Origin of the sequence: Paenarthrobacter sp. NEAU-H11, from assembly GCF_050573415.1 — a bacterium.
Taxonomy (GTDB): Bacteria; Actinomycetota; Actinomycetes; order Actinomycetales; family Micrococcaceae; genus Arthrobacter.
In genome coordinates, this window is record NZ_JBNZGA010000022.1 from 1 (window position 1) to 57,671 (window position 57,671).

Here is a 57,671-nt window from a genome sequence, read left to right on the forward strand (position 1 = left end):
GTCAAGTTTTCTGTGTAAGGGACCGGTCGGTTATCCGGTCTGCCGGGTGGTCAGATCGGAAGCCGGTTGGGGAATTGAACGGCGAAAGCGTTCAGTGCCTGGTGCCAGCCTTGGGTGCCGGTTCCGAGCTCGCCGCCGCGGGTGGTCTCGATGTTTCTGATCCCGAGGTAGACCAGCTTGATCGCGGCCTCGTCGGAGGGAAATGAGCCCCTGGTTTTGGTGATCTTCCGCAGTTGGTAGTTGATCGATTCGATCTGGTTCGTGGTGTAGATGACTTTGCGGATCTCGGGGGTGAAAGCCAGGAACGGGGTGAAGTCTTCCCAAGCGTTCCGCCAGGCCAGCACCGCCCCGGGAGCTGTGCTCTGCCAGGTCTCCGCGAAGGCCTCCATGGCCAGCTCGGCCGCCTGCACGGTCGGTGCGGTGTAGATCGGGCGCATGTCCCGGGCCATGGCTTTGCGTGCACCGTAGGAGGCGTATTTCATGGCCGAGCGCAGCAGGTGCACGACGCAGGTCTGCACGACGGTTTGGGGGTAGATGCTGTTCACCGCTGCCGGCAGCCCGGTGAGCCCGTCGCAGCACAGGATCAGGATGTCGGCGGCTCCGCGGTTACGGATCTCGGTGAGCACGTTGGCCCAGAACTTCGCCCCTTCGCTGGTGCCCAGCCACAGGCCCAGGACCTGCTTGCGGCCCTCTACGTCCACGCCCACGGCCACGTGGCAGGCCTTGTTCACCACCACGCCGCCGTCCCTGATTTTCAGCCAGATCGCGTCGATGTAGACGATCGGATACACGGACTCCAGCGGCCGGTTCTGCCACTGGGCGAGCTCATCGGCAATCACGTCGGTCACCCTCGAAATTGTCGCCGCGGAGACCTTGGTCCCGTAGATTTCATCGAGGTGGGAGCCGATATCCCGGGTGCTCATTCCGCGGGCGTAAAGGGACAGGATCATGTCTTCGACCTTGCCCAGCCGGCGGGCCCGCTTGGGCACGATGACCGGTTCGAAGGAGCTGTTCCGGTCCCGTGGCACGGTGACCTGCACCGGCCCCTGGAGGGTCTGAACGCTCTTGGTGGTCTTGCCGTTGCGGGAATTGCCCGTGCCCTGCCCTGCGGGGTCCCCGGACTCGTAGCCGAGGTGGTCGCTCATCTCCGTTTCCAAGGCCCGTTCCAGGACCGCGCGGGTCATCCGGGAGAGGAGCTCTTCAACACCGTTGCGGCCCTCTCCGAGGTCCTCCGCTGCCGTGACGAGGGCGTCGATCTGGTCGGCGCTCAAGACGCCTTCAAGGGGGTTGGTGGTCATACTGATTTCGGCCAAGAGGGCCCGTCCTTTCAGGGGTGAAACCGCAGGTCAAACCCTAGTTAGAGACCGGACCCTTACACACTCAATGAAACACCCTCCCGGTCCCTCCAGGACAGGGAATTCAACCGGGCCATGCACTGCATTCTGGTTCTCGTCGCAGTAGATGGCCAAGGAAAACCGCGTCGCGTCAGGCCTTGGAAACCGCGAAGCCCCGAAGATGCAGCGCGACAGATAATCGCTCTTGAACGGATTCCGGTGCGTACAAAGATCAAGAACGCGATGCTGGCGGAATGCTACTCGGAACAAGGCACCACGCCCCGGAGCACCCTCCGGTTCGTAGCCGGCGCCAACACGGCCAACTGGGCAGGAAACGCCCACGGGGGCACCGTCATGCGCTGGATCCACGAAGCAGCCACCACCTGCGCCGTACTGCTCGGTCCCCAAAACGTCCGTGCCCGATATTCAGGAGGCATCCACTTCCACGACCCAATCCGAACCGGAAACCTGGTCGAGGTGGACGCCCGGGCCATACTTGTCACCAACCAGGACATCCACATCAGCATCCTCGTACGCTCGGCACCCACCCAGCACCCGGACAAACTCTCTCTCGCCACGCGGTGCATGATGATCTTCACCACCGAAGACGGGCAGCTACCCAATTCGATTCAAGAGCGCACCGCTGAAGACAGGCGGCTGGCCACCCATGCGCGGGAAATCATCCAACACAGAAGCGAACTCACAAAAATCAGCGATCATCTCCTCCGCGCACCTGAACAAATCTGACTACAGACACGGTCGCCCCCATGGCACCGGAAGAAGCGCCGAGTCTCGTCATGGACGGTTCTCGCAACTCTTCTGCTCCGGAAAGCCGATAATGGGGGATTCGGTCAAGTAGCTATCGGCCGATGTCCGAGGAGCAGAAACCGTAGGAGAGTCCGCTGCGCGCCGCATCTGCCAACGTTTCTCGGAGGTCGTCGTGGAGCAGCGTTGGAAGGGGCGTGGCTAGCACCGGGGGACAACTTGCGGTTCGCACGGGCTGCCGTCCTCATCTGGCACTCGGAATTCGATGCGATGATCCGAGTTGGCGTCAGAATCGGGCGTAATTCCGTTTTTCTGACAGTGGCGCAGGATGTTCTCAGATTCCACCATGACAGTCGGAGGGGACCGAACCGCGGTGCGGCAGCCCGAGAATCCTCGAATAGTCCGGAGAATCTGGGCCTAATGGAGAATCGGTTGGGGCTGGGGTTATCGATATCGGCTCTTGCGGGGGTTGGCAGGTGTCAGAGAACACGAGCAGGACGCCACCGATAGGGAGTTCTCCCTGTCCAGGCGGCTCTGACGTCAGGTTGGGGTGTAGTTCAGGCCGACGGGAGCCCGAAGGGAACTGCGTTGCACATGGAAACGTCTGGACCTAGCGGCTTCGCGCGCATGTAAACGGTTTAATGCGCCAAGTCCTCAAATTTACCCGCCGATGGACGCCCGCGGCCGGGCAGCCAAAGGGTAGCCCTTCCGCCGGGGGCTGGCATGACTGTTCCCTCGCTGATGAACCTGGCTGGGGACGTGACTACCGAAATCGCCTCGGCCACCTGCCGCTGGGTGGGGTACCACCATCCGCTCGCGGGGCAGTGCTCGCCCGTGCGGACGGCGGTGAACTCCAGAGGAGAGGGGGCGATGTTGGCACGGCGACGTTTCATAGGTACTCCTGTGGCGGGGGCTGCTGTATTGCCAACCGTATTGGCGCCCGCCACATCTACGGGCCTATACATATGTCGTGGTTGCAGTGGTCGGGCCGCCAAATGTACTCCTTTGCGGGCAGGTGTTTCCCAATACCGTTGGTGACAAGCCCCTGCCGGCACCCACCACCCGTCACTCTGAAAGTGAGAGAAATCGTGTCAACGAATCAGGAACTTCCCGTACTGTCCCATTGGATCGGCGGAGCCGAAGCGCTCTCCTCCGGCGACCGTACCGCCCCCGTTTTCGATCCAGCACGCGGCATCGAAACCAAGCGTGTGGCACTGGCCAACGCCAGTGACATTGAAACCGCCATTTCCTCGGCGCAAAAGTCCTTCCCGGCTTGGCGTGATCTCTCCATCACCAAGCGTCAACAGATCATTTTCCGCTTCCGTGAGCTGCTGAACGAGCGTAAGGGCGAACTCGCCCAGATCATCACGGCCGAGCACGGCAAGGTGCTTTCCGACGCGCTGGGCGAGATTACCCGCGGCCAGGAAGTTGTTGAACTCGCCACCGGATTCCCGCACCTGATCAAGGGCGAGCACTCCGAAAACGTCTCCAGCGGCGTGGACGTGTACTCCACCAAATCCCCGCTCGGCGTCGTCGGCATCATCAGCCCGTTCAACTTCCCCGCGATGGTGCCGCTGTGGTTCCTCCCGATCGCCATCGCCGCAGGCAACACCGTCGTGCTCAAGCCCAGCGAAAAGGACCCGACCGCTGCGAACTGGCTCGCGGAGCTTTTCACTGAGGCCGGCCTGCCCGGCGGCGTCTTCAACGTTCTCCACGGTGACAAAGAAGCCGTCGACGGACTTCTGGAGCACCCCGACGTAAAGGCCATTTCCTTCGTTGGTTCCACGCCCATCGCCCAGTACATTTACGAGACCGCCGCCCGGAACGGCAAGCGGGTTCAGGCTTTGGGTGGCGCCAAGAACCATATGCTGGTCCTGCCCGACGCCGACCTGGAGCTGACCGCCGACGCCGCCATCAATGCTGGCTTTGGTTCCGCCGGAGAACGCTGCATGGCGATCAGCGTCGTCGTCGCCGTCGAACCCGTCGCCGATGAGCTCATCGAGAAGATCACCTCCCGCATGGCCACCCTGAAGATCGGTGACGGTCGCCGCAACTGCGACATGGGCCCGCTGGTCACGGAGCAGCACCGCGACAAGGTTGCCTCCTACATCGATATAGCCACCGAGGACGGCGCCAAAGTGGTGGTGGACGGCCGGGGCATCAACGTCGACGGTGACGAAAACGGCTTCTGGCTCGGTCCGACCCTGATCGATGAGGTGCCTGTCAGCTCGCGCGCCTACACTGACGAGATTTTCGGCCCGGTCCTGTCCGTGGTCCGCGTCCGCAGTTACGAAGAGGGCCTGGACCTGATCAACTCCAGCGCCTACGGCAACGGCACCGCCATCTTTACCAACGACGGCGGCGCCGCGCGCCGTTTCCAGAACGAGGTTGAGGTGGGCATGGTGGGCATCAACGTACCCATCCCCGTTCCCGTGGCCTACTACTCCTTCGGCGGTTTCAAGGACTCCATCTTCGGCAGCTCCAAGGCCTATGGACTCCAGGGCTTCCAGTTCTTCACCCGCGAAAAAGCGATCACCTCTCGTTGGCTCGACCCGAGCCACGGCGGCATCAACCTTGGCTTCCCCCAGAACTAGTCGTATTAGCACTACAAGGATGTCAGGGGCTTGCACTCATCCCTGACAAGGAGGACCTCCGGCACTTGCCGGAGGTCCTCCTGTTCTTTAGGCGTTATCCAGGAATTGAACCGCCGCGTACAATTCCAGACGGTCGCGCATACCATCCAGGTTCAGCCCGAGGATCCGCCCGGCGGAGTCGATCCTGTTGCGGAGGGTGTGCCGGTGGACTCCAAGGTGCCGGGCCGTCGTGTCCCACACACAATCGTTGGCAAACCATTGGAGGACCGTTTCCAGGAGTTCTGTTTGCTGAGCCGTGTCGTGGGCAATCAGGGGCTGCAGTAGCCCGCGGGCAACGGGTCCTGCCTCTTCCTCCCGCAGCAGGCCAAGCATGCCACCGTCCGACAGTTCGGAGAAATTGACCACGGGCCGGTTGAGCTCTGCGGCGCGGCGCATTGCCCTCGTAGCCTCTTCAAGAGCACCGGGCAGGCCGTCCATATCCACCTCAGTCGACACCCCGCAGACCGCGCCGTGCCGCCGGAGCAGTTCGAGGACCTTGTCCTGATGCGCCCGCCCCGTCAGGACTATCAGCAGCTCACCCCTCATGGCGTAGAACACGGCACCGCGGTGGTCATCGGCCAGGAGTTCCAGGGCTTCCAGCAGGTTCGGGGCAGGGCTGTCCTGACGTGAGGCGGTGACCAGCAGTGGTGCGCGGGGGAGCTGGCCCCAAACCTGCCGCGCTGTACTGATGGCGACGTCGGTGCTGCCAGCCAACAGCTGCTCGAACACGCCGGCGCGAAGGTGCCGCCGGGCTGTGTCGAGGGTCCGCGCCTGTTCCAGTGCCAGGCTGGCTAAGCCGATCACGCTGTTGACGATGTCGGCGCGGGCCGGATCAAGAGGCTCGATGGCACCCAGTACCAGGGCCCCGCGAAGGCTGCCCTTGCGGCCAAGCGTCTGCAGCGTCACGGATTCGCCGTGGATGTCCTGATGCGAGGCCGAGCGGGTGCCGAGGTCCAGCGCGGTCCGGACCCGGAGGGCTACTTCGTCCGCGATGGTGGATGGAACCGGCCGGTTCCGGGGCATGCGGACATAGTTTCCTGCTGCGTCGTAGAGAGCGACCCAGCTGTGCAGCTGCCGCTCGAGCTCACCCAGAATTGAGGTAAGGCCGTCGGGGCGAAGTGCTGCGCGCGAAATGGCCCGTTGCGCTTGCAGGGACCACTCCGCCCGGGCGTGCTCTTCCTTCGCGAGGTGATCCGCCACCATGCGAATGATCGCGATGAAGGGGGTCCGGTCCGGAACTTCGAGCAACGGCAAACCCTGACTCCGGCAGGCTTCTTCAAGTCCCTTTGGCAGGGTTCCGTGGATGACCTGCGTCGCGAAGCCCAAGCCGACGATGCCGTGGTCCACCAGTCGGCGCACATACCCCTCATACCCTTGGCTGTTTGGCACTTGCGGTGACTCGCGCCCGGTAAGTGATCCCGCCGCCGTCGTCCCAGTCCCGGCCTCCACGGGGAACTGGGTTCCATCGGTGAGCAGCAGCTGGCCCGCGTCCAGGAAGGGAGTGGGATCTTCGAGGTCCGAACTGTGCACCCATGTGACTGTGTCTTCAAGCTGCGGCCCACCAAGATCGGGCACGACCAGCCGAAGCTTCAGTGACCGGCTGCGGAGGAGGACATTCAGGCTAGGTGGCATTAGGGACCCCAGAATGTGAAAACGTCGAACAAGATTGCGCCCATTGTACAAATGTACACGGCACGTCGACGCCTGCAACGGGATGATGGAAGGAACTTCCTAAGCCATCCCATCGAGAGGAACCGTCATGGTCGCCAGCCCGGCAATCCTGGACGTCGCAGTTACCACCGCAGCCCTCAGCAACGCGGAGGTCGTTGCCTTGGACCGGGCGAACGTCTTTCATTCCTGGTCTGCGCAGAAGGCCCTCAACCCGCTGGCGATCGCCGGGGGCTCGGGCAGCACCGTGTGGGACCACGACGGCAACAGCTATCTGGACTTCTCAAGCCAGTTGGTGAACACCAACATCGGGCACCAGCACCCGAAGGTTATTGCTGCCATCGCCCGCCAGGCAACCAGTCTGGCCACGGTGGCCCCGGCCGCCGCAAACCATGTCCGCGCCACTGCCGCCGCAAAAATCCTGTCGCATGCGCCTTCGAACATGGACAGAGTGTTCTTCACCAACGGCGGGGCCGACGCCAACGAGAACGCCATCCGCATGGCCCGCCTGCACACCGGACGCGACAAAGTCATCTCCCGCTACCGCTCCTACCACGGCAACACCGGCGCCGCTATTGCAGCTACAGGGGACTGGCGGCGCATCCCGAACGAGTACTCCCGCGGTCACGTGCACGTGTTCGGGCCGTACCTGTACCGCTCCGAATTCTGGTCCCAGAGCCCGGAGCAGGAAACCGAGCGCGCACTGCACCACCTGCGGCGAGTAATCGAAGCTGAAGGATCCCAGTCCGTAGCCGCAGTCCTGCTGGAAACCGTCCCCGGCACCGCAGGGATCCTGGTCCCCACACCTGGTTACCTCGAAGGGGTCAGGGAACTTTGCGACGAGTATGGGATTGTCATGATCCTCGACGAGGTCATGGCGGGTTTCGGCCGCACCGGAGACTGGTTCGCCTTTGACGCCTTCAACGTGACGCCCGATCTGATCACCTTTGCCAAGGGCGTTAACTCCGGCTACATCCCGGTGGGCGGGGTCGTCATTTCCGGCGAGATCGCAGCGACGTTCGACGAGCGTGTCTTCCCCGGCGGGTTGACTTATTCAGGGCACCCGATTGCGGCAGCCTCCATCGTCGCCTCCATCGAAGCCTTCGAGGAAGAGGACATCGTCGGGAATGCTGCCCGAATGGGCCGTGACCACCTGGACCCCGGACTGCTGGCGCTGGCCGAGAAGCATCAGGTCATTGGAGAAGTCCGGGGCCGCGGCGTCTTCTGGGCGCTCGAACTCGTGCAGGACCGCGAAACCCGCACGCCTGTTACAGCCGAGTACATGGGCCGGATCAAGGCCGAACTGTTCGGACGGGGACTGCTGCCGTTTATCGCTGATAACCGCATCCATGTGGTTCCGCCAGCGGTCGTCACCGCCGAAGAAGTGGCCCACGCACTGCGAATCTACGATGAGGCATTGACGGCTACCACTATCTAAGATCTGCCCTCACGGAAGACGACGAATTGCCGCCAGGCTGATGTCTGGCGGCAATTCACGTTAGTGAGTGCTTACTTGCTGCGCCACTGCGTTTATCCGGCTCGGGTTCTTATCGGCAACCGCTTGAGCCGCCGTCGCCGAGACATGCCCGCGGCGTTCCAATCACCCGACGCCAGGAGTTCGGCGATTCCGCCGGGCCGGCCGGGCGAGCACGAAAGTTCTGATTCGGTTGTTTGGGGGAGCCCGCGGGCGCCCGGATGGTCCGCTCTCGTCCGGCGCCCTGCAGGGTGTTAGGCGTGGTAAGCCACTTTGCCATCGACCACCGTCAGTTGTGTCCTGACATCGTACAAATCCTGCTGGCCCTGCTCGAAGGGATTCCGGTCGAGCATCACGAGGTCAGCAAGGTAACCGGTCTTGATCCTGCCCGCGGTTTCCTGCCGGTTAAGCCATGCTGACCTGTGCGTGTAGGCCATCAACGCCGTTGTCAGATCCAGAGCCTGATCGGGGACGAGCGGGGCCTGGTCCGGGTGTCGAGGCTCTGTGCGATTCACAGCCACGTGAATAGCCTGCCACGGATCAGGAGTTGAAACTGGCCAGTCTGAGCCCATCGCCAAGCGCGCTCCGGAGGACACCAGGGACCCAAACGGGTACTGCCAGCCGGCGCGTTCGGCGCCCAGCAGCGGGATCGTCAGGTCAGTCATTTGGGCGCTGTTCGAGGCCCAGAGAGCCTGTGCGTTAGCTGTGACATCCAGCTCAGCAAACCGGGCGATGTCCGCTGGGTGAATGATCTGGATGTGAGCCATGTGGTGTCGGCCCACTCCGCGGCCATTGAGCCGGCGGGTATGAGCAACGGCGTTCAAGCCGCTGCGAACGGCCCTGTCGCCGATAACATGCATGTGAAGGTCAAAGCCTGCCCTGTCCAGGGCTGCTGACGCTTCACGCAGTACTTCCTCCGGCAGGTACGTCAGTCCTGTGGATCCCACCGGGCCGCCGCAGGTGCAGGGGTTTTCATATGGCTGGAGCATGGCGGCCGTCTGGTTCTCCGGCACGCCGTCCACCATGATTTTTGCACTGGTCGTTGGAAATCCTCCGGCGGTGTTCACGTGGCGACGTTCGGTAAAGTCCGTCACCAACTCGGCGATATTATCCACGGTGGTGCTTCTGGGCACCCAGAGTGCGCCGGTCGCGCGGCCGCTGAGCAGTCCTTCCCCCTGCAGCCGCAGGTAGGCCCCGCTGACGTCCGGATACCCGGCGTAGTCACCAATGATTGCTTCCTGCCATCCGGTGACGCCATGGGCGTGCAGGTGACGTTGGGCCTCCAGCAGCCCATCCGTCAGCTCCTCGATCGATGGAGGAGGAATATGCCGGGCGACCATCTCCATGGCGCCCTCATGCAGGGTGCCCGTGGGGTTCCCGGCGCCGTCGCGCTCGATCCGCCCGTCCGACGGATCCGGGGTGGCCGCGTTCACACCGGCCAGCTCCAAGGCCCGGGAATTTACCCACGCCCCGTGGCGGTCGCGGTTCACCAGATATGCCGGCCTGTCCGGAAGAATGGCATCGAGCAATTCCCTCCCGGGGGTGCCCCCGGGAAAGTCCGTCATGGTCCAACCGCCCCCGGTCACCCATTCCTTCTCGGAGGACCCGGCATAGTCACGAACGCGTGCCAGCACCTCTGACATGCCCTGGCACGGAGATAGATCGCAGCCGATTCTCTCCAGCCCCCCGTAGACGGCGTGGACATGCGCATCCGTGAAACCGGGGGAGAGAAGCCTCCCAGCCAGATCGATGGTTTCCGTCGCTCTGCCGGCGGCAGCCTTAACTTCAACGTCGGTGCCCACGGCGCTGATTCGCCCCCCAGTGACGGCCACCGCTGTCGCGTGCGGAAGGAGCCGCAGCCCGTCGAAAATCCTGCCGGAATGAAAAATCCAATCAGCGTGCACGCTAGGCCTCTGCTTTCATGACTCTGCTCGTGCTTTCCAGGAGGTCGGACGCCCCAAGACTTGCAGGGCATCAGCGTTAAACCAAGGGTCGAAGGCAGCGGAGCTGCACTGCCCGGCACAGACGTTACCGGCAGATTTGAGATTTTACGTGCCCGAAACGTAACTCCGGGAAAGACTATTGACTTTGAATCCAGCTTCAAAGATAGTGGTTAGTGACATACAGCACAAGGGCATAAGCCCTCTTCAATCTTTACATTGGTATGCAAAAATCGCCCGTACCCTTCACTTCGAAGAGGGCGATCTTCACGCGCCGCTGGACGTCCCAGCACGAGCGTGGCTCCTAGGACGGGCACAGCAGTCACTACTCACGGGCCTGACCGGCGTCGGTCCATCACAGGATTCATATGAAGGAGAATGGCGTGTTCATTAGTAAGAATGTGCAGGGCAGGCCCGTTCTGGGGTTGGTCGCTGCGGCAGTGTCTGTACTTCTGGTTTCGGCCTGCAGCGGGAGCGGGGGTGCTCCCGCAGGTGTTGACCTCGGCAGCGAACCCGCTAAGGCAGGAACGGTCAAGAGCGGCGCCCTGAAAGGCAGCACACTGACATTCGCGTCCTACGGAGGCGTGTATCAGGACGCACAAATGGCCGCTGCGGTCACACCCTTTGGTGAGGAGTCCGGCGCCCGGGTGCTTTCCGACGGCCCTACCGAGTACGCGAAGATTCAGGCCCAGGTCGAATCGAACAACGTCACCTGGGATGTCGTGGACACCGACTCCACCTGGGCAGCTGGGCAGTGCGGCAAGCAACTCCAGAAGCTGGACTACACCATTATCGATAAGTCCAAGGTCCCGGCGGGTTTGGCCAGTGATTGCTACGTTCCGGCGATGCAGTACGCGAGCGTGATGGTTTACAACAAGGACAAGTTCACTCAGGGGCCCACAAGTTGGGCTGACTTCTTTGATGTCAAGAAGTACCCCGGCAAGCGCGCTGTGCAGGGCAACGATGTGGGTGCCGGCATCCTTGAGGGCGCACTGATTGCAGACGGCGTGGCGCCTAAAGACCTGTATCCGCTCGATATCGACCGTGCGCTGAAGAAGCTGGACACCATCAAGGACAGCCTCGTCTTTTGGACTACGGGGGCTCAGTCGCAGCAGATGCTCGAATCCAAAGAAGTGGACATGGCCGTCGTCTGGTCCGGCCGCGCCTTCGCCGCCGAAGAAAACGGTGCGCCGTTCGAACCGGCCTGGGACACCGGCGTGGTCATTATGGACGTCCTCGGCGTACCTACCAACGCAAAGGATCCTAAGGCGTCCATGGCACTGATCAACTACTACCTCGGTGCCGCTCAGCAGGAGAAATTGACTGAAAAGACCTCCTATTCACCGGTAAATACAGACGCGAAACCAGCGGTGAATGAGAACGGTAAGAAGTTCCTGATTACTGAGCCCGCAATCGCGTCCAAGGTTTTGGTCTCCAACTTCGCGTGGTGGGGCGAGAATTACGCATCGACACTCGAACGCGTGACGGCCTGGATCTCGAAATGACCAACGCAGTCCAGAACAGCGTCAGGCCGCCAGGGTCGGTCGTGAGGCCCGAGGACGGGCCGCCCTCACGGGGCAGGAACACCCGGGGGCTCAGCCCTTTACTGTTGCTACTGCCTGCGCTGGCCCTAATGGCCGGGGTCTTCGCTTATCCGCTGGCCGAGGCGATGTGGCGCAGCATCGCGGAGCCGACCCCTGGACTGCAGAATTACCAATGGTTCGCCTCAGACGCCGGAAACTGGGCAGTGCTCGGACGGACCCTCTGGGTGGCTCTGATGTCAACGGGCATATGCCTGGTGCTGGCTTACCCCTACGCGTACTTCATGGTAATTTCCGGCCCCAAGCTCCGCGCTGCGCTTGTGGTCATCGTGCTGATTCCGTTCTGGACGTCGCTCATGATCCGCAGCTTCGCTTGGATCATCCTGCTGCAGGACAACGGCGTGGTTAACAGTCTGCTGGCATTTATGGGCTTAGGCCCGTTCCAGCTCATCCGGAACAACACCGGCGTGCTGATCGGCATGGTTCAGGTGCTGCTGCCATTCATGGTGCTGCCGCTGTACGCGTCCATGAAAAATGTGGACCTGCGACTGCTCCAGGCCTCCAGCAGCCTGGGGGCGCGGCCCGTCATATCGTTCACCCGAGTCTTCATGCCGCTGGCCATGCCGGGACTTGTGTCCGGCTCCCTCCTCGTCTTCATCCAGGCGTTGGGCTTTTATATCACCCCGGCGTTGCTGGGCTCACCGAGGGAAATGCTTATCTCCCAGTCCATTTACCTACAAGTCAACGGCCAGCTCCAGTGGGGGCGCGGCAGCGTTCTGGGGGTCATCCTGCTTGCAGCGACCCTGGTGCTGCTCGGGCTCCTGGCTCTGCTGCTCCGCAGGAGCAAACGGGCCGCCGGAGACGAAGGAGGGTTGTTGTGAAACATTCCGTTCCCACCCGAACGCTGCTATGGGTGTACGCCGGCTTGGTCGCGTTTGTGCTGGTCGCTCCGACACTCGTGGTCATTCCGCTGAGCTTCACCGACAAGGCGTCACTGAACTTTCCTCCCTCAGGGTGGTCCCTGCGTTGGTACGGAAACTTCTTTCAGGATTCAGCCTGGATGGCAGCCTTTGGCAATTCGGTGCTGATCGGCGTCATCGTTGCTGTCGTCGCCACGCTGACCGGCACGGCCGCATCCGTTGGACTGCAGAAGTTGGCCGGGCAGCGGGCGGCGAAACCGATGCATGCGCTGCTTCTTGCTCCGATCGTGGTGCCTTCGATCATCCTGGCAATCGGTGTCTATGCGATCTTCCTACGGCTGCACCTGTTGGGAACTTACGGCGGCTTCGTGCTGGCCCACACCGTTCTTGCTGTGCCGTTCGTGGTGGTTTCGGTTACGGCCGCGCTCACCGGGTTCGATAAGCGACTCGCCACGGCAGCAGCCAGCCTGGGGGCGGACCGCTGGACCACTTTTCTGAAGGTCACGCTGCCGTCCATCCTTCCCGGAGTGGTCTCTGGGGCTCTCTTCGCCTTCGTGACCTCCTTCGACGAAGTGGTCCTTTCCATTTTCATCAAGAGCCCTTACCTGGAGACCCTGCCCGTAAAGATGTATTCGTCCGTTACCCGGGACACCGACCCGACGATCGCGGCAGCGGCAACCATGATCATGCTCCTGACGACGGTCGTTCTCGCCGCCGGGCTGCTCACTATCCACAGGAGGAAAAATGCCCAATGAGTTCTCCGGGGCCGGCACCCGGATCGATATTCAAAACGTCACGAAGCGCTACAAGAAATCGGTGGTAGCGGTCGACGATGTCACACTCACGATCGAGCCCGGCGAGTTCATCACACTTCTCGGCCCCTCTGGCAGCGGCAAGACCACCACACTTAACCTCATTGCCGGTTTTGACGACCTGACCAGCGGTTCGATCACCATCGATGACCAGCGGGTCGACAACGTGCCCGCCCACAAGCGAGGGCTCGGTGTGGTCTTTCAGCACTATGCCCTGTTCCCACACATGACCGTGGCAGAAAACATCGCCTTCCCTCTGCAGCAGCGCAAGACGCCCAAGGCCGAACAGAAGACGCTGATCACGGACGTGCTCCGCACCGTAGGGCTTTCCGGGTATGCCGACCGCTATCCCCGGGAGCTTTCCGGTGGCCAGCAGCAGCGCGTGGCGTTTGCCCGCGCGATGGTATTCAATCCCCGTGCCCTGCTCATGGACGAACCCCTGGGTGCCCTGGACAAGAACCTGCGCGAAAAACTACAGCTGGAAATCAAGCGCATCCACCAGGAAGTGGGCAGAACCTTCGTGTTTGTCACCCATGACCAGGAAGAGGCGCTGATCCTCAGCGACCGCATCGCCATTTTCAACAATGGAAGGATCGAACAGGTGGGCACGAGCGCCGACCTTTACGAGCGACCGGCCAGCCTGTTCGTGGCCACCTTCATGGGCGAGTCCACCGTATTTCGTGCCCCTGTTAACGCGGCGGGCACGGACTGGTCCATGAATTTCCATGGCGCCACGCTCCGTGGCCCCAAGACCGGAAAGGTCCCCGGAACGGGCGCGTTGGTCCTGCGGCCCGAACAGCTGCGCGTCGCACCCACGGCAGAGGACGCCCCCACAGGCGCGGTAAAGGTGCCAGTGAAGGTGGTTCAAAATATCTACCTCGGATCCGGGCACAAGTACGAACTATGCCTGCCCGACGGCTCCACCGGCATCGTGCGTACGCCCTTGATCGAAAGCAACCGTCTGCGGCCCGGCGACGAAGCAGTCCTCTACTGGTCCGATCGCGACGGTGTGCTCCTGGACGACCACGCCGTTGCCTCCGTGACCTAAACCCCTTTGAGCAACAAGCACAGTAAAGGATCAACAGTGATCATCAAAGACACCATCCCCTTCCGGTGCACGGCCAAGGTGCTGCCTATGTCCGGACGGCGGGTGCAGGCATGACCGCCACTGTAACCCGCGACCGCCGCGCAGAACACTCTCTGTCCCACGCACAATACGCCGCAGTCTGGTTTGAAGGCAGGCCGGAGGTCCAAGGAGAAAAACTGACCGGAGCGCATACCTGCGATCTGCTGGTGGTCGGCGCCGGCTTCGGAGGGTTATGGGCTGCCATGCGCGCCAAGAAACGGCACCCTGACTGGTCCATCACCGTAGTGGATGCCGACGCCGTCGGTCACTCAGCGTCAGGGCGCAACGGTGGGTTTGTCTCCTACAGCGTCACCCACGGACTGTCGAACGCCTTGTCCCGCTGGCCTGACGAAGTGGAAGCCCTCGAACAGATCGGGCTGGAAAACCTTCGTGGGTTCAAGGCAGAGCTGGATGAAGCGGGAATAGACTGCGGCCTTAGTACCGCCGGCAAGCTCCAGGTAGCCGTGCAGCCCCACGAGCTGGCGGAATTGCGGGAAACTGTGGAACCAGCCGGTCGGTTCGGCCGTCCGCTGCAGCTGCTTTCCGCGGAGCAAACCCGTGCCCGGATCAATTCACCGACTTTCATTGGAGGTGTCTTTGACCCGGTTGGCACCTACCTTGTGGACCCCTACCTGCTCGTCACTGGCATGCGGGAGTATCTGGAACGAGAAGGCGTGGTGTTCTATGAACATACTCCCGCCGAATCCCTGACCGACGGCGGGGCCCGGGTCGAGGTGAAGACCCCCTACGGCAGCGTGAGCGCGGGCAAGGTGATCCTGGCGACCGGAGCTTCCCCCGCCCTGCTTCGGCGAAACCGGCTTGCCGCCGTCCCGGTATACGATTACGCGCTGGCAACCGAGCCGCTGACACCAGATCAGTTCGAAGCCATCGGCTGGTCCGGCCGGGAGGGATTGACGGATACGGCCAACCAGTTTCACTACTCCCAGGTAACAGCGGATGGACGGATCCTTTGGGGTGGCTACGACGCCATCTACCACTACGGCAGCCGCGTCTCTCCCGAGTTGGAACGCCGGCCCGAGACGTTCCGGCTGCTGGCGGAACAATTTTTCACGACTTTCCCCCAGCTGGATGTGCATTTCAGCCACGCATGGGGCGGGGTAATCGACACGTCAACCCGGTTCTGCGCCAGCTACGGCACCGCGTACAACAAAAAAATCGCCTACGCCATCGGGCACACCGGGCTGGGCGTCGGTGCCAGCCGCTTCGCCGCCGACACTATGCTTGACTTGCTCGGCAGCGAATCCACCGAACGCACCGCCTTGCGGATGGTCCGGAAGCCAGCCCTGCCTTTCCCTCCGGAACCGGTCCGCGCCGCAGGCATCAACATCACCCGCTACGAACTTGCCCGAGCGGACCGAAACGAGGGCAAACGTGGGCTCTGGCTGAAAACCCTGGACGCCCTGGGCCTCGGGTTCGACTCATAATGGCCGCAAATACTGAACCCTCCCTCACCCACAGAAATGACGGACGCCTGAAGCCAGGCCACCCCTTGGACGTGCGCAAGCTGGAACTGGAACCAACTCCGGTACCGGTGAGCCAAATCGCCGACGGTGCTCCGACGACGAGCCTGCTCAGGCTTGGAGCATTCGAGAACCTGATGGTTGGAGTATGGGAAATGTCGGCAGGAGCAGTGCACGACGTCGAGGTGGAGGAAATCTTCGTCGTGATCTCTGGCAGCGCCACTGTGGAGCTCCACCATGATGGCGGGGCGAGCCTAGCGAAGCTCGCCCCAGGCTCGCTGATGCGGCTGAGCAAGGGAACACGCACTACTTGGACAGTGCACGAGACACTTCGCAAGGTCTACCTGAACCAACAATTGCGGTAGCTGCACCGACTCGGCCTGAGCCAGTAGCCACCTGTTCACACCCACCGAACCACCTGATTGCGGGAGCGCCCATGCACCAGTTCATTAACGGCCATTACCGGGAAGGCGACGGCGAAGAGGTCAAGCGGATCAACCCCGCTACCGGCGAGCACGCCGAGACCATCCGATACGCGGCAGCTAAGGACGTCGATAAAGCCATTAGCGCGGCAAAACAGGCTTTCGGTCCATGGTCCCAGGCCACCCCCGGGGAACGTTCGGAAGCAATCCGCAAGCTCGCAACCGAACTGGACCGCCGTGCTGGGCAGCTGGCCGCCATCGAAACCGCCCAAACGGGCAAGTCCATCCGCATGTCAACTGAATTTGACGTGCCCGGAACTGTAGACAACGCATACTTCTTCGCGGGCGCGGCCCGTCAGCTGACGGGTCTGGCCGCCGGCGAGTATGGGGCGGGCGGTACATCTGTGATCCGACGGGAACCGATCGGGGTCATCGCTTCCATCACGCCGTGGAACTACCCCTTACAGATGGCCGGCTGGAAAATCCTGCCAGCCATCGCGGCGGGCAATACGATTGTGCTCAAGCCTTCCGAACTCACCCCGGGCTCCACTCTGGTGTTCGCCGAGGCAGCGGCCGCGGCGGGAATCCCAGATGGGGTAATCAATATTGTCACTGGTACCGGCAGGGACGTCGGCGAACACCTGGTGACCCACCCGGACGTAGCAATGGCTTCTTTTACCGGATCCACAGCCGTGGGCAGGCGGATCATGGAACTGGCTTCCCGGACGGCCAAACGCGTGCATCTTGAGCTCGGAGGAAAGGCGCCGTTCCTGGTCTTTGATGACGCCGATGTGGAAGCGGCTGCCCACGGCGCAGTGGCTGCCGCTATTATCAACGGCGGACAAGACTGCACCGCCGCCACTCGTGCCTATGTTCAGACACCGCTGTTCGACGCCTTCACCGCCCGGGTAGCCGAGCTCATGGAACAAGTGATCATCGGAAATCCCCTTGACCCAGACACCGATCTAGGATCTCTGATCAGCCACACTCACAGAGACAAAGTAGCTGATTTTGTCGAACGTGCCCGCCGGGAAGGCGCACAGGTTCTCGCCGGCGGCTACGCCCCGGGAAAAGAACTGACCGCTGGCGCGTACTACAAACCCACCCTGGTAATCAGTGCCGACCAAAGATCGGAGATCGTGCAGGAAGAGATCTTCGGGCCAGTGCTCACCGCGTTGCCCTTTGATCGTGACGATGAGGGCCTTGCCCTTGCCAATGACACTACTTACGGGCTGGCCGCCTCCGCCTGGACAAAAGACTTGGGGCGGTCATTGCGGGCATCACAGGAAATCCAAGCTGGCTGCGTTTGGATCAACGACCACATCCCGATTGTTTCCGAGATGCCCCACGGCGGTTACAAAGCCTCGGGCTTCGGTAAGGAGATGTCAACCTATTCCCTTGAGGAATATACGAACCTCAAGCACGTCATACTTGGTCAAGACCTGAACGCTCACAAGCCATGGCAGGACACCGTCTTCCGGTACAAGGACTAGGTCCGGCCGTGCTCTGCCTCATGGCCGCAGGAGTCAGCGCACCAACGCGTTTTTCGTTGCTCGCAACAACGGCGAGGGTTGCCCGCTCGGGAAGGTTCTCCCCGTTGGGTGTGCGCCTCGCTCGTAGCCTATCTAGTGCAATACATTGGCAACCGATCAACAAGGAGTCGATATGGTGCGGGTCAAGAACCAACTGGTTCGTCGTGACAGCCTTATCAAGGGCGCCCAAAGCGTCGTCACCAAATACGGACTGGAAGGTGCCCGTCTTAACCTCATAGCCGAGGAAGCAGGACTCACCAGCGGTGCTGTTCTCTACTACTATCCGGACATCAGTGACTTGATCATGGAAGCCGGCAGTGTCGCCATGGAGCGATTTTATGAGCAGCGGGTGCGAATGCTGTCAGCATTACCTGATGACCCGGTCCTTCGCATAAATTCTCTTATCCGCTCAGGGCTTCCGTCAGGCAGTGACGATGTTGAAGTTGCCCTTCTCTGCACCCTGGGCGGCTCCGCGGGCAGAAACAGCGTCAACGCCACGTTGCTGACAAGCCTCTATGAACGACAGGTCAGCATGTATGTCACCGTGCTGGAACAGGGGGCAGCGCGGGGCATATTCACGCTCTCCTCAAAGTCAGTTTCAATCGCGCGGAATCTTGTGGCCCTTGAGGACGCCTATGGTTACCGCATAATCGCCAAACACCCCACCATCGACACCCAAACAGCGAACGAGCTGATTCTGGACTACGCCCGCATGGCCACAGGCCACCCACTAACCGGCGATTAAGGTTGCCCGCTGCGCCTCCCGGCACTGGATAACCTACTCGGCCAGTAGCAGCAAGCTCGAGAACAACGTTCCGGATACCCAGGGCATTTTCGGAGCTGAATTGGAATAGCGACAAGGAGCAATCATGACCGGCAACGCTCCCCTCAAGATCCCGCCCGTGGACAACCAGCCGGCTCCGATGCGGCGGTTGTTGCCACAACATGGGGGCCCAATGACAATTCAACATCTCACCGAGACTGGCGGGCCGCTTCCGGGCCCCTCGATCGAGAGCCACTCAGGCTTTTCCGTGGCCCGCGTGAGTGTGGGAATAAGCCGGATCATCCTGCCGACCAACGCCCGGACCACAAGGGAGGACTGCGTCCGCACCTGTGCAGAACTGCTGGCGCTCACCGGCGGAAAACCCGGAGGAGCGCTTCTGCAGATCACCGGTGTCGGCTCTTTCAGCCCGGACGTGATCAGCGTTTTCGGTCAGGCAGCCACCCTCACAGCATTTGCCGTCCTGGGCAAAACACCTGCTGACCGCGTCATCGCCCATAGACTTCTTCGACCGGGCCCGCCCAGGTGCCCCGCCAAATACTTCACGGACGAAGAAACGGCCATCAGCTGGCTCCGCACCATCGGATCATCGGATCATCGACGGATGCCTGATCTGACCTCTGCCGCCCCGCGCACCGCTGCCGCAAGGGTCACGTCCCGAACCGTAGACAGGGTCGAATCGGGCCGGGGGACCACTGACGCCCCTTGATGCGTACCATCGACGCAGTTCATGGTCATCCAGCTTGTTCAACAGTGCGACGTTGTGGCTCCAGCTCAATTGTCCAGACGGCGTCTGGACGATTGGAGGCCAGGGGTTTGGGGCCATCGGTTGGCGCACTATACACCATGAGCGGTTGCCGCCGGCGGGCAGTATGGCGCGGTCGACTGGCCACTTCCTCGTCGAGCTCACCGCGACCGCGCAGATCCTCGACCAGCTGCCGCAACTGGCATCGCTCCACCCGTGGCTTTTCCCGCACTACTGGCTGGGTTTCGCGGACCTGTTGCGCGAACCGATCCCCTCTGGAAGTTGCTCGGTGGCAACGCATTGCTGCGGGGCGGCTACGTCCTGGTCTTCGGGGCGCTGGCCTGGGGCAGGTTCGCCAGCAACGACGTCCTGTCCTGAGCCGGCGGCGGCGCCCGGGGATTTTGCCGGTACGGGGTTCCCGCACCGGCAAAATCCTATTCGACGGGGCGTCCGGCGGGCCGGAACGCAGAGGAGTCAGGAATCAAATCCCAGCCCCAGCGCGTCCATGGTCTTGAGCCAGAGTCCGCGGCGCCCCTCGTTCCTGTCGGAGCGGGCAAGCTCGTACCGGGTGAGGTTGATCCCCGCCGCGCACACGGGTTCGGGCGGGAAGGGGACCGCCCGGCGCTTCACCATTTCAAGCGAGGTGCGCTCCGTGTGTCGGCCATCGAGCAGGTCCAACATGGTGTCGGCGGCAAAACGGCTCGCCCCCACGCCCAGCCCCGTATGCCCGAGGACATAGGCGACGCGCTTCCCGAAGGCGGTCCCGTACTCCGCGCTGAACCGGGTCGAGGCGTCGATGACTCCGCCCCAGGCGTGGCTGAATGACACATCGAGCTGCGGGAAGGTCTCGAAGAACTGCTCCGCGAGTTTCCGGAAGGTCTCGGGGCGGTTCTCCAGCTCGGGGGATATGCGCCGGCCGTAGTGGTAGATCGCGTCGTAGCCGCCCCAGAGGATTCTCCCGTCCGCGGTCACCCGCGAATAGTGGAACTGGTTCGCGGAGTCGGTCAGTCCCTCACGTGAACGCCAGCCAATCGACTCGAATTGCTCGTCGGTCAGCGGCTGTGTGGCCAGGGCGTAGTCATAGACCGGCACCGTGGTCAGCCGGTTGCGGCATAGCAACGCGGGGAACGCGCTGGTGGCAAGCACGACCTTGCCCGCTGCGATGCTCCCGGCCGGGGTGCGCACGCGCATTCCGGCCCGGTCGGCCTCCAGTTTCTGGGCCGGGGTGTGCTCGAAGAATGCCACGCCCTGCCGCGCCAGTGCGTCGCGCATTTCCATGGCCAGCTTGTAGGGTACCACCAGGCACGTACCCACCGGGTCTAGGACCCCGCCGATGAAGGTCGGCGAATCGATGCGGGCGCGGGTCTGCTCCGCATCCAGCAATTCCAGCGGCCGGCCGTATTCGTTGGCTTTGGCAACCGACGCGGCCAGTTCCTCCAGTTGGTGCGGGGCCGTGGCAACCTGGAGCTTGCCGGCCTTGCGGAAGCCGCCGTCGATGCCGGACGCCCGGAGGTCGTCGGCGAATCCCTGCAGGTTCTCCAAGCCCAGGCGTTCGAGCTGGCCGGCTTCCTTGGGCCAGCGGGCCAGGGCGTTGGCTAGGCCGTGGGTCACGCTGTAGGAAACGAATCCTCCGTTGCGGCCGGAGGCTGCCCTGCCGATTTCCTGCGCGTCCACGACGGTGATCGACCATTCGGGGTGGCGGGCGCGGGCGCGCAGCGCGGCCCAGAGTCCGCCGAAGCCGGCCCCGACGATGAGAAGGTCGCACTCGTGGGCGCCGACGAGGACGTCGGCGGGTTTGCGTTCGAATCCGTCGAACCACACCGCGGAGTTGACGGCGCCGGCCAGTGAGGCGTCAACCGCGTGGCTGGTCGTGGTCCTGGCGGTCATGGGAAGCTCAACAATCCGTTGCGCTCGTCCGACTCGCGCGCCGCCTCGCTGCGCTCCGCGTCCGGCCCGAAGCCGCCGCCGCCGGCGGTCTCGACGCGCACGATGGTGCCGGGATGCAGCGTGGTGGAGGTCTTGGTTTTCACCATGGTTTCGGTGCCGTCCGGGGAGATGAGCGTGATTCTGGTGGGCTGGCCGGAGCCCCCGCCGGCGGCACCGGCCGGCGCAAATCCCGCCTTGGTTTGTTCCGCGTAAAAGGTGGCCCGCTGCGGGTGTTCAAGGATTTCGTATTCGCGGCGCAGCCCCAGGCCGCCGTTGAACCGGCCGGTTCCCTGGGATCCGGGGACAAACTCGTTGCGCAGGATCCGGATGCGGTAGTTCGTTTCCACGACCTCGGCCGGCATGACCCCCACGTTCGACATGTAGGTGTCCACCCCGTCGAGTCCGTCGCCCTCGCAGGTGGCTCCGGTGCCTCCGCCCACCACGTCGGCCATGACGGTCGGGCGGCCGGTGACGGGAGAGGTGCTTCCCACGTTCATGCAGAAGAAGCTGACGGTGCTGCTGCCCCCGGCGGCCTCGGGCCACATGTCGGTCAGCGCGCGGATCAGCGTGTCGGCAAAGCGCTGGCAGGTGTTGTGGCGGATCGACACGGCGGCCGGGGCCATCGGGTTGAGGACCGAGCCCAGCGGGGCGTTGATGTCCACGGCGCGCAACAACCCGTCGTTGGACCCCAGGTCGGGGGCGACCACGGCGCGCACCGCATAGACGATGCCCGCGCGGGCGCTGGCCCAGGGGACGTTCATCGCGCCGCGGACCTGGGCGCTGGAGCCGGACAGGTCGATGTACAGGGTGTCGCCGGTCTTGCGGACCTTCGCGTGGATGCGGGTGGGCGGGCCGTCCAGCCCGTCGTCGTCGAGGAAGCCCTCGGCCTCGCCCTCGCCGTCGGGCAGATCCAGCAGGGCGTTGCGAACCGCGAGCTCGACCACGTCGAGGTTGCGGCGCATCACGGAGCCGACCACGTCCAGGCCGTATTGCCCGGCCAGTTCGTTCAGGCGCTGGTAGCCCAGCACACAGGCGGCGCGCTGGGCGCGCAGGTCGCTGACGGTGCTCAGCGGGTCCCGGATGTTGTCGGTGATGATCGAGATGACGTCGGGGTTCTCGACCCCGGCGATGGACAGCCGCACCGGCGGCAGGATCAGGCCCTCGGCGAAGATGTCCTCCAGTTCGGGGCCCTCGCTGCCCGGGTTAACGCCGCCGACGTCGATGTGGTGGGCGGCGGTGCCGCTCCACCCCGACAGGGTCCCGTCGACGTAGATCGGGGTCACCACGTTGATATCCGGAAGGTGCATGGCGCCCAGAAACGGGTGGTTGCAGATGAACGCGTCGCCGTCGCTGATGCGTCCGTCCCAGCGCTCGATGATGGCCTTGACCACCAGTGACATGGCGCCAAGCTGTGCGGGGATGTAGTCGGCCTGGGCGACCAGATCGCCGTCGGCAGTGAACAGGGCGCAGGAGAAGTCGTCCATGTCGCGGATGATCGGACTGTAGCTGGAGCGCTTGAGGACGACGCCCATTTCCTCGGCGATGGAGGTCAGCGCCGAGGAGAGGACCTCGAAGGTCACGGTGTCCACCTCCGGCTCGAGGGCGGTCGCGGGGTGCTCGGTGAAAGTGGTCATGGCTAGTTGTCCTCCGTGATGATGATGTCTCCGTTGCCCGTGACGCGGCCGCTCTGCCCGCCCAGCAGGACGGTGGTCGCGTCCATTTGCTGGACGATGGCGGGCCCGGCCAGCGTGTTGCCGGGCTGGAGCTTGGTGCGGTCGTAGATGGCGGTGGTGGATTCCCCGGTGCCGGGCAGGTGGACGGTGCGGTGGACGACGATCGCGGCGTCCGCCGGGCCAGCGGTGCCGGCGGCCCTGGCTGGCTGTGCCACGCGGTCGAAGCCGCCGGTGACGGCCAGGCGCACCGTGACGATTTCCACGGTTTCCCGCTCCGAGCTGTGCCCGTAGAGTTCGCGGTGCAGCGGATGGAAGCGCTCGGCGATCAGTCCCAGGTCTTCCATGGACGTGCCGTCCAGCGGCACGCTGAGCTCGTAGCCCTGCCCCAGGTAGCGGCAGTCGACGGTGACCGAGGCCTGCACGCTTCCGGGGGCCGCGCCGTCCTCGATGACTTGCCTGACCAATTCGTCCCGGCGTTCGGCAAGCCACCGGGAAATGGGCGGCAGGGCATCCGTGCCGAACGGGCGCAGCACCGTCTGGGAATCGTCGATGCGCAGGCCCGCGGCCAGCAGGCCGTCGGCGGAGTAGAGCCCCGGCTGGTAGGGAACCACGACGCTGGACAGGCCAAGGTGGCGCAGCAGCAGGCCGGCGTGCAGCGGCCCGGCCCCGCCGAAGGGGAAGAGCGAGAATTCGCGCGGATCCAGCCCGCGTTCGACGCTGACCTTGCGCACGGCCCGAACCATGTGGGCCATGGCGATCGCCAGGATGGCCTCCGCGGCCTCGATGACACCCATGCCCAGCTGGTCTCCGATTTCCCGCACGGCCTTTTCGGCCGCCGCGTAATCGAGTCTCAGGTCCCCGGCCAGTGCGCCGGATCCCAGCGTTCCCAGCACCACGTGGGCGTCGGTCAAGGTGGCCGCGGTGCCGCCGCGGCCGTAGCTTGCCGGCCCCGGGACGGCCTTGGCCGACTGCGGGCCCACGCGCAGGCGCTTGGTCCGGTCCACCCAGGCGATACTGCCGCCGCCGGCGCCGATGGTGTGGATGTCCACCGTCGGCGCGATCAGCGTGTGGTCCTGGACTTCCTGCATGCTCGTGTAGGGCGCCAGCGAACCCCGCACCAGGCACACATCGATGCTGGTTCCGCCCATGTCGAGGCTGATGACGTTGGACAGCCCGTGTTCGGCGGCGCCGCGCAACAGCCCGGAGACTCCGCCGGCGGGACCGGACAGGATCAGTCGGTGGGCCTGGCCGGCGGCGCGCCCGGCCGGGACGCAGCCGCCATTGGACTGCATGACCTGGAAAGGTGCCGAGACACCGCCCGCGGCCAGCGAGCTGGCGGCCCGTTCCAGGTAGGCCCCGACGACGGGGCGCAGGGCCGCGTTGATGACCGTGGTGGCGGTGCGCGGGTATTCGCGGAACTCGCGGGCCACCTGGCTCGAAATGGTGACGGGGGTGTCCGGGAAGCGCTGCTCGAGTGCCGCCAGCAGCATGTCCTCGTGGACGGAGTTCAGGTAGCTGAAGAGCAGGCTGACGGCAATGGCTTCCGGCTCCAGGGCCTCGATCCGGTCCAGCACGGCGTCGATGTCGTCCTGCTGCAGGGCCGTCACCACCGAACCGTTGCTGGCGATGCGCTCGTTGACCTCGAAACGCGCGTGGCGTTCGACGAGTTCGTTGGGGCGTTCCGGCTTCAGGCTGTAGACCTGCGGGCGGCTTCCCTGGCGGTAGGCCATGACATCCCGGAAGCCGCGGGTGGTGATCAGTGCGACGCGTGCCAGGTTTCCGGTCAGTGTGGCGTTGGTTGCCACGGTGGTGCCGTGGCAGACCAGCTTGACCTCGTCCAGGTCCATGCCCTGGGCCGCGAGTTCGGCAACGGCGTTGGTCAGTCCGCGGGACGGATCGTCCGGGGTTGAGGCCGTTTTGGTGACCAGCGTCCGGCCGTCGTTGGCGTGGGCAATGGCGTCCGTGAAGGTTCCGCCGGCGTCGATGCTGACGATCCATTGGGCGAGCGAAGTCATGGTATTCCTTTGGTTGTGCGCGGAGCGGGGTGTGGCTGTTTGGGGTGTGTGGCGTTTAGTCGTCGACCACGGGGAGTTCGGGCGGCACCTTGCGGAATCCGCGGGTGAGTACCGCCAAGTACGCGATTCCGATCGCCAGCCAGATGAAGCCGACGACGAAGGCGCTCACGGAGAGACTGGTCCACAGCCAGAGGCAGAGGATGACGCCGATGGCCGGGGCCGCAAGGTACTTGGCGGCGTCCGCGCCCGAGCGGCGCTTCTGGTCGATGTAGTAGTGCTTGATGACGGCGATGTTCACGAGCGTGAAGGCGGAGAGCGCACCGAAGCTGATCAGCGAGGAGGCCAGTGTGAGGTCAACGACCAGGGCGACCAGACCGATGGCGCCGACGACCAGTGTCGAGTAGACGGGGGTCTGGAACCTCGGGTGCAGGTGGCCGAAGACCTTGCGCGGCAGGACGCCGTCGCGGCCCATCGAGTAGAGGATGCGGGAGACGGTGGCCTGGGAGGCCAGCACGGCCCCGAGGCAGCCGGCGATGTAGGCGGCGGTGAAGAACGCTTCGAGGAATGCACCACCCGCGGCATGGGTGACGTCCAGCGCCGCGGAGTCGGCGCTGGTGTAGGCATTCCAGTCCGGGAACGCGAGGTTGGCGATCACGGATATGACGACAAACAACACGCCCCCGAGCAGGGTGACCAGGATGATGGCCTTGGGAATGACCTTCTTGGGGTCGATGGTTTCCTCGGCGAGCGAGGACACCGCGTCGAATCCGAGGAACGAGAGGCAAAGGATGGCGGAGCCTGCGAAGATGGCAGTGGTTCCCGGGCCTTGGCCGACCATCATGTCCACGATGGACGGCATGGGGTTGTTCGTGGCGGCACGGATGCCCATCACGGCGAACACCAGGAGGAAAACGGTCTGGAAGACGAGCAGGGCACTGCTGGCCTTGGACACCATCTTGATTCCGGTGACATTCAGGGCCGTCACGATGACCAGCGACAGCACGATCCAGACCGGCTGCGGGACGGCGGGGAAGCCGGCCTGCATGTAGATGCCGATCACCAGGTAGGTGATCATCGGCATGAGCAGGTAGTCCAGCAACAGGGCCCAGCCTCCGAGGAATCCGATATTCCCACCCAGGGTCTTTCGGGTGTACGTGTAGGCGGACCCCGCCATCGGGAAGGCCTTGACCATGCGTGCGTAGCTGGCGGCGGTGAACAGCATGGCAACCAGGGTCACCAGGTACGAGGTCACGATGTGGCCCTCGGTGAGTTCATTGACAATGCCGTAGGTCGTGAAGACCGTCAGGGGCAGCATGTAGGCCAGGCCGAACAGGACGGTGGCGGGCAGCCCGAGCACCCGCTTGAGGCCGGTGCTCTTCGTCGTTTGCGAGACAGTGCTCATTTCCACTCCAAGGTGCGACTTGTGATGCGACTCATATGGCTCATCCAGTGTGGGGGCGGCCGCGGGAATCCGTCATGCGTATTTATACGTATGAAGTTTTTCAATCTGTTAGTGTTCCTGCTGTGACTGGAAACCGATTGCCGCGCACATCCCATGCCGAGTTCACCACCGACCACCGGGGCCGCACGACGCTGCTGCGCGGGTTGGAACCTCCGGCCTTGCTGGCGCTGTATGCGAGGGGGTTCCTGCTCACCAACCGCGCGGAGATCCAGTTCGTCTACCGCGCCGAGGGGGTCCTGCTCTCGATCCGCATGGAACGCCAACGCACGCGCGGCGACCAGCACGACCACGCCCTTGTCAGCGCGAACCCCCTGGTGCTGCCCCAGGGGGTCACCCCGCGGGAAATCGATGTGCTGACGCTTGTTGCGCTCGGGCTGCCGAATGCAGAAATCGCCGGTCGGCTGGGCACCAGCCCGCGGACCGTGACGACTCAGATCGAGCGGCTGTTGCACAAGCTCGAACAGCGCGGCCGCGGCGGGCTGGCGGCGATTGCGGTGGACGCCAGCCTGCTGGCGCTTCCGGTCCCCGGTGGCGTCGAGGGGGTGGCGCCGATCGCGGCGGTCGGGCTGGAGCAATTCGCCGCTGCCCTGCGTTGGGGTCGGGGCGCCTCCGCGGCCCCGGACACCGCGCTGGCCGGCCGGCGCCCCATCGTCATCGGCACGCTGGCCGCGCTTTCGGGCATCGCGGCCGACGACGGGGCGGAGATGGTGCGTGGTGCGGCCCTGGCCATCGAGGAAATCAACGCCAACGGCGGCGTGGGCGGCCGCCGCCTGGAGCACTTCGTTGCGGGCGCCGACCTCTTCGACCCGGAAAGCGTCGAGGCGGCCATGGCCCAGCTGGTAGGGGCGCAGGTCGATGCGATCACCACGAACTACATCAGCGCGGAGAACCCCTTCCTGCTGGAGACGGCGGCCGACTACGGCCGGCCTTTCTTGCACCTGGACACGTTCCAGCAGCACGTGGACCTGGTGGAGGCGCGCCCGGACCGCTATTGGATGGTGTACCAAACCTGCCCGTCGGAAAAGTACTACGCATTGGCCTTCCGGCGCTTCCTGGGGGAACTCGAGGCGTCGCGCCGCTACGAGCCGGCCAACCGGCGGGTCGCCATCGTGGAAACGGACTCGGCCAGCGCGCGGATTGCCGGCGAGGGGTTCGACAAGGAACTCGCCGCCATCGGGTGGGGTGTCTCGGCCAGGTATGCGGCACCGGTCCGGAGCACCGACTGGAAGAAGATCGCACGCAGGATTTGCGAGGCGGCCCCGGACGTCGTCCTGGTGGCCCACTATGTCCCGGATGAAATCGTGACCCTGCACCGGTTGCTGGTCGAGGGCGGGTTCCGAGGGCTGGTCCACTACGTCTACGGGGCGTCGATCCCGCGTTTCCGGGACGTGCTCGGGCCGCTGGCCGACGGTGCGATCTGGAGTTCGGTGACCAGCCGCATGGATTCGGACTCGGCGACCCGGTTCCACCGCAACTACGTGATGCGCTACCGCGCGGAGCCCGGCCCCTCGCAGGCGAGCTCGGCCTACGACCAAGTCCAGCTGCTGGCCTGGAGTTGGGCGCGCAACGGCAGCACGGTCCCGCGCGGGACCTGCAAGGTGTTGCGTGAGGACGTCTACCACGGGCTCAACGGGATCTACTACTTCGGCGGGGGCGGGCAATCTCCGCTGAGCTACCCGGACGGCACCTCGGACCCGACCATCGGCCAGGTCCTGATTACCTCGCAGATCCAGGGCGGCAAATCGGTGGTGCTCAGCCCGCCGCTCTTCGGATCGATGGCCAGGCTCCAGCTGCCCGGCGGGCGGGACCAGGGGCCGCGGGCCGGCTTAGAGGGCGTCTAGACGATGCATTGGCCGCCGTCCACGGGGATGACCGCGCCGTTGACGTAGCTTGCCCCCGGGCCGGCCAGGAACAGGCACACCCGTGCGACCTCCTCGGCCGTGCCGAGCCGGCGCAGCGGGTGGGTTGCCAGCAAATCCCCGTAGGCCTGTTCGTTGTCGACGATGGTGGTCATGGGGGTGTCGATGACGCCGGGGGCCACGACATTGGTGCGGACCCCGCGCGGCCCCCACTCCGCGGCCAGCTGCCGGCCCATCGACACGACGGCGCCCTTGCTGGCGGCGTAGGCGGCGCCGGGTTCGGCCTCGTCGCCCAGGGCGAAGGCAATCGAACTCAACAGCACCAGGCTGCCGGCACCGCGCTCGAGCATGGACCGGCCCAAGACGCCGGCCGTCAGGAAGGTCCCGGTCGTGTTGATGTGCTGCACCCGAGCAAACAGGCCGAGGTCCAGGTCCTCGGTGGCGCTGGTTTGGTAGACGCCGGCGCAGTGGACCACCGCATCAGGACCCTGCCCCCACGTCTGCTCGATCAGGGACAGCGCCGATTGCAGCGACTCGCGGGAGGTCACGTCGCACTGGGCGAAGACGGTGTTTTTGTTCCGCAGCAGGGCATTGTCCGCAGGCGCGGCGAGGTCCAGCATGGCGACCCGGTAGTTGGCGGCCGCGGCCAGCCGGGCGGTGGCTGCGCCGATCCCCGACGCGGCCCCGGTGACGGCCAGCACCGGGGAATGCTCAGCCACGGCCGGCCCCGGTTGGGCGCGGTGCTGCCGGCGTGTGTGGCCGCCGTGCGACGGCGGACCTCGGAAATGTTGTGCTGTGCATTGTGTTGCTTTCTTTCCTGGAATTGAAGTCGAAGTCGGCTGCTCGGCCTAGCCGAATGCCGCGGCGCCGTTGACCGGGATATCCTGCCCGCTGATGTAGCCGGCGGGTTCGCTGAGCAACCATGCCACGGTGGCCGCCACGTCCGCCCCCGTCCCGTGCCGGCGCATCGGGATGGCGGAGCTGATGTGCTCCAGCTCTTGCGCGACATCCACGCCCCGGAGGGCCGCCTGGAGCGCGGCCTCCTCGCGGTGCATGCCGGTGAGCATGTAACCCGGGGAAACCGTGTTGACGGTTGTCCCGTACGGCCCCTCCTCCACGGCGAGGCTCCGGGTGAGGGCAGCGAGGGCGCCCTTGGACATCGCGTAGACCACGCCGTGCGATTGGGGGTGGTTCGCGAACAGCGATCCCACGTTGACGATGCGGCCGCGCCCGCCGCGGCGCAGGCTCGGCAGGGCGGCACGGCACAGCCGTGCCGGTGCGAGCATGTTGACCGCAAGCACCCGTTCAAGGTCTACGTCGGAGGTGTGCTCCAGGAGGGTTCCGGGGCCGCCTACGCCGGCGTTGTTGACCAGCGCGTCCAGGCCGCCCAAGAGCTCGATGGCACCGTCAACCAACGTAGTGGAGGCAGAGGGCACCGTGAGATCCAGCTGCATGGTGCGGATCCTTCCGCCACGCTCGCCCCCGAGCTCTGCAATCCCGGCGGAAGCGTCGCAAGCCAGGACCATGTGCCCCTGGTCCGCGAGACCCAAGGCGATGTCCCGGCCAAGGCCGCGCGCCGCTCCGGTCACCAAGGTCCGCATCGGGGCATCGCGGAAGGACCCGGTCATCCCCGTGTCCCGCTCGTCGTGGCAATCCTGCCACGGTCGATCATGCTGTGGCTGCATCGGCACCTGGACCCATGGCTCATTGGCTTCTACCTCCCGATATTCGCGTGTTCCCATCCTTGGGGTCCCGGCAGCAAGATGCATTCGTAGAATGACGTACGGGGATGGAAGCGATAATTCCAATCGGGTTCGAAATCCGGGCTTAATCGTTCGTACGTCAGATGACGCATGTGCTGTATGTTCTGCTCTGGTGAGATGGCTTCTCAGTAGACACGGACACCAGCCGGGGAAGCCGCCAGGTATCCGTCGCAGACGTTGGAGGAACAATGAAATCTCGTAGGTTTGCACGACTCGCGTCGCTCGGTGCCGTGGCCTCACTCGTCCTTGCCGGTTGTGCCTCCGGCACCCCGTCTGAAGGGGAGTCGTCGGGAGCTCCGGACAAAGGCGCGGTCGCGATGAGTTTCGCCGGGTTGGACATCCAGATCTGGGTCGATGAACTCGAATACATGAAACCCATCGTTGAAGCGGCCGGCTACGAACTGGTCAGCGACGATCCGCGGTGGAACATCCAAAGCCAGGTTTCGAGCTGGCAGTCGTGGATCCAGCGCGGCGACATCAAGGCGATCATGGGATACCCCGTGCAGTCGGACTCCATGGTCCCGGTCACCACCGAGGCGAATGCCGCGAACATCCCCGTCGTCGGGTATGCCACCGAATGGGACGGCATCAAGGCCGCCCTGGTGATCGACAACTACAACGACGGCCTGACCCTCGGTGAGGAGGCAGGCAAGTGGATCGTGGAGAAGTACGGCGACGCCGAGGTCCCCGTCGGGTTCTTCAGCTACTACGAGACCGATCTGGGCATTGAGCGTTCCAGCGGCATCAAGGACGGGCTGAAGAAGGCCGGGGCGAAAGTCAAGATCTCAGACATGCCCTCATTGACCATCGAGGACGGACTGGAAAACACCAAGAACCAGCTGTCAGCAGATCCCAACACCAAGGTCTGGCTTTCAACCGGTTCCGACCAGTTGATCGGCTCCTACCGGGCACTCATGGCCCACGGCGTGGATCCCACGGACCCGGACTACCTGCTCGGCGCCCTCGATGCCACCGATGAATCACTGGACCTGATCAAGGAAAAGGACAGCATCTGGCGTCTCGGGTTCATCCTGCCGGCCAAGGAACTGGCCGAAAAGAACGCGCAGCTGCTGATCGAAGCGGCCGAGGGAACGCTGAAGGGAAACATCGAAATTTCCTCCACCCGGGTCACCCCGGAGAACGCCGACTCGTTCCACAGCGACCGCAAGAGCGGAAGCTGACCCCCGATGCATTCCACACAGTCCCGGCCCGGGTCGGGTGAAGGCGATATGCGATTGCGGTTGGACAACCTGTCCGTTGAATTCGGCGCCACCCGGGCACTGGACGGGGTCTCACTCTCGGTGTCGGCCGGTGAAATCGTCGGCCTGCTGGGCCACAACGGAGCGGGCAAGTCCACGCTGTTCAACGTGCTCTCCGGGGTCTATGCCGCATCGAGCGGGGAGTTCACCGTGGACGGTGTCCGGGCACCGGGGAAATTGACGCCGCAGGAAGCATCGGGGATGGGCATCACGGTGATCCACCAAGAGCCTGCGCTGGCACCGAACCTGAGCATCCTGGACAACATGTTCCTGGGACAGGGCCTTCGGCGCAGCGCCGGCCAGCGCGCGCAGGCGCGCCGGGCCCTGACCGAAGTCGGATCCGACCTCGATCTGGATCTCATGGTGGATATGCTCTCGCTGGGTGAGCGCCAGCTCGTTGACTTGGCGCGCGGGTTCCTGGCCGGCGGCATGAAAATGCTGTTGCTCGATGAACCCACCGCCGCGCTGGGCCGGGCCGAAACCGAATCATTGCATGCATTGATCAGGCAGCTGGCCGGGCGCGGGGTGACGGTCATCTACGTCTCCCACAGGCTGCCCGACATCCTGGACGTTTGCGAACGCATCTTGGTACTCAGGTCCGGGCGCCTGGTGGTGGACGGAGCCGCCGATTCGTTCACGGGTCGGACGCTGGCGCAGGCCCTTGCCCCTGGCATGGCAGACGAGGAGTTCGTTCCGGCCCGGATACAAGCGGGTGCCGGGTGCCTCGAGTCCAATGGGGTCAGAGTCGCCGCCGGCGAAGTGGTGGGCCTCTTCGGGATGGCCGCCGGGGAACAATTCAGCTTCCTTGCCGGGCTCTTCGGCCTGGACGGCCACGGCCGCTTTGGCTGGAACGACCGGGACGTCGACATCGCCTCGCCGGCTGCCGCGGTGCGTTGGGGCATCCATCTGGTGCCGGCCGACCGTGAAAACGACGGGCTTGTGTCCGGCGCCTCGGCACTAGACACGGTGTTCCTCCCGTGGTTCCGCCAGTTACCCGGCCGCGGATGGTGGGTTGGTCCGACGGTGGGGGAAAACACCTACGCTGAAGCCCGGAAACAGCTCAATATCCTGGGACCCGGCGCCGACGCACCGATTGACGAGTTCAGCGGCGGCAACCGGCAAAAGCACCTGCTGTCGCGCTGGATGTTTCCGCGCCAGCCTCGGGTCCTGCTGCTGGCGCAGCCGACCCAGGGTGTCGACGTTGGCGCCAAGCAGGACATCGCCACCGCCGTGCGCGGGCTCGCCGCCCGGGGTGTGGCGGTGCTGGTCGCCTCCGCTGAATCTGACGAGATCGCCCAGCTCTGCGACCGTTCCTACGTCATGTACGACGGTTCGCGGGCGGAAGTCCCGCGCGGTCCCGAATTCAGCGGGGATCTCGTTTCCACGTTGCTCCAACTATCAGATGCAGAACGACCCATGGAAGGGGTCTCCCGGTGAAACTACCCTCGGTCAATCTCAAGTCCTTCCTGGCCAAGAACGGGATCTTCTTTGCCCTCGTTCTCCTGATCGTGTTCTTCACGATCCTCAACCCGAGCTTCATGAGCACCGGCAACGCACTGAACGTACTGCTGCAGGTCGCCGAGCTCGGCATCGTAGTCCTGCCCTTGGCCCTGTTGATGATCTCCGGTTCGGTGGACCTGTCCGTCGGCTCCATCGCCTCGGCCTCCGCGGTTAATTCGGCACTGGTCATGAGCGCCACCGGGTCAACGACCGTGGGCATCGTCGCGGGCCTGGCCTTTGGGGTTGCCGCGGGTGCCCTCAATGGTTTCCTCGTCGCCTACCTTGGCCTAAACCCCATCGTGGTGACCTTGGGTTTCCTGAGCGTCTGGGGCGGCTACGCGATGATGGTGACTGGCGGACGCACCGTGACCAGGCGCGAACTGCCGGAGGCGTTCCAGGAATTCGGCACCGCCGCCGTCGGCCCCTTCCCGGTCCGGTTGCTGCTGTTGTTGCTGGTGGTTGCCGCTGTTTGGTACGTGCTGAACAGGCACCGGGTGGGGCGCGAGACCTACGCCATTGGTGGTAGCGAGCGCGCGGCGCGTTTGATGGGCGTCAATGTGCACCGCGTCCGGTTCGGCCTGTTCGCGGCCACCGGCCTCGCATCCGCCTTGGCGGGAATCATGCTGGGTGCCAAGGTCCAGTCGGTGAGCCCTGCCGTGGGATTGAACCTCGAAATGAATACATTGACGGTTGCCTTGCTTGGTGGCGTGGCATTTGCCGGCGGCGTGGGGCGCGTCGGCGGGGTCCTGGCCGGTTTGTTGTTCTTCGGTGTCATGCGCAACGGCCTGGTCTTCCTGCAAGCCTCCCCATTCCTCCAAACGATCATCGTGGGCCTGACCCTGGTGGTGGCAGTGGCACTGGATGAATCGATCCAAAAAATCGTCAAGCAATCCTGGGCAACACGCGGCAAAGCGGTCCTGGAATCAGGCATCGGGGCAAACGGCGAGCCCGGCGCCCCCGGGGACACCGGCACGACCGAGGCCGCGGAGCGCCAACGTCTCGGCGCCGGCAAACACTAGCCACCACCAAAACCCAGCGGGTTCCACGCCCGAAACACACCAAAACACGCGACGAAAGGTATGAGCTCATGAGCACCGGATGGATCTGGCACGAGGCCTTCAACTGGCACAACACCGGCAACGGCTCCGGTTTCTTCCGGCCCGGGGGATTCATTCAGCCACACACGGCCTTCGACTCGCCCGACACCAAGGGACGCTTTGCGGCATTGGTTCAGGTCAGCGAGTTCGACAAGAAAATGGTCGCGCTGGATACGGCCCCGGCAACGGACAAAGAGATCCTGGCGGTGCACACCCCCGGGTACCTGCAACGGCTTAAGGATATGAACGAGACCGGCGGGGACGCCGGGGAGAACGCGGACTTCGGCCCGCAAGGGCTGTCGATCGCAAAGCTATCGGCAGGTGCCGCCATCGGAGCAGTGCGGGCCGTGCTGCGGGGCGACGTGGACAACGCCTACGCGTTGGTGCGCCCGGCTGGGCACCACGCGGAGGCCGACCGCGGCCGCGGTTTCTGCCTGTTCGCCAACACCTCGATCGCGGCGCGCGTCGCCCTGGACGAATTCGGCCTCAAGCGGGTGGCGATCGTCGACTGGGACGTGCACCACGGCAACGGAACACAGAGCGTGTTTTGGAACGACCCGTCCGTCCTCACGATTTCCCTGCACCAAGACCGGTTGTACCCTGCGGACTCAGGCATGCGCGCCGAAACCGGCGGCTCCGGCGCCGAAGGCACCGCGATCAACATCCCCCTGCCGGCCGGAACAGGAAACGGCGGCTACCTCGATGCCCTGGATCGCGTCGTGGTTCCGGCCCTGGAACGATTCCAACCCGAACTCATCATCATCGGCAGCGGCTTTGATGCCTCGGCCACGGACCCGCTGGGCCGGATGGTGGTCACCAGCAACGGGTTCCGCGCCATGGCCCGGCGGATGATTGACGCCGCTTCCGACCATTGTGCAGGTCGCATCGCATTCATCCACGAAGGCGGGTACTCGGCGCACTACGTCCCGTTTTGCGGCATGGCAGTCCTTGAGGAACTGACCGGCCTGGAATCTGGGGTCGAGGATCCCTACATGGCATTCTTTGCCGACTACCCGCAACTGCAGTTGGAACCTTGGCAGAAGGAAGCCGTGGACCTGGCCGGCGAGCTCATCGAACATGTGCCAGACCACCGCCGATGATCCAATCGCTCGAGTTCCTCACGGACCGCCGTGGCCGGATTGAATCCGTCCACGGCGGTCCGCCGCCACCGGAATTGGTGTCCTACGCCCGGGGCTTCCTGCTGCTGAACCGCCACCGGGTCCAATTCCTCTACCGGTCAGCCGAACCGTGGCTGTCCGTCGTGCTCGAAAGAGCACGCCGACGGGGTGAGTGCTACGATCGTGCGCTGATCAGGGCCGTTCCAGCCGAACTGCCGCAGGGCATCACCCGGCGCGAAATCGAAGTCCTGACCTTGTTGTCGCTCGGACTGTCCAACCCGGAGATCGGGGAACGGCTCGGAACCAGCCGCCGGACCGTGTCCACCCAGGTGGAACGGCTGCTGCACAAGCTAGGCCAGGTGAGCAGGGCAGGGCTGGCATCGCTCGTCGTGGACAGCCACCTGCTTGCGTTGCCGATCCCCGGTGGCGTTGACGGGGTGGCGCATATCTCCGTCGTGAGCATCGAACGCTTTGCCGGCATGGTCGATGAAGTTGCCGCACGTTTTCCCTCGGGCCCAAAGACCGTCGACGGACCACGCCCGATCCTGATTGGCACTCTGGCGTCCCTGACCGGCCAGGCCAACGACGAGGGAGAAGAATTGGTGCGCGGCGCCGCACTGGCCGTCGAGGAGATCAACTCCCACGGTGGGGTGGCAGGCCGGACTCTTGAACACCTCGTTGCTGACGCAGACTTGTACGACCCCGAAGCGGTTCGGGCCGCCATGCAGCGACTCATCGCTGCAGGCGTCGACGCCATTACAACGCACTATTCGAGCGCCGAGAACCCCTTCCTGCTCGAGATGGCCGCGGAGTACGGCAGGCCGTTTCTTCATGTCGACACCTTTGAGCGCCATGTGGACCTGGTCCGGAGCAATCCCCGGCGCTATGGAACGGTGTTCCAGACGTGCCCATCGGAGAAGTACTATGCCATGGCGTTTGTGCGCTTCCTGAGGGATCTCGGGAAACTGAGAAACTACCTGCCCAAGGAACGCCGGATGGCGTTGGTGGAGATGGACACGCCGAGTGCACATATCGGCGGAAACGGATTCGAACCCGCGGTTGCCGAGGCCGGCTGGAGCATTGTCAGCCGCGAAAGTGCCCCTTTCCGCCAATCGGACTGGGAAGAAGTGGCCCGGCGTCTGGTGGAGTCCCGCGCCGAAGTCATTCTCGTGGCACACTTCATCACCGACGAAATTGTGGAGCTGCAGAGACAGCTCCACGCCGCGAAGTTCACGGGCTTGGTCCACTACGTCTATGCCGCATCGAGCCACCGCTTTGTGGAGCAGCTGGGGGACCTTGCCAACGGGGTCGTGTGGAGTTCCGTGACCAACCGAACCGATTCCGCCGTCGCACGAGCGTTTCAGCGAAACTACGCGGTCCGCTACGGTGTGGAACCGGGGCCGGCGCAATCCAGTTCCGCCTACGACCAGGTCCAGCTGTTGGGCACCGCGTGGCGCCAAAACGGCGGCACGGACAGCGCCGGAGTGTGCGCGGCACTGCGCGAGACCCTGTACCGGGGACTCAACGGAACCTACTACCTCGGAGAGGACGGCCAGTCGCCACTGAGCTACCCGGACGGGACCGTCGATCCGACGATTGGCATGCCGCTTTTGACCTGCCAGATCCAACCTGATGGACCTGTGGTGCTTAGCCCTGCACCGTTCGGGTCCATGCACCGCTTGCAGTTTCCGGGAATGCACGGCGCCGAGAAGGCTAACCAAAGGCTGCATTAGCCATATCTCCGAGATTCCCCGCTCCGTGGTGGATCCCGGCGACTTCGGGCTTGGGGCAGCTGATTGTTTTCTGCGGCCGGCGCTGAAAGTGACCACGGGGCCGAAGTCGGTGAACGAGGCCCCATGCATGATCGTGGCCAGCCAAGGGGGACCATCACGTCAAGGTTAAGCACCCTGGCCAGTCCAGACGCTCACGTCGGAGGGCAACCCGAGGTTTCTGCGAATCCCGCAGGATATTTTGCCCTGGGCGTGAGTGGATGCACGATGTGGAAAGGCGACCGGTCATGCTTTCACAAGGTTTGGCTGCAGGAAACCCGAATAGTCGAAAGCCTTGCGGGGCACCTGGCAGGGGTTGCCCTCGGCCAAGTGCAGCACACGGTTCTCCAGATCCATGACGACGGACATGACCGTCGACCACTGCGCCGCGGGATCCGATCGGCCATCGGGGTGGCAGCAAATGGACCCCGGGGCATCCGTGTGATCTCGCAGGGCATGGTCCAAAGCATCAATGGTGACCGCCTGTGCTTTGACGTCGACCAGCTCGCGCAGCCGAGACAGACGCACGTAGGAATCGGACATGGCCACTGGAGCCAGGTCGAAACCGCCCTGCACTGAATCCAAGAAGTGGTTGGTGTGGAAGGTCTTGCCGTGTTCGGCGACCTGCACGTTGATGTTGCGGGCATCCCCGGGAGCCGTCTCGATGTTCAGGATCGCCCCGTCCGCGGCACCCACCACGTAGTTTCCGGACGAAGCCCTGGGGTGCGAGGCCAACAGTTCGACGGCGTCAAACACCCGTTCGCAATCGGCAAGCGCGCGCAGCAATACATGGAACGGGACACCGGGGGTGGAGCCGTCGGAACTTGTCACCAGGGTGTTCACCGCCAGGCCGATTCCGTGCTCGTTCATGACGGTCTTGGCCAACAACCCGGCTTCCACGATGGTGACGTAATTGGGGCCGTCTTCGCGCTCGACCTCCAGCAGGATCACCGAATCGAAACCATGCACCAGCCAGTCCCAGTTTTGGCCCACCAGCGTGTGGCCCAAGGCCGAGTGTGTTGGGGCGATGGCAAATGACGAGCATTCCCCCAAGCCGCGCAGCGAGGCCGACGGTCCCGTCGCCGTCCGGTGCGAGGAGACCAGGGCGTGCCAGAGGATCTCGGTGCGGCAATTCATCGCCAGGATGTCCTCGAACGGCAGGCCCGAACCCTTGGCGATCCCGCGCATTTCCTCCCAGATGTTCGGGAAGAAACGCTGGATGGATTCGGCATACCCCTGGGCATGGATGACGGCTTCTGCCCAGGGCACGCCCTTGCTGGCGAAGGAGTGCTCGTAGCCGTTGCGGGCATGGTGCACCTGCGCGCGGGCCAGGGAACCGTATCGTTCGCCGCGCTCAAGCGGGCCGCCACTGACTCGGATGCGCGGGTAGCCTGCGGTTTTCATGCCTGGCTGGTCCGTCCTGCCAGAGCGACCTCGGCGATGCCCAAACGTAGTTCCTCGACCGGTGTCGGGAGCAAATGGGCGGGCAGCGCGGTGGGGGCCTCCGCCGCCGACAGTATCCCGGTCGGCGAATTCCCGTCCAACAGATCGGCGGTCTGCCGCACCGTGCCGATCCACGCGCCGGCTTCCTTGAGTCCCACGATGATCTCTTCGAGCATGGCCAGGCGCGAGGGACGCCCGGAAATCATGGGGTGGAGAGTCAGCATGACGTGCCCGCCGAGCGAGGCGATCCCGTCGATCTCCGGCTGCCACACCTCCAGCACCTCGCGCGTGGAACGGATGGTCTTTTCCCAGGTGTCATTGGCGAACCAGAAGTGCGGGGCATCGTCCAGTATCCAGGACACGGGAATCTCGACAAGGTCGTGGGTTTCGTAGCGGTAGGGACGGATGTCATTGAGCAGGTTGGAGCTGTATCTGAAGCCCGCTTCCTGCAGCAGATCAAGCGTTTGGTCGGTGAACTCCCACGAGGGGGACCGATATCCCGTTACCACCGCACCCAGATCCCGCAACACGGCCAGCCCGTCATACAGCTCCGCGCGCTCTTCCGCGGGACTCAGCGTGGTGGGGTTTGCATGCGAATGGCCGTGGTGGGCGACCTCGTGGCCTCCGGCCAGGATTGACCGCACGGATTCGGGGTGGCGCAGCGCGTCCTTCCCGCAGATGAAGAAGGTGGCCTGCACCTCGTGCCTGGCCAGCAGGTCCAGAATCAGCGGCACGCCCACGCGCGGACCGTAGGCGCCCTGGGAAAGTACGCCGGGACGGTATGCGTTCTCCGGGTTCTCGCCGATCCAGACCTCTTCGGCGTCGAAATCGAAGGTGATGCTTGCGCCGAATTTCTTGTTCTGTGGCCAGGGAGCCATGATCGTCCTCACTTCATCGGCACAGGGATTCGTGCCTGGTTGTTTCGTGAAGATCATTGTGGCTTGGCGGGGTCTGTTACATCATGGGTCAAATGACGTATCTCCAGTTCACTACTGAATTTCAAAGCGGGTACCGGCGTGCGGTTACGGCTCCAAGCAAGGGTGGTCACCTCTCTGGAACTGGTACGAAAATTTAGTCAGGCGGGCGAGGAACTTGTTGTGGACAGGCTTTGAAGCCGGCATCGGGCCTAGTGCTTGGTGGTGGCGCTGGCTGCTGCTTGTCTGCTGAGAATCAGCTTATTGAGTAGTAGGCTGAGTCGGTGGCCGGGTGGAGGATTCCAGTGCGAGGTTCACGAACCTGGATGCCTCGGTTCCCTTACCGTCGATCCAGCGCTCCAGCTGATCGCGACTAGCAGGTCGTCAAGGTGTCAGGTGGGGATGAATTCCAGTGCGGTGTAGAGTGCATCTGCACCGGTTTTCAAGAATTCCCAATCTTCCGGTGCTTTCTCCCCTATCAGTGCGGCCTTGACCGTTCCCAAGTCGTCGCTGGTGGTGGCAATCGAGGCGATGACTATGTCGCGCATCCCCTTGTTGGTGTAGATTTCGGCCAGCCAGGCGGCGCGTTCGGTGCTGTCCTTTCCGTGGTGCCGGTAACCCTCGATCATGTCGGCCAGCGTTCCGCGCGCCACGGCGAGGGTTTCCGCGTCCTGCGAATCCATGGCCTTGGTTTCGAGGGTGAACTGTGCCAACAGTTCCGTGGATGCGGTGGTGCAGGCCGGAATCTCGGCGGCTAGCTTGGCGCTCCGGTGGTGGCCCTTATGAGGGCCAGTCCCGCGTTTGATGCGGCGACGGTCGAGAAAGCGAGGGAGTCGGTGGAATCTCCGTCGTAGTCCATCAGGTATCCCCCCGTGATGAGGATGGCCGAGCGGATGGAGGCATCCTGCATGCACGAGAGTGTCGAGCAGGGCGCGGTACTGGGCGGTGGTCAGCTCATATTCATATGGATTTTACTCGGTAAAGGGTGCTGACTCAGCGATTTCGACACCAAAAGGTCAGCGGACTCCCGCGTTTTTGGCTGAAGAGGATCATGGGGAAGGTCCACAGATTCGGAATCAGACACACGAGATCAGTATCGTGACAAGGCAGCGTCGAGAAGAGACCGGCGGTCGGCGCAGGCCCTACGTGTCAGGCTGGAACGGTACCAGGGGCTCGTAGCAAGTCCGTTTAATCGCGTGGGGCGAGAGCCAGGAATTCCAGTAATCATGTCCAGTCCAGTTTTGAGTGCAGTACGCGAAGATAGTGCTGTGAGTAGTACCACTCACAACGACCCGACCCCTAAACCATGGAAACATGCATTAGATGCAGGAAACCTACAGGCACAAGCGATCGGAGGGCAAACTCGTGCATCGGCGCCAGAGACAAGCCACTCCAGCAAAAGCCCGGCTGACCAGCGGAAACGTTAAATTCGCTGACGGACGGGAGTTGTCGCAGCTACTTCTACTCCCGTACTTTCAACGCCGATAATGGAGATTCCGTCAAGCTAGCGCCACAATGGCTACTGCACATGGACGGCGCAGCCGGGGGAGGGCTTAGGAGAGTTTAGCCTGGCGGAGGTACTGGTAGACCGTTTCCCGGCTGATCCCAAAATCACGGGCAAGGAGGGCCTTTGGAACACCGCTGCCGGCGCGCTGAACGAGTTCGGCCGCCCGTTCTGGGGTGAGCGTCTTTTTCCGTCCTTTGTAGGCGCCGCGCTGCTTGGCCAGCGCGATCCCTTCCCGCTGGCGTTCCCTAATGAGGGAGCGTTCGAATTCAGCAAAGGCTCCCATAACGGAGAGCATGAGGTTTGCCATGGGGGAGTCCTCGCCGGTGAAGACCAGGCTTTCTTTGACGAACTCCACCCGCACACCTTTGCGCGTGAGGTTTTGGACCAGAGCGCGCAGGTCATCGAGGTTCCGGGCCAGCCGGTCCATGCTGTGAACCACCACGGTGTCCCCGTCCCGGGCAAACCGCAGCAACTCCGTAAGCTCTGGCCTCGCGGTGTCCCTGCCGGAGGCCTTGTCCGTGAAGACCCGGTCCAGGACCTGTCCTTCCAGCTGGCGTTTCTCATTCTGATCCAGGGTGCTCACGCGCACGTACCCGATCCGCTGTCCGGCCACTGATCGCCTCCAACCTTGAACCCGTCAGGTTGAGTTCTAGGCTTCTCTCAGAAAGAAGTCAAGACCAGCCGCCGAATTTGTCAGGTTGGGGTGTGCTTCAGGCCCACAGGACGGGCTAGCCTACGGCGTGCGGAATTCTGAGTCGTGTGCCGTCTAGCTTGTCGAGCAGGTGGTATCCACCCAGCGCTGGATCAGTTCAGCCGCGCCCGGCACAGCTTGGTTTTCATGGACGAGAACGCCCGTCCATGTCGGTGAGCCAGCATTCGATCTCACTGCCGTTGCGGGAGGAGCGGGACCAGTTGCGATTGCCGTTGGTGGGGGAGAGCGCCGGGCTGTTCTGATCCCTGTCCCGTGACAGGTTCCTCGGTGCTGCTTTGGGCATGGGCCTACCCCCTTTTTGACGGGTCGGGTGGGATGGGTGGCGATGTCAGTTTCGGGCAGTATCATCCCGGGGGAGGGCTGCCCTGCAGTGCCTGCAGGGCAGCCCTGGTGACGTAGGTGTCAGGCCTGCAGGCGTGACAGGGAGTCTTTTGCCTCGGCGGTGACAGCTTCCGCGGTGATGCCGAATTCCTGGAACAGGCGCTTGTAATCGGCGGAGGCGCCGTAGTGCTCGAGGCTGATGGAGCGTCCGGCGTCGCCGACGAACTCCTTCCAGCCCAGGGCCAGACCGGCTTCGACCGAGACGCGGGCCTTGACCGCTGCCGGCAGGACTGCCTCGCGGTAGGCGGCGTCCTGCTTGTTGAACCACTCAACGCACGGCATGGACACCACGCGGGTGGCGATGCCCTCGGCCTGCAGCGCTTCGCGGGCCTGCACGGCGAGCTGGACTTCCGAGCCGGTGCCGATCAGGATCACCTGGGCGTCCACGGTCTGGCCGTCCTTGGACGCCTCGGCCAGTACGTAACCGCCCTTGGCCACACCTGCGGTGGATGCGAAGGTGTCGCCGGTGGCGTCGCCGTCGCCGCGCTCCCAGGTGGGGATGGTCTGGCGGGTCAGGACGATGCCTGCCGGGTTTTCGTGGTTGGCGAGCATGGCCTTCCATGCTGCCGCGACTTCGTTGGCGTCACCGGGACGGACGACGTCCAGGCCCGGGATGGCGCGCAGGGAGGCCAGCTGCTCCACCGGCTGGTGGGTGGGGCCGTCTTCGCCGAGGCCGATGGAGTCGTGCGTCCAGACGTACAGGGACGGGACACCCATGAGGGCACCGAGGCGGATGGCCGGGCGCTGGTAGTCGCTGAAGATCAGGAACGTGCCCGAGAACGCGCGGGTCTTGCCGTGCAGGGCGATGCCGTTCACGATCGAGGCGGCGGCGTGCTCGCGGATGCCGAAGTGCAGTACCCGGCCGTAGGGGTTGCCGGACCAGGCGTCCGTCTGCTTGGACGCGGGAACGAACGACGGCGAGCCTTCGATGGTGGTGTTGTTCGATTCCGCGAGGTCGGCCGAGCCGCCCCACAGTTCGGGCAGGACCGGGCCGAGTGCGTTCAGCACCTTGCCCGATGCGGCACGGGTGGAGACGTCCTTGCCGGCGGGGAAGACGGGCAGGGCTGCGTGGACGCCTTCGGGAAGTTCCTTGGCCTCGACACGCTCGAGCAGGGCAGCGGCCTCGGGGTTGGCGGACTGCCAGGCGTTGAAGGACTCTTCCCAGGCCTTGCGGGCGTGGGCGCCGCGGTCAACGACGGCGCGGGCGTGGGCCAGCACGTCCTCGTCCACCTCGAAGGACTTCTCCGGGTCGAAGCCCAGGACTTCCTTCAGGGCGGCGACTTCCTCCGAGCCCAGGGCAGAGCCGTGGATCTTGCCGGTGTTCTGCTTCTTGGGCGCCGGGTAGCCGATGATCGTGCGCAGCGAGACGATGGACGGCTTGGACGTTTCAGCCTTCGCTGCCAGCAGCGCCGAGTACAGCTCCTGGACGTCTTCCTTGTATTCGCCGGTCCGGGTCCAGTCCACGCGCTGGGTGTGCCAGCCGTAGGCCTCGTAGCGCTTCAGGACATCTTCGGTGAAGGCGATGTCGGTGTCGTCTTCGATGGAGATGTGGTTCTCATCGTAGACAACAACTAAGTTGCCCAGTTCCTGGTGGCCTGCAAGCGAGGAAGCCTCGGAAGTAACGCCTTCCTGCAGGTCGCCGTCGGACGCGATGACCCAGATGGTGTGGTCGAAGGGGCTGGTACCCGGAGCGGCGTCGGCGTCGAACAAGCCGCGCATCCGGCGCTGGGAGTACGCGAAGCCCACCGAAGACGCCAGGCCCTGGCCCAGCGGGCCCGTGGTGATTTCCACGCCGGCCGTGTGCTTGTACTCAGGGTGGCCCGGGGTCAGTGAACCCCAGGTGCGCAGCGCCTGCAGGTCCTTCAGTTGCAGGCCGTAGCCGGAAAGGAAGAGCTGGATGTACAGCGTCAGGGACGTGTGCCCGGGGGACAGGATGAACCGGTCACGGCCGATCCAGTCCGGGTCCCGCGGGTCGTGGCGCATCAGTTTCTGGAACAAGAGGTAGGCAGCCGGAGCCAGGCTCATCGCCGTTCCGGGGTGGCCATTGCCCACCTTCTCCACGGCGTCCGCAGCCAGGACGCGGATAGTGTCCACCGCGCGCCGGTCTAGGTCGGTCCAGGACAGTTCACCCGTCCGGGAATCGGATTCTTCAATTACAAGGCTCGGCACTGAAGGGCGCCCTCTCTACTGGCGTTCGTTGTTACTGAGTTAGTCTTCGTAGCCGCAGATCGCCGCGACCTTGTCTGCTGAGGCACTGCTTTCGTCGAAGGTGTAGCCGACCCATTCCTTCGTAAGGCGGCGGGCCAGCTCGAGTCCGATGACGCGCTGGCCCATGCATAGGACCTGCGCGTTGTTGCTCAGAATGGCACGTTCTACGGAAAACGAATCATGGGCGGTCACGGCCCGCACGCCTTTGACCTTGTTCGCCGCGATCGCTACGCCGAGGCCGGTGCCGCACACTAAAAGTGCCCGATCTGCCGCGCCATCAGCCACCATCCGGGCGGCCTGAACCGCTATGTGGGGGTATGCGGTATGCCCGTCGGCGGCTACGCCGACATCGAGGACGTCTGCTACGAGGCCATGAGCCTCCAGGTCGTTTTTGAGAGTCTCCTTGTAGTCAAAGCCTGCGTCGTCGCAACCGACAACAATTCTGAGTTTTCCAGTCATGGGAGGTTGATCCTTCGATCTAGGTTTTGGAGATGGAGGTCAGGAGGCCGTGGCGCTGACGGGCAGTTTGGCCAGCCCGCTCACCAGGAGCGCAAAGGAAGTTGCGCCGGCGTCGGGTGTGCCTAGGGACTTCTCAGCCAGAGGGCGGGCGCGGCCGAGCTTTGGCGTTAGCAGGGCGGTCATTTCCGCCTTTTGAGTAGCCACCGCTGCTGCCGCCCGCCACGCCGCAGCAAGAGGAGTTCTTCTTTCGATGCCTGCGCTGAGTTCTTCGACGAATGGCAGCATCGCGTCCACCAAGGTCTTGTCGCCGATGCTGGCGCGGCCCAGATCCAGGATTGCAGCGGAGAATGACCGCACTGCCGTGACGAGGTCCTTGTCAGTGTATGCGGTCCTGCTGTCTGTCAGGGACCGCCCGGCGGCCTCGAGAGCTGCTCCCCAAAGAACACCCGAGGTTCCGCCAGCGCGTTCCGCCCAGCTTTGACCGGCTGACTGCAAAAGCCATCCGGCCCCTGCGCCGCCGTCGTAGGCGATTCTCGCTGCGGCAAGTGCGGCATCGATGCCTTTCACCATGCCCCGGCCGTGGTCGCCGTCGCCGGCCACCGCATCGATTTCTCCGAGTCGGACCTCGTCAGCATGGAGAATTCGGGCCATGCTTTCCAAAGCATCGACGGTTTTCCCTGCAAGGAACCGTGCGGCTGGGGTTGCATCCGGAATCGTTTTGGATTCCTGGATTTCCTTGCTGCTGTCTTGAGCGAAACCACTGATCGCTGCAATGGGGGCTTTCTGCTTCCTGAAGGCAGGAGTGTAGGTGTCTGCGGTCCAAAACGTCTCGAGCTGTTCGTCCAGCCACATCAGTGTGAGTGAAACACCGCCCATATCCATGCTGGTCACGAGTTCCCCCACCTCTGGGTCGACTACTTCCAGGTCCGCTTCCCGTAGCAGCTTCGACACCGATCCCCAGAGGAGGAACAGCTCTTCGTATTTGGTAGTGCCGAGTCCGTTGAGGATCGCCGCTACTCGCTTGCCGGCACCACCGGGTGCGGCTTCCAGGAGGGAGTCCACCAGCAGGCGGGCGAGATCTGCTGCTGGCGGCATCTGCATGTCGCGGATGCCGGGCTCACCATGTATTCCGAGTCCCAGACCCAATTGGTTTTCTGCGACCGTAAAAAGCGGCCGGTCTGCCCCCGGCAGCGTGCAACCGGAAAATGCCACACCGATGGTCCTGGTGGTTGCGTTGGCGGTGCGCCCCGCCTGTTCAACACCGTCCAGGTCCAGCCCCGCGGCAGCTGCAGCACCGAGAACCTTAAAGACGGAGAAGTCTCCAGCGATCCCACGCCGTTTGTCTTCCTCGACGGCCGATGCGATGTCGTCAGTAACCACCACGATCCGGGTATCGATGCCTTCTTTGCGGAGGCGCTCCGCGGCGATTCCGAAATTCATGTTGTCCCCGGCGTAATTGCCGAACGTCAGGATGACCCCCCTGCCCTGATGCGCGGCCTTTGCCACCGAATAGACCTGGGCCGCCGAAGGCGATGTGAAGATGTTGCCGACGACAGCGCCCGTCGCGAAACCCTGCCCGACCAGACCTACGAAGGCCGGGTAGTGGCCGGAGCCGCCGCCGACGACCACCGCTACTTGGGGTTCGCCGGTACGCAGTGCCACTGCACCGCCAGGCACTCCGCGTAGCCGGTCCGCGTAAAGGTCAAGGAAGCCGGCGAACTGCTCCTCTGCGAATTCCGCGGGGTCGTTGAAAATCCTGGTCATGGTGTTGCTCCAAAAGCTCGAGATCTGGTGTGTTGTTAGTGGTGGCGGGTTCCGGCTGTGTCGGCCGGGACCCGCAGGAAGGTGGTGAGGATGAAAGCCACGCCGTAGAGCGCCACAAAGGCCCAAACCACGCCGGCGTTTCCGCCCCATGGCAGGACAGCGGCCACTACCGCTGCTCCGAGGAAGGCTGCCCCGCCGGCAGCTGTGGTGTACATGGCCATGGCAGCACCCTTGTGATCGGGAGTCAGCGCGGGCATGATAGCGCCCATCGGGACGAAGCCCGCCAGTAGGATTCCAAAGGCCACGCCAGCCAGGACGGACAGCCAGTAGCCCCAGTCCGAGCCCGGTTCCACGAGATGGGGAACGTACCACCAGGCCAGCAGTCCAACTGCTGAACCCACCACACCGAACCAGCGGACGGTGCGCTGCCATCCCCACTTGTCGCCGATGGCGCCGAAGAGGGCGTTGAAGGCGATGTTGGATGCGTAGACAATGACTGTCATCATCAACCACTGGGTCTGTGACCATCCCAATTCGCCGCCGATCACACTTGGCAGGATCACGAACATACCGTACTGGGGCGCGGTGTTGATGAGCCGGACGATGAAGCCCATGAGGATTTTGGGTTCGCGCGCCAGGAGGCGGATACCGCCGGAAAGGACTTCCGCTGTCGACTCCCCTGGGGGAGCGAGACGTTGGGTGCCCCGCTGCTCCTTGACGCCCAACCAAGCGATAAGGAAACCAAGGGTCACCAGACCGATCGAGGCGGCCATTGTCAGCGCTTCACCGGTCCGACCCCCGCCAAAGACCGGGATGAAGGTCAGCGCAAACAGCGAGCCAAAGGTGGGCAGCCCACCAGTGAACATGACGTAGAACCAGCCCACTGCAGTACCGTTGCTCTTCCTCGGGGCAACTGTGTTGATCCAGACGAGGAATGCGAAAGCAAAGAGCGGGTAGCCGAGCCCGCGGAGGAAGTAGCTGGCCATGATGCCGGCGGTGAAGCCCGCATTCAAACTAACCAGGAACAGCACCTCGAATAGGACCCAAGCTGCAAAGCCGAGCGCCATGACGCGCCGCGGACCGATCAGATCCGAAAGGGCACCGGACAGATAGGACGCGAGCGTGACGGCCACGCCGTACATGGTGATGATAGTGGGGGCCAGCATGGCCTGCCCGCCTAGCGCGCCAGCCATGTGGGGTGCAATGAAGTTCGATTCGACGCCGTTGCCGGTCATGAAGACCAGGACTCCGAGGAACCCCCAGCGGAGGGAGTGCGGAATGCCGATCCGGTCAAGCAGCCTTTCCCGCGAAGCTACAGCGGGCGTGGCAAATGTACTCATGGAAAACGCCTTTGTTTTGAGGGGCAGGTGTGGTTCAGCTTCCATGGGGGCTGCAGCGATGGCCCCCGGGCCGCTTGAGTTAGCGGGCGGAACCGGGAAGGATGGAGACTTTAACGGAGGCGCCGGTGGTGTCTCCTACGAGATCCAGCGCGTCCTGGAACCGGTCGAGGGGAAACTGGTGTGTGCAGATCTCATCCATCGGAAGGATGCCTGACTCGATCATCTTGATAGCAGCAGGCCAGCAGTGAGGCCCGAGGTGGGCGCCGCGGACATCCAGCTCCTTGTCATCGCTAATGATGGACCAGTCCACGGAAACGTCTGATCCGAAGACCGAGTACTCCACGTAAGTTCCGAGCTTGCGCAGCAAATTCAGGCCCTGGCCTACGGCCGAGGGATGGCCGGTTCCTTCTATGTAGACGTCCGCGCCGTAGCCGTCGGTCATATCCTTGACCAGCTTGACGGCGTCCTCGCGTCCCACATTGATGACGACGTCGGCACCGCACTTACGGGCAAGGTCCAATTTCGTGTCAGACATGTCCAAGGCAACCACCGTGAGTGGGCTCTTGGCTTTTGCTCCGGCAATCATGCCAAGGCCAATCGGGCCGCAGCCGGCAATTACCACAACGTCATTGAACTGGATGTTGGCGCGCTCTACCGCATGCAGGGAGCAGGACAGCGGTTCGGCGAACGCTGCGTGCTCCGGGGCGAGTTCCTTGGACACCTTGTGAGCTCTGGCGTTGGGCGGCACCACCAGGTATTCGGCCATGGCCCCGTTGTAGTTGCGGAAGCCGAACATGTCGTGCGGCCCGCACATCCAGTACTGGCCACGCTGGCAGTACCGGCACGCTTCGCAGGGCACGATCTGCTCGCAGGCGATCCTGTCGCCGAGTGTGAGCCCGTGATGGGCGAGGGCGGCCTCGCCGCCGCTAACGATGGTTCCTACGAACTCGTGGCCCGGTGTCACTTCCTTCTGTGCCCACGCGGGGCGGTTTTCATCGCCCCAGAACTTCGCTGCGCCGTGGTAGCACTTGAGGTCACTGGCGCAGACGCCAACCGCCTCAACTTTCATCAGCAACTCATCCTCAGCCGGGACCGGGGTTGCCACCTCCTCCAAGGTGTAGTTCTCCGGTCCGTGACAAATGACTGCTTGCATCGCTGCCGGTACTGCAACGTGCTTTTCCACTTCTTCTGCGTAAGTGCTTGACATGGTTCCCTCCTTGGAACGTGTGACGTGCGTCAATAACCCAAGCTTGACGACGTGCTGAACAAATGTCAAGAACAAAATTTCTGAGAGCGGCCGTTGTGAAATTTTGTTCTGGGACCGATTACTATTGAGGCATAGGCATCTGCTGTGGAATGGAGGAATGGGGGATCGCATGTCGGAAGCCGCACTCGCTCCGGTTGGTACGAGCAGTAAGTTTCCGCTGGAAACGATTTATCAGGCTGCCCGGATGTACTATGTCGAAGACGCAAACCAAGTTAAAATTGCCCAATCACTCGACGTCTCAAGACCTACAGTGAGCCGCCTGCTGGCCGAGGCACGCCGCATAGGCATGGTCCGCATTGAAGTGGTAGATCCCGCCGCGACGACATCTAAGTCGTTGGCCATCGAACTCGCCGATGCGTTATCGATCCAGCAGGTCTACTTGGCCGACGGAGATCAGTCGCAACGCCTCCGCGGGGGTCTGCTGCCCCTGGTCTTCGAGGCCATCTCCGACATGGCTCTTGCCCCCGGCGACGTCCTGCTCGCATCATCCGGACGCACAATCTACGAGCTCAGCCAAGCGCCGCTACCGAAGCTTCCAGGCGTAATCGTTGCCCCCTCCGTGGGGGGACAGACAGAGCCGGAGCCCTGGTACCAAACAAATGAAATTGCCCGTGCGATTGCCGAACACACAGGCGCCCAGCCCGCTTTTCTCTGGACCCAGGCTCTGCCCTCGCCGGAGATGCATGAGTTCCTTCAGCGGGACCCGGACTTCCAAAGGATTAAGCGGTTGTGGGAGTCAGCAAAGGGTGCGCTTCTCGGCATCGGCGCGCCTCCCACCACGCGAAGCTCGATTTCACGATTTATCCCGAAAGACGATGATTCGCTTTCTCGCGCAGTTGGGGATATCTGCTTGAACTTCTACGACGTCCACGGCAAGCAAATTGCCTTCCCTGGAAGTGACCGAATCGTCTCAACCTCCGAAGAGAACCTACGAGCCATCCCCCATACGGTCGGTGTGGCGGTTGGCGCCGAAAAGGCCACAAGCATAGTGGGTGCAGCACGCGCCGGATACTACCGCAAGCTGGTGACCGACTCGCATACAGCGAGGGCCGCCTTGGATTACATCAGAACAGCATAACCGGGGGCCATCCGGCCTACCACGTGGTGTCTTTCTCCTGCCACCGGGCCAGGAAGTGCATATGTTCGCGGTTGGCAGGATACAAGCTGAGGTACTGCTGGTAGAGGTCCTCATAGACAGCGCCGGTTCGAGGGTCTGGCTCCACAATCCGAGCAGTTTGCATCCAATCAGTGTCGGGGCCCACACAGCCGGTACCCACCGCCGCCATCAAGGCATCCCCGTAGCTCGCGCCTATCGTCACTTTCGGCACTATCTGAGGCCGTCCTGAAATATCGCTGACAATCTGTGCCCATAGCCCTGCTTTTAGCCCTCCACCAACGGCGAGAAGGCGCGTGATCGGTTCTCCCGCCTGCTCGACCAGATCCAGCATCTGCCGCAAACCATAAGAGATCCCTTCGAGCCCGGCACGGAGCAGGTGCCCGCGTCCATGCCGAAGGGTTAATCCAGTAATCATTCCGCGTGCGTCAGGGTCAAGGAGTGGCGTGCGTTCGCCGGCGAAATAAGGCAGCAAGAGAAGGCCCTCCGCTCCGGCTGGCGTCGCGGCTGCCTCAGAAAAAAGTTCTCCCATATCTGCTCCGCCGAAAAGGCGCTGCAGCCAAGTCAGCAGGCTTCCAGATGTGGCCATACCCCCGGACAGCGTAATGGAGCCAGGCTCCACGCCGGGAGCGACCCACAGCTTGGGATGACTTCGGAGCGCCTCGAGGCGTTGAACGAAAAACATGGTGGACCCGTACATCAGCATGGTGTCCCCTGCTCGGCGGACACCCGCACTGTATGCCTCCACCCAGGCGTCCACCGTTCCGGCACACACCGGTATCCCAACCGGGATCCCAGTCAACTCCTGCGCTCCCCGGGTGACCGTCCCTGCGACCTCGGCTGGCCACAATAGCCGTGGAAGGGGAAGATGACCGGCAACCGCCCGGGCGCGTTCAGTGATCCATTCGAGCCGGTGAATGTCGTAAAGGGGATCACACTGGCTGGCCGTGGGGTGGTCCAGGACGTACTCGCCTGTCAGCCGCTGAACCAAGAAGGAACTGCAGGAAAACCAATACCTGGCAGCAGAAAAGACGGCCGGCTCGTTCCTAGCAATCCAGCGGAGCTTCGGACCAACCGATTGTGACGACAGGTCTTTCCCCCCACTAGCAACGATCGCTGTTTTCCCCAACTCCTCGTTTAGGTCTCCTATGTCCTGGGTCGCCCTCGTGTCCACTCCATATAGAATCGCTGGCCGGAGTGGAGCAAAGTCCCCGTCGGTAACGACCAGACATGGTCCCATACCGCTGACGGCAACACCGAACACGCCCTTTGCGTCGTTACGGGCGAACAGCTCACCACAGAGCTGCTGAACCTCCGCCCACCAAGTTTCTTCAGCAAGCATCTCAGCCCAACCGGCGCGCGGCAGGGAGATCGTGTGGTGGACGATTGCGGTATCGATGATCGACCCGTCAGAAGTGACGAGAACGGCTTTGCTGCTACCCGTTCCTATATCGATTCCGAGGAACAACCGCCGTCACCTTCCCTAGGGCTCCAGCCCTCTTTCCCAGGCACCACCGGTGCCCCAAGCGCCATCCTATCCCCGGCACCAGACCCGGCCACTGCAGCGGGCGCATCCGCTGGCAACTCCTTTGCAGCCCAGCCCTGCCCGTTTTGAAACGCCGATAACGGATATTCCGTCAACCCGGCGAGGCTCGGACAAGCTGCGCTGATGACTTTGTTCCGTCCACAGTTGGGGTCAATTTGGGTTATCCACGGCTGAATATTGGGAGCCCCTGGATTAGCTCCCGGAGCAGCAGTAGCGGTGGATAACCCATGAGAATTGTCCCTGGGTGTGGGCGGCGGTGGAACCCAGCCTCTCAGTGGACTCGGATTGAATTCCCTTATTTCTGGGGCCCAACAAGGCCGTCTGTGTCAGGTTGGGGTGTACTCCATCCGCACACTGGAGATCACGTTGTGAAAGCTGCATGCACTCCCTGCGCCAGGAGTCTATTCGCACACCTGCTTTGAGCCGCCCTATTGGATTAGTTGGGAACTGTGTAGATAACAGCGTGTTCGGGCTAGACACACCTGGTGGCTTATACCAATGTCTTGCTGTCTTCCGGGAAGTCTGGCGCAGCCGCTCCCGTCAGGAAACCAAAGAACGTCTTCCATATCTCTAACTTCGCTGAGGCGGACAGCGGTCGTTCTCGTCCTCACCCTTCGACTAACTATAGGAACAGCAGGTAGCACGTCAGGAGATACGCTGCGGCATCCTCGTCAGGAAGACAGGACCTGGAACCTTGGCCGTCCGGACTTACAGCACAGGTGCCTTACGGAATCACATACGAAGCAGAATGGCGCCACTTCCGGCAGTTCGCGGTCATCTGGTGCGGGCTACCGGTTGCTGAGGTCGACGCCGCGGCCTTCGCGCAGCGAGAGCACCGTCGCGGCGCCGACGAGCAGCAGGGCGATCGTGTACAGTGCGAAAGCGGCCGGGCCGGCGTCGCCAAACCAGACGCCGAATCCGGCCTGCAGGTAGGCTGCCGTACCGCCGAAGGCCGCGACGCAGAGGGCGTACGGGATGGCCACGCCGATGGTGCGGACGGCGGTGGGGAAGAGCTCCGCGTACACCGCTGGCATGATCGAGGCGGATCCGGCGATGAAGACCAGCATGGCAGACATGGCCAGACCCAGCTGCACGGGCGAGTCCCGGACGTGCCAGGTGGCGGGGAAGAAGATCAGGGCACTGCCGATGCCGCTGATGAGCAGGACCGGTTTGCGGCCGATCCGATCCGAGAGCCGGCCCCAGAGCGGCAGGGCCATGATGAACACCAGGTTGGCGGCCACGCCGGCCCAGAGGGCCTCCGCCGCGTCAATCTTGAGCACGTTTATGGCGTAGGCGGGGGTGGAGACGCCCCAGACGTAGTAGGCGACGGTCAGCCCGACGGTGAGGCCGATGACCTGTAAGGCCTGGCGCCAGTGTCGGGCCAGATCGGCGAACAGGCCGCCACGAGCCGGGGCGGGGTGGCCGGGGACGACGGCGTCATGGGCGGCCGCTTCGGATTTGAAGAGTTCGGACTCTTCCATGCGGGAGCGCATGACCAGGGCGACCAGCCCGAAGACCGCGCCGAGGAGGAAGGGGATGCGCCAGCCGTAGGCGGACATGGCGGATTCCGGGATGGCGCTGGAGAGGACTGCGCCCAGCAGGGTGCCGAACAGGATGCCGACCGTTCCCGAAGCGTAGATCAGCGATGCCCAGTAGCCGCGCCGGGAGGGCGGTGCCATTTCCGACAGGTAGGTCTGGGCGCTCGGCAGCTCGCCGCCGTGCGCGAGGCCCTGGATGAGCCGTGCGATGAGCAGCATGAGGGACGCGCCGGCGCCGATCGAGTCGTACGTGGGGGTCAGGCCGATCACCAGCGAGCCGACCGAGGCCAGGCCGACGCAGAGCGTCAGCGATGCCTTCCGGCCGACCTTGTCGCCGATCCAGCCGAAGATGAATCCGCCGAGCGGGCGGGCCACGAAGCCGACCGCGAAGATCGCGAGCGTTGCGAGGAAAGCGCTGGAGGGGTCCTGTTTGCTGAACAGCTGGGAAGCGATGAAGGAAGCGAAGGTGGCATAGATGGCCCAGTCGTACCATTCGACGGCGTTGCCGGCACCGGTTCCAATCAGCGTCTTGATGACTTTGGAGCGGGGCGGCCGGATCTCTGGGGCGGACGCGTCGGCCTGCTTGGCGGTGTGGGGGCGGGGGAAGGACATCGAAGTCTCCTGGAAAGAGGGGGATAGGGAAAGGGAAAGTTTGATCAGGCGGCCGCGAGGCGTTCGAGCGCCAGACGTGCGTATAGCGCGCTGCCGTCGGCCAGCACTGCGTCGTCGAAGACGGCGAACGGCGAGTGGTTGTAAGCGGCCTCGGTGGAGTTGGTGCCTTCCGGCACGGCGGAGAGGAACAGGAACGCCCCCGGCACCTCGGCCAGGACACGGGAAAAGTCCTCCGATCCGGCCAGCGGATTGGCCAGCTCCCGGTAGCGCTCCGGGCCGAACAGTTCGTCGACGGCGTGCCGCGCGAACTCGGACTCGGCGCCGTCGTTGAGGGTCAGCGGATACTCTTCGATGTAGTCGACCGTGACCTCCAGTCCGTGGCCTTGGGCGATGGCGCCCAGCAGCCGCGGAATCGAGGTCTTCAGCCGCGCCTTGGCCTCCGCGGAGAAGGAACGGATGGTCGCTTCGAAGCGGGCCGTGTCGGGGATGACGTTGCGCTTGGTGCCCGCCTGCAGCATGCCGACGGAAATCACGACCGGGTCGAACACATCGAACTGCCGGGTGACCATGGACTGCAGCGCTATGACCATTTCTGCGGCCACCGTCACAGGGTCCTTGGCGGCGAAGGGCGCAGAGCCGTGTCCACCTGCCCCGTGGACGGTCACGACCAGCCCGTCCGAAGAGCTCATCACGGCGCCCGGTCGGGAGAGGAAGGCCCCGCTGTCACTGAGGGCGCTCATGACGTGCAGCGCGTAGGCGGCATCCGGGCGGGTCCCGGCGGCATCGAGGACGCCTTCGCGGATCATGACACCGGCTCCATCGAAGCCCTCTTCGCCGGGCTGAAACATCAGGACAACGTCGCCCCCCAGCTGGTCCCGCCGGGTCGCGAGCAGGGTCGCCGCACCGACGAGCATCGCCGTGTGCAGGTCGTGGCCGCACCCGTGCATGGCCCCGGGGATCTCGGATGCGTACTCAAGGCCCGTCTTCTCCTGTACCGGCAGGGCGTCCATGTCGCCGCGCAGCAGCACTACCGGGCGCTGCATTCCGCTGTCAGGTGTTCCCGCAGTTCCTCGCAGTATCGCCGTCACGGAGGTGGTGTCCGTGCCCGTGGAGATCTCATAGCCCAGACCGTCGAGGGCGGTGAGGACCTTCTCCTGGGTGCGCGGAAGATCCAGACCGATCTCCGGCTCACGGTGCAGGCGATGGCGCAGGTCGGCGATATCGCCGGCCAAGGCCGCGGCGTCTTCACGCAGGGCGACGGTCAGGTCGGCGGACGATGCGGGTAAAGCCAAAGCAGTCCCTTTCACTGGAAAACAGATCCCTTGAGTGTGACGTGCCCCCGCTCACTTGATGACAATAAAGTGAGAAAATTGCATGACTGTGCCACTAAACCGAAGGATCCTGTATGGAGCTACCCGCCGAAGACCTCGAACTGATTCACGCACTCCAGCTCTCTCCACGCGCCACCTGGGCCCAGCTCGGATCCGTGCTGGGCCGGCATCCCCCAACCCTGGCCGCGCGATGGGAGCGACTGCGCTCGAACGGCCAGGCCTGGGTCACCTGCCATATCGGAACCGCCGAAGGCCAGGGGTGCGTCACCTTCGTCGGCCTCCAATGCCGCCCCGGGCACCGGAAGAAGGTACTGGAACGCGTATGCGCGGTCCCTGAGATCGGAACCATCGAGGAAGCGGCCCGGGCCTGGGACCTGCGATTGACCGTCCTGGCGCGCAGCTGGGAGCAGGTGACCAGGGACGTGCTGCCCCTGGTGCGCACCAATCCGGACATTCTGCGCAGCCAAGTGACCCTGGCGACCAGGCTTTACTCGGCCGGAAACAACTGGCGCCTGGATGTCCTGTCCCCCGAGCAGCAGCGCCGCATTGCTGCCTTACATTCTGGCGTGGTGCGTCCTCCCGGAGCCACGCCTCCGACACTGCCCCAGCTGATGACTGTGCTGGCCGGGAACGGACGGGCCTCGGCAACCGAGATCGCAGCTGCAACCGGTACCCATCCGACGACCGTGGCCCGGCACCTGCGCCAGGCCCTGGAAACGGGCCTGGTGGCATTGCGCTGCGAACTCGCCCAGGATTACTCGGGCTACCCCATCGGATGTCAGTGGTATGTGCGCGTTCCGCCCTCGCAGCTGGAGGCTGCGGTCAGCTATCTGCAGTCCCACCGGACTCTGCGGCTGTGCGCCGCTACCACGGGAGATGCCAACCTGACGTTCTATCTTTGGCTGCGGACCCCTGGCGCCATTGTCGACGTGGAAACCGGGCTCCAGAAGGCGGCGCCAGGAGTACAGGTCATCGAGTCCGATGTCGGGGTCCGTACCCACAAGCGCACAGGATGGATGCTGAACGAGGACTCCACCGCAACCGGCGAAGTGATTGTCGGCACCACTGCCGGCTAAGCGCGGCTCGCCGAAAACGGTTCCGGCTTCTGGGTGAGTAAACTCGGCGTGGGCCTATGCCAAGGACGTGGTGCAAGGAGGTCCAGCATGCTGACCGCCCTCGATGAGCCCGCAAGAAGTCGTATCAGTCGATATCGGCGCCCCGCGAAAGTGAGGTTGCTCGGCTACCTGCGCAAGTACGAATCAGACGCGGGCATTGGCTCCGTGATCGGCCGGATGCTGCTCTTCACCCCTTTCGTCAACTAGCGCGGCCCATCTTATGGTCCCGGGGGCAGTGCGGGGAGGGCAGTACTCGAGCAACGTAGTGCAGACAGCGTCAGCACTATCCGTCCCGTTCTGATGGGGGAGCGGCACCGGGCATTCTCAGTAGTCCGTCGATGGTGCGGTTAGCGGTTGAGCCAGCCTTTTAAGAAGTCGGGTTTGACGCCTGCAGTGTTATGAACAGTTCGCTCGATCGCCGATCCGGGTTCCCCTGGTCGGGATGCCCTCTACCTACCGTTGACTGCTGCATCTTGGTCTCGGCCTGCCGGGTTGGCTCCGGAGATCCGACGCGTCGACTGTAGTTCTTGTTGCGCACAAGCGTTCTGCGTTTCATAGCCTTCTTGTTCTTGGACGAGTTACAGAGATCAGCCGGTGAAGTGAACGAGCCGGGCCTCAGTTCTGAGGGCGCCTTCTCCGGAGGACCTTCTGAGAAGGGTCAAGTTCATAAAATAACGTCCAGATCGTCTGCGAGCCGTCGAGGGCTGGCATGATTTCCCCACGCTGAATGTAGCGGAAGGGCATCGGACAGTCGTCTGGTCGCCACCAGCCATTGCTGGGCGCAAGGTGTCCGGTCGCTGCGGTGGTCGTCGTCGAGCCATGGCGGCGGTCTGTGAAAACTTTCATGAGAGCCTGTCCAGTCCTTTGATGTGGTTCCCTTGGTTTCAGGAGGCGTTGCACGTAGAGGCCGCGGCCAGTGGGAGCCAGCCTTTGAGGTCCTTTACGCATCGTCCGCCTTGGATGATGGCTCCAATGTTGGACGGGTCCGACATCAGGGCGATGTCCGTCAGGGGATCGATATCCGTTATGACCAGGTCGGCGAGTTTGCCGGCCTGCAGGGTGCCAAGGTGGTCGTCCAATCTCATCAGTTCAGCCGCGTTCTTGGTGGCTGCGACGATGGCTTCCATGGGGGACAGGCCCAGTTCGACCATGTACGCGAGCTCTTTCAAGTTCTCACCGTGGGGACAAACGCCAGCGTCTGTGCCCATGGCAACCTTCACACCCGCTTTGAGAGCCTTGCCGAGATGTTCGCGGGCGATGCGGGACCACAGCACCTTTTTCTCGTACAGGTACGCCGGGACGTTCGCGGGGTCGGGGACGCGCAGTGCGGAGCTTAGGGTCGGGACAAGGAAAGCTTCCTGCTCGTGCATGAGCGCGATACCTTCATCATCGATCTCATATCCGTGTTCGATGCTCGTCACCCCTCCACGCAGAGCTTCGAGAATGCCGGCGGCGCCCTGGGCATGTGCCGCGACAGGCTGGCCGCTGCGGCGGGCTGTCTCGTTCTTTATTAGCCGCACTTGGTGTTCAGGAACGCCAAGATCGTGGGGCGTGTCCGAAGGGCTTGATACGCCGCCTGTGGTGCAGATCTTGATGACATCAGCCTCGGAGCGAATCAGTGTCCGAACGGCATGGCGCATTTCGTCGTCCGAATCTACAGTCATCAAGGCCGCGAGTGACATGCTCCTTGCACCGTTGGGCATGCACGTGTCGGCGTGTCCCCCGGTGGGGGAGAGCGCAGCAACAGCCAAATGAAGTCGCGGGCCGAGGATGGCACCGCCCTCTATCGCTCTGCGGTAGCCGGC

44 protein-coding genes and 1 pseudogene (1 of these 45 running past the window's edge) are annotated in these 57,671 nt (G+C 63.6%); 22 read left to right on the forward strand and 23 right to left on the reverse strand.

From position 1 onward, the window contains the following. Window positions 1–50: 50 nt before the first annotated feature. The gene (locus tag ACQ3DC_RS19605) at window positions 51–1,298 is read right to left on the reverse strand and encodes an IS256 family transposase (RefSeq protein WP_430752900.1); all 1,248 of its coding nucleotides are present in this window, start codon (window positions 1,296–1,298) and stop codon (window positions 51–53) included. Between the two features lie 255 nt (window positions 1,299–1,553). On the opposite strand from ACQ3DC_RS19605, the gene ACQ3DC_RS19610 reads away from it, so the two are divergent. Both ACQ3DC_RS19610 and ACQ3DC_RS19615 read left to right on the forward strand, forming a co-directional pair. Further along, window positions 1,554–2,081 (forward strand): hotdog domain-containing protein, encoded by a 528-nt coding sequence (locus ACQ3DC_RS19610; RefSeq protein WP_430752994.1) that lies wholly within the window; start codon window positions 1,554–1,556, stop codon window positions 2,079–2,081. A 1,103-nt stretch (window positions 2,082–3,184) separates the two neighbouring features. Continuing rightward, a complete protein-coding gene (locus ACQ3DC_RS19615; protein WP_430753033.1) occupies window positions 3,185–4,693 on the forward strand; it encodes a CoA-acylating methylmalonate-semialdehyde dehydrogenase in 1,509 nt (502 codons plus the stop codon). A gap of 87 nt (window positions 4,694–4,780) precedes the next feature. Here the strand turns inward: ACQ3DC_RS19615 and ACQ3DC_RS19620 are convergent, their stop codons facing one another. Then, window positions 4,781–6,262 (reverse strand): helix-turn-helix domain-containing protein, encoded by a 1,482-nt coding sequence (locus ACQ3DC_RS19620; RefSeq protein ID WP_430752995.1) that lies wholly within the window; start codon window positions 6,260–6,262, stop codon window positions 4,781–4,783. 229 nt (window positions 6,263–6,491) lie between these two features. Between ACQ3DC_RS19620 and ACQ3DC_RS19625 the strand changes: the two genes are divergently transcribed. Beyond that, entirely contained in the window at window positions 6,492–7,838 is a 1,347-nt protein-coding gene (locus ACQ3DC_RS19625) for an aspartate aminotransferase family protein (protein WP_430752996.1), read from the forward strand. A 290-nt stretch (window positions 7,839–8,128) separates the two neighbouring features. Here the strand turns inward: ACQ3DC_RS19625 and ACQ3DC_RS19630 are convergent, their stop codons facing one another. Next, on the reverse strand, window positions 8,129–9,676 hold the full coding sequence (locus ACQ3DC_RS19630) for an amidohydrolase (RefSeq protein ID WP_430752997.1): 1,548 nt from the start codon (window positions 9,674–9,676) through the stop codon (window positions 8,129–8,131). Window positions 9,677–10,182: 506 nt separating this feature from the next. On the opposite strand from ACQ3DC_RS19630, the gene ACQ3DC_RS19635 reads away from it, so the two are divergent. From ACQ3DC_RS19635 to ACQ3DC_RS19680, 10 genes and pseudogenes are all read left to right on the forward strand, one after another. Beyond that, window positions 10,183–11,319, forward strand: a complete 1,137-nt coding sequence (locus ACQ3DC_RS19635; RefSeq protein WP_430752998.1) for an ABC transporter substrate-binding protein — start codon at window positions 10,183–10,185, stop codon at window positions 11,317–11,319. A gap of 128 nt (window positions 11,320–11,447) precedes the next feature. Then, the gene (locus ACQ3DC_RS19640) at window positions 11,448–12,236 is read left to right on the forward strand and encodes an ABC transporter permease (RefSeq protein WP_430752999.1); all 789 of its coding nucleotides are present in this window, start codon (window positions 11,448–11,450) and stop codon (window positions 12,234–12,236) included. Next, the gene (locus tag ACQ3DC_RS19645) at window positions 12,233–13,030 is read left to right on the forward strand and encodes an ABC transporter permease (RefSeq protein ID WP_430753000.1); all 798 of its coding nucleotides are present in this window, start codon (window positions 12,233–12,235) and stop codon (window positions 13,028–13,030) included. The genes ACQ3DC_RS19640 and ACQ3DC_RS19645 overlap by 4 nt, the downstream gene beginning before the upstream one ends. Next, window positions 13,020–14,135, forward strand: a complete 1,116-nt coding sequence (locus ACQ3DC_RS19650; protein ID WP_430753001.1) for an ABC transporter ATP-binding protein — start codon at window positions 13,020–13,022, stop codon at window positions 14,133–14,135. Before ACQ3DC_RS19645 ends, ACQ3DC_RS19650 begins: the two co-directional genes overlap by 11 nt. Window positions 14,136–14,245: 110 nt before the next feature. After that, on the forward strand, window positions 14,246–15,658 hold the full coding sequence (locus tag ACQ3DC_RS19655; RefSeq protein ID WP_430753002.1) for an NAD(P)/FAD-dependent oxidoreductase: 1,413 nt from the start codon (window positions 14,246–14,248) through the stop codon (window positions 15,656–15,658). Then, a complete protein-coding gene (locus ACQ3DC_RS19660) occupies window positions 15,658–16,059 on the forward strand; it encodes a cupin domain-containing protein (RefSeq protein ID WP_430753003.1) in 402 nt (133 codons plus the stop codon). The genes ACQ3DC_RS19655 and ACQ3DC_RS19660 overlap by 1 nt, the downstream gene beginning before the upstream one ends. Window positions 16,060–16,130: 71 nt before the next feature. After that, complete coding sequence (locus ACQ3DC_RS19665) at window positions 16,131–17,609, forward strand: gamma-aminobutyraldehyde dehydrogenase (RefSeq protein ID WP_430753004.1); 1,479 nt, start codon at window positions 16,131–16,133, stop codon at window positions 17,607–17,609. A 172-nt stretch (window positions 17,610–17,781) separates the two neighbouring features. Then, the gene (locus ACQ3DC_RS19670) at window positions 17,782–18,393 is read left to right on the forward strand and encodes a TetR/AcrR family transcriptional regulator (protein WP_430753005.1); all 612 of its coding nucleotides are present in this window, start codon (window positions 17,782–17,784) and stop codon (window positions 18,391–18,393) included. A 211-nt stretch (window positions 18,394–18,604) separates the two neighbouring features. Next, entirely contained in the window at window positions 18,605–19,138 is a 534-nt protein-coding gene (locus ACQ3DC_RS19675; protein ID WP_430753006.1) for a hypothetical protein, read from the forward strand. 151 nt (window positions 19,139–19,289) lie between these two features. Beyond that, a pseudogene (locus ACQ3DC_RS19680) lies at window positions 19,290–19,552 on the forward strand (ABC transporter permease); the annotation flags it as partial. 96 nt (window positions 19,553–19,648) lie between these two features. On the opposite strand, the gene ACQ3DC_RS19685 reads toward ACQ3DC_RS19680, so the two are convergent. From ACQ3DC_RS19685 to ACQ3DC_RS19700, 4 genes are read right to left on the reverse strand one after another with little or no spacing between them, the layout of a single operon-like run. After that, entirely contained in the window at window positions 19,649–21,061 is a 1,413-nt protein-coding gene (locus tag ACQ3DC_RS19685) for an NAD(P)/FAD-dependent oxidoreductase (protein WP_430753007.1), read from the reverse strand. Beyond that, window positions 21,058–22,734, reverse strand: coding sequence for a hydantoinase B/oxoprolinase family protein (locus tag ACQ3DC_RS19690; protein ID WP_430753008.1), 1,677 nt, complete (start codon window positions 22,732–22,734; stop codon window positions 21,058–21,060). The genes ACQ3DC_RS19685 and ACQ3DC_RS19690 overlap by 4 nt, the downstream gene beginning before the upstream one ends. Before the next feature lie 2 nt (window positions 22,735–22,736). Beyond that, window positions 22,737–24,788 carry a hydantoinase/oxoprolinase family protein gene (locus ACQ3DC_RS19695; protein WP_430753009.1) on the reverse strand — a complete coding sequence of 684 codons (2,052 nt, stop codon included), beginning with the start codon at window positions 24,786–24,788 and terminating at the stop codon, window positions 22,737–22,739. A gap of 55 nt (window positions 24,789–24,843) precedes the next feature. Further along, window positions 24,844–26,190, reverse strand: a complete 1,347-nt coding sequence (locus ACQ3DC_RS19700; RefSeq protein WP_430753010.1) for an APC family permease — start codon at window positions 26,188–26,190, stop codon at window positions 24,844–24,846. Window positions 26,191–26,327: 137 nt separating this feature from the next. Here ACQ3DC_RS19700 and ACQ3DC_RS19705 point away from each other — a divergent pair, with 137 nt between their 5' ends. After that, window positions 26,328–28,091, forward strand: coding sequence for an ABC transporter substrate-binding protein (locus tag ACQ3DC_RS19705; protein ID WP_430753011.1), 1,764 nt, complete (start codon window positions 26,328–26,330; stop codon window positions 28,089–28,091). Here the strand turns inward: ACQ3DC_RS19705 and ACQ3DC_RS19710 are convergent. Beyond that, window positions 28,088–28,828, reverse strand: a complete 741-nt coding sequence (locus ACQ3DC_RS19710; protein ID WP_430753012.1) for an SDR family NAD(P)-dependent oxidoreductase — start codon at window positions 28,826–28,828, stop codon at window positions 28,088–28,090. The genes ACQ3DC_RS19705 and ACQ3DC_RS19710 overlap by 4 nt on opposite strands. Before the next feature lie 129 nt (window positions 28,829–28,957). Further along, on the reverse strand, window positions 28,958–29,737 hold the full coding sequence (locus tag ACQ3DC_RS19715; RefSeq protein WP_430753013.1) for an SDR family NAD(P)-dependent oxidoreductase: 780 nt from the start codon (window positions 29,735–29,737) through the stop codon (window positions 28,958–28,960). Between the two features lie 323 nt (window positions 29,738–30,060). Here ACQ3DC_RS19715 and ACQ3DC_RS19720 point away from each other — a divergent pair, with 323 nt between their 5' ends. The 5 genes from ACQ3DC_RS19720 to ACQ3DC_RS19740 all read left to right on the forward strand — a co-directional run bounded on the left by ACQ3DC_RS19720 (window position 30,061) and on the right by ACQ3DC_RS19740 (window position 36,579). Continuing rightward, window positions 30,061–31,053, forward strand: coding sequence for a sugar ABC transporter substrate-binding protein (locus tag ACQ3DC_RS19720; protein ID WP_430753014.1), 993 nt, complete (start codon window positions 30,061–30,063; stop codon window positions 31,051–31,053). Window positions 31,054–31,101: 48 nt separating this feature from the next. Further along, on the forward strand, window positions 31,102–32,568 hold the full coding sequence (locus tag ACQ3DC_RS19725) for a sugar ABC transporter ATP-binding protein (protein ID WP_430753015.1): 1,467 nt from the start codon (window positions 31,102–31,104) through the stop codon (window positions 32,566–32,568). Then, window positions 32,565–33,650, forward strand: a complete 1,086-nt coding sequence (locus tag ACQ3DC_RS19730) for an ABC transporter permease (protein WP_430753016.1) — start codon at window positions 32,565–32,567, stop codon at window positions 33,648–33,650. The genes ACQ3DC_RS19725 and ACQ3DC_RS19730 overlap by 4 nt, the downstream gene beginning before the upstream one ends. Before the next feature lie 68 nt (window positions 33,651–33,718). After that, window positions 33,719–34,828, forward strand: coding sequence for a class II histone deacetylase (locus ACQ3DC_RS19735; protein WP_430753017.1), 1,110 nt, complete (start codon window positions 33,719–33,721; stop codon window positions 34,826–34,828). Further along, window positions 34,825–36,579 (forward strand): ABC transporter substrate-binding protein, encoded by a 1,755-nt coding sequence (locus ACQ3DC_RS19740; protein WP_430753018.1) that lies wholly within the window; start codon window positions 34,825–34,827, stop codon window positions 36,577–36,579. The genes ACQ3DC_RS19735 and ACQ3DC_RS19740 overlap by 4 nt, the downstream gene beginning before the upstream one ends. A gap of 282 nt (window positions 36,580–36,861) precedes the next feature. On the opposite strand, the gene ACQ3DC_RS19745 is transcribed toward ACQ3DC_RS19740, so the two are convergent. From ACQ3DC_RS19745 to ACQ3DC_RS19790, 10 genes are all read right to left on the reverse strand, one after another. Beyond that, window positions 36,862–38,019 carry a C45 family autoproteolytic acyltransferase/hydolase gene (locus ACQ3DC_RS19745; protein ID WP_430753019.1) on the reverse strand — a complete coding sequence of 386 codons (1,158 nt, stop codon included), beginning with the start codon at window positions 38,017–38,019 and terminating at the stop codon, window positions 36,862–36,864. Next, window positions 38,016–38,993 (reverse strand): polysaccharide deacetylase family protein, encoded by a 978-nt coding sequence (locus ACQ3DC_RS19750; RefSeq protein WP_430753020.1) that lies wholly within the window; start codon window positions 38,991–38,993, stop codon window positions 38,016–38,018. Before ACQ3DC_RS19750 ends, ACQ3DC_RS19745 begins: the two co-directional genes overlap by 4 nt. A 371-nt stretch (window positions 38,994–39,364) precedes the next feature. After that, window positions 39,365–39,685 (reverse strand): hypothetical protein, encoded by a 321-nt coding sequence (locus tag ACQ3DC_RS19755; RefSeq protein ID WP_430753021.1) that lies wholly within the window; start codon window positions 39,683–39,685, stop codon window positions 39,365–39,367. Between the two features lie 41 nt (window positions 39,686–39,726). Then, on the reverse strand, window positions 39,727–39,882 hold the full coding sequence (locus ACQ3DC_RS19760; RefSeq protein WP_430753022.1) for a hypothetical protein: 156 nt from the start codon (window positions 39,880–39,882) through the stop codon (window positions 39,727–39,729). 643 nt (window positions 39,883–40,525) lie between these two features. After that, on the reverse strand, window positions 40,526–41,092 hold the full coding sequence (locus ACQ3DC_RS19765; RefSeq protein ID WP_141001171.1) for a recombinase family protein: 567 nt from the start codon (window positions 41,090–41,092) through the stop codon (window positions 40,526–40,528). A 501-nt stretch (window positions 41,093–41,593) separates the two neighbouring features. Beyond that, complete coding sequence (gene tkt / locus ACQ3DC_RS19770; protein ID WP_259460415.1) at window positions 41,594–43,741, reverse strand: transketolase; 2,148 nt, start codon at window positions 43,739–43,741, stop codon at window positions 41,594–41,596. 39 nt (window positions 43,742–43,780) lie between these two features. Next, complete coding sequence (locus ACQ3DC_RS19775; RefSeq protein WP_120693643.1) at window positions 43,781–44,239, reverse strand: ribose-5-phosphate isomerase; 459 nt, start codon at window positions 44,237–44,239, stop codon at window positions 43,781–43,783. Between the two features lie 39 nt (window positions 44,240–44,278). Next, window positions 44,279–46,003 carry a dihydroxyacetone kinase family protein gene (locus tag ACQ3DC_RS19780; protein ID WP_120693642.1) on the reverse strand — a complete coding sequence of 575 codons (1,725 nt, stop codon included), beginning with the start codon at window positions 46,001–46,003 and terminating at the stop codon, window positions 44,279–44,281. Between the two features lie 35 nt (window positions 46,004–46,038). Continuing rightward, window positions 46,039–47,343 carry an RbtT/DalT/CsbX family MFS transporter gene (locus tag ACQ3DC_RS19785; protein WP_120693641.1) on the reverse strand — a complete coding sequence of 435 codons (1,305 nt, stop codon included), beginning with the start codon at window positions 47,341–47,343 and terminating at the stop codon, window positions 46,039–46,041. A gap of 79 nt (window positions 47,344–47,422) precedes the next feature. Continuing rightward, entirely contained in the window at window positions 47,423–48,550 is a 1,128-nt protein-coding gene (locus ACQ3DC_RS19790) for a zinc-binding dehydrogenase (RefSeq protein WP_120693640.1), read from the reverse strand. Window positions 48,551–48,719: 169 nt separating this feature from the next. Here ACQ3DC_RS19790 and ACQ3DC_RS19795 point away from each other — a divergent pair, with 169 nt between their 5' ends. Continuing rightward, window positions 48,720–49,688: a sugar-binding transcriptional regulator gene (locus tag ACQ3DC_RS19795; protein ID WP_430753023.1), complete on the forward strand. Its 969-nt coding sequence runs from the start codon at window positions 48,720–48,722 to the stop codon at window positions 49,686–49,688. 16 nt (window positions 49,689–49,704) lie between these two features. Here the strand turns inward: ACQ3DC_RS19795 and ACQ3DC_RS19800 are convergent, their stop codons facing one another. The 3 genes from ACQ3DC_RS19800 to ACQ3DC_RS19810 all read right to left on the reverse strand — a co-directional run bounded on the left by ACQ3DC_RS19800 (window position 49,705) and on the right by ACQ3DC_RS19810 (window position 54,712). Further along, window positions 49,705–51,192 (reverse strand): FGGY-family carbohydrate kinase, encoded by a 1,488-nt coding sequence (locus ACQ3DC_RS19800; protein WP_251421501.1) that lies wholly within the window; start codon window positions 51,190–51,192, stop codon window positions 49,705–49,707. 866 nt (window positions 51,193–52,058) lie between these two features. Then, a complete protein-coding gene (locus ACQ3DC_RS19805) occupies window positions 52,059–53,420 on the reverse strand; it encodes an MFS transporter (protein WP_197432437.1) in 1,362 nt (453 codons plus the stop codon). A 44-nt stretch (window positions 53,421–53,464) separates the two neighbouring features. After that, window positions 53,465–54,712, reverse strand: coding sequence for a M20 metallopeptidase family protein (locus tag ACQ3DC_RS19810; RefSeq protein WP_430753024.1), 1,248 nt, complete (start codon window positions 54,710–54,712; stop codon window positions 53,465–53,467). A 113-nt stretch (window positions 54,713–54,825) separates the two neighbouring features. Between ACQ3DC_RS19810 and ACQ3DC_RS19815 the strand changes: the two genes are divergently transcribed. Continuing rightward, window positions 54,826–55,827: an Lrp/AsnC family transcriptional regulator gene (locus ACQ3DC_RS19815; protein ID WP_157240074.1), complete on the forward strand. Its 1,002-nt coding sequence runs from the start codon at window positions 54,826–54,828 to the stop codon at window positions 55,825–55,827. 87 nt (window positions 55,828–55,914) lie between these two features. Further along, on the forward strand, window positions 55,915–56,073 hold the full coding sequence (locus ACQ3DC_RS19820) for a hypothetical protein (RefSeq protein ID WP_157240072.1): 159 nt from the start codon (window positions 55,915–55,917) through the stop codon (window positions 56,071–56,073). A gap of 677 nt (window positions 56,074–56,750) precedes the next feature. Here ACQ3DC_RS19820 and ACQ3DC_RS19825 read toward each other — a convergent pair. Beyond that, window positions 56,751–57,671, reverse strand: partial view of an amidohydrolase family protein gene (locus ACQ3DC_RS19825; protein WP_157242812.1) — the 3' portion only. 378 nt of this gene lie beyond the right edge of the window; 921 of the gene's 1,299 nt are visible here — the last part of the coding sequence; its start codon lies beyond the right edge, outside the window; the stop codon is at window positions 56,751–56,753.

Bases quoted from the DNA above. Each gene is read 5' to 3' on its own strand.
- ACQ3DC_RS19780 (WP_120693642.1), bottom strand. From the start codon at position 46,003: ATGACCAGGATTTTCAACGACCCCGCGGAATTCGCAGAGGAGCAGTTC.
- ACQ3DC_RS19605 (WP_430752900.1), bottom strand. From the start codon at position 1,298: ATGACCACCAACCCCCTTGAAGGCGTCTTGAGCGCCGACCAGATCGAC.
- ACQ3DC_RS19660 (WP_430753003.1), top strand. From the start codon at position 15,658: ATGGCCGCAAATACTGAACCCTCCCTCACCCACAGAAATGACGGACGC.
- ACQ3DC_RS19795 (WP_430753023.1), top strand. From the start codon at position 48,720: ATGTCGGAAGCCGCACTCGCTCCGGTTGGTACGAGCAGTAAGTTTCCG.
- ACQ3DC_RS19665 (WP_430753004.1), top strand. From the start codon at position 16,131: ATGCACCAGTTCATTAACGGCCATTACCGGGAAGGCGACGGCGAAGAG.
- ACQ3DC_RS19625 (WP_430752996.1), top strand. From the start codon at position 6,492: ATGGTCGCCAGCCCGGCAATCCTGGACGTCGCAGTTACCACCGCAGCC.
- ACQ3DC_RS19650 (WP_430753001.1), top strand. From the start codon at position 13,020: ATGCCCAATGAGTTCTCCGGGGCCGGCACCCGGATCGATATTCAAAAC.
- ACQ3DC_RS19775 (WP_120693643.1), bottom strand. From the start codon at position 44,239: ATGACTGGAAAACTCAGAATTGTTGTCGGTTGCGACGACGCAGGCTTT.
- ACQ3DC_RS19640 (WP_430752999.1), top strand. From the start codon at position 11,448: ATGGCCGGGGTCTTCGCTTATCCGCTGGCCGAGGCGATGTGGCGCAGC.
- ACQ3DC_RS19635 (WP_430752998.1), top strand. From the start codon at position 10,183: ATGAAGGAGAATGGCGTGTTCATTAGTAAGAATGTGCAGGGCAGGCCC.
- ACQ3DC_RS19655 (WP_430753002.1), top strand. From the start codon at position 14,246: ATGACCGCCACTGTAACCCGCGACCGCCGCGCAGAACACTCTCTGTCC.
- ACQ3DC_RS19785 (WP_120693641.1), bottom strand. From the start codon at position 47,343: ATGAGTACATTTGCCACGCCCGCTGTAGCTTCGCGGGAAAGGCTGCTT.
- ACQ3DC_RS19815 (WP_157240074.1), top strand. From the start codon at position 54,826: ATGGAGCTACCCGCCGAAGACCTCGAACTGATTCACGCACTCCAGCTC.
- ACQ3DC_RS19690 (WP_430753008.1), bottom strand. From the start codon at position 22,734: ATGACCACTTTCACCGAGCACCCCGCGACCGCCCTCGAGCCGGAGGTG.
- ACQ3DC_RS19670 (WP_430753005.1), top strand. From the start codon at position 17,782: ATGGTGCGGGTCAAGAACCAACTGGTTCGTCGTGACAGCCTTATCAAG.
- ACQ3DC_RS19805 (WP_197432437.1), bottom strand. From the start codon at position 53,420: ATGTCCTTCCCCCGCCCCCACACCGCCAAGCAGGCCGACGCGTCCGCC.
- ACQ3DC_RS19735 (WP_430753017.1), top strand. From the start codon at position 33,719: ATGAGCACCGGATGGATCTGGCACGAGGCCTTCAACTGGCACAACACC.
- ACQ3DC_RS19695 (WP_430753009.1), bottom strand. From the start codon at position 24,788: ATGACTTCGCTCGCCCAATGGATCGTCAGCATCGACGCCGGCGGAACC.
- ACQ3DC_RS19675 (WP_430753006.1), top strand. From the start codon at position 18,605: ATGACAATTCAACATCTCACCGAGACTGGCGGGCCGCTTCCGGGCCCC.
- ACQ3DC_RS19760 (WP_430753022.1), bottom strand. From the start codon at position 39,882: ATGCAGGATGCCTCCATCCGCTCGGCCATCCTCATCACGGGGGGATAC.
- ACQ3DC_RS19790 (WP_120693640.1), bottom strand. From the start codon at position 48,550: ATGTCAAGCACTTACGCAGAAGAAGTGGAAAAGCACGTTGCAGTACCG.
- ACQ3DC_RS19750 (WP_430753020.1), bottom strand. From the start codon at position 38,993: ATGATCTTCACGAAACAACCAGGCACGAATCCCTGTGCCGATGAAGTG.
- ACQ3DC_RS19700 (WP_430753010.1), bottom strand. From the start codon at position 26,190: ATGAGCACTGTCTCGCAAACGACGAAGAGCACCGGCCTCAAGCGGGTG.
- ACQ3DC_RS19720 (WP_430753014.1), top strand. From the start codon at position 30,061: ATGAAATCTCGTAGGTTTGCACGACTCGCGTCGCTCGGTGCCGTGGCC.
- ACQ3DC_RS19685 (WP_430753007.1), bottom strand. From the start codon at position 21,061: ATGACCGCCAGGACCACGACCAGCCACGCGGTTGACGCCTCACTGGCC.
- ACQ3DC_RS19725 (WP_430753015.1), top strand. From the start codon at position 31,102: ATGCGATTGCGGTTGGACAACCTGTCCGTTGAATTCGGCGCCACCCGG.
- ACQ3DC_RS19715 (WP_430753013.1), bottom strand. From the start codon at position 29,737: ATGACCGGGTCCTTCCGCGATGCCCCGATGCGGACCTTGGTGACCGGA.
- ACQ3DC_RS19745 (WP_430753019.1), bottom strand. From the start codon at position 38,019: ATGAAAACCGCAGGCTACCCGCGCATCCGAGTCAGTGGCGGCCCGCTT.
- ACQ3DC_RS19820 (WP_157240072.1), top strand. From the start codon at position 55,915: ATGCTGACCGCCCTCGATGAGCCCGCAAGAAGTCGTATCAGTCGATAT.
- ACQ3DC_RS19740 (WP_430753018.1), top strand. From the start codon at position 34,825: ATGATCCAATCGCTCGAGTTCCTCACGGACCGCCGTGGCCGGATTGAA.